General features: G+C 71.0%; 48 protein-coding genes. 15 read left to right on the top strand and 33 right to left on the bottom strand.

The window, feature by feature from the left end; genetic code table 11:
• The first annotated feature begins 43 nt into the window (after positions 1-43).
• A complete protein-coding gene (locus tag KWI83_RS34655) occupies positions 44-1,177 on the top strand; it encodes an Mrp/NBP35 family ATP-binding protein (protein ID WP_218518354.1) in 1,134 nt (377 codons plus the stop codon).
• Positions 1,178-1,303: 126 nt separating this feature from the next.
• Here KWI83_RS34655 and KWI83_RS34650 read toward each other — a convergent pair whose 3' ends face one another.
• The 5 genes from KWI83_RS34650 to sigE all read right to left on the bottom strand — a co-directional run bounded on the left by KWI83_RS34650 (position 1,304) and on the right by sigE (position 6,758).
• Positions 1,304-1,963 carry a hypothetical protein gene (locus KWI83_RS34650; protein ID WP_218518353.1) on the bottom strand — a complete coding sequence of 220 codons (660 nt, stop codon included), beginning with the start codon at positions 1,961-1,963 and terminating at the stop codon, positions 1,304-1,306.
• A gap of 183 nt (positions 1,964-2,146) precedes the next feature.
• Complete coding sequence (locus KWI83_RS34645) at positions 2,147-2,614, bottom strand: sec-independent translocase (RefSeq protein WP_218518352.1); 468 nt, start codon at positions 2,612-2,614, stop codon at positions 2,147-2,149.
• 166 nt (positions 2,615-2,780) lie between these two features.
• Positions 2,781-4,892, bottom strand: coding sequence for a S1C family serine protease (locus KWI83_RS34640; protein WP_218518351.1), 2,112 nt, complete (start codon positions 4,890-4,892; stop codon positions 2,781-2,783).
• 136 nt (positions 4,893-5,028) lie between these two features.
• Complete coding sequence (locus KWI83_RS34635) at positions 5,029-5,994, bottom strand: zf-HC2 domain-containing protein (RefSeq protein ID WP_218518350.1); 966 nt, start codon at positions 5,992-5,994, stop codon at positions 5,029-5,031.
• Positions 5,991-6,758, bottom strand: a complete 768-nt coding sequence (sigE, locus tag KWI83_RS34630; RefSeq protein WP_218518349.1) for an RNA polymerase sigma factor SigE — start codon at positions 6,756-6,758, stop codon at positions 5,991-5,993. Before sigE ends, KWI83_RS34635 begins: the two co-directional genes overlap by 4 nt.
• 163 nt (positions 6,759-6,921) lie before the next feature.
• Between sigE and KWI83_RS34625 the strand changes: the two genes are divergently transcribed.
• The gene (locus tag KWI83_RS34625) at positions 6,922-7,620 is read left to right on the top strand and encodes an O-methyltransferase (RefSeq protein WP_277347804.1); all 699 of its coding nucleotides are present in this window, start codon (positions 6,922-6,924) and stop codon (positions 7,618-7,620) included.
• A 111-nt stretch (positions 7,621-7,731) separates the two neighbouring features.
• Here the strand turns inward: KWI83_RS34625 and KWI83_RS34620 are convergent, their stop codons facing one another.
• Positions 7,732-7,899, bottom strand: a complete 168-nt coding sequence (locus tag KWI83_RS34620; RefSeq protein WP_003966491.1) for a DUF3117 domain-containing protein — start codon at positions 7,897-7,899, stop codon at positions 7,732-7,734.
• Between the two features lie 378 nt (positions 7,900-8,277).
• On the opposite strand from KWI83_RS34620, the gene KWI83_RS34615 reads away from it, so the two are divergent.
• Entirely contained in the window at positions 8,278-9,081 is an 804-nt protein-coding gene (locus KWI83_RS34615; protein ID WP_218518348.1) for an enoyl-CoA hydratase/isomerase family protein, read from the top strand.
• Positions 9,082-9,272: 191 nt separating this feature from the next.
• On the opposite strand, the gene KWI83_RS34610 is transcribed toward KWI83_RS34615, so the two are convergent.
• Both KWI83_RS34610 and KWI83_RS34605 read right to left on the bottom strand, forming a co-directional pair.
• The gene (locus tag KWI83_RS34610) at positions 9,273-9,863 is read right to left on the bottom strand and encodes a DNA-3-methyladenine glycosylase I (RefSeq protein ID WP_218518347.1); all 591 of its coding nucleotides are present in this window, start codon (positions 9,861-9,863) and stop codon (positions 9,273-9,275) included.
• Positions 9,860-10,213, bottom strand: coding sequence for a DivIVA domain-containing protein (locus tag KWI83_RS34605; protein WP_218518346.1), 354 nt, complete (start codon positions 10,211-10,213; stop codon positions 9,860-9,862). Before KWI83_RS34605 ends, KWI83_RS34610 begins: the two co-directional genes overlap by 4 nt.
• 158 nt (positions 10,214-10,371) lie before the next feature.
• On the opposite strand from KWI83_RS34605, the gene folP reads away from it, so the two are divergent.
• Entirely contained in the window at positions 10,372-11,232 is an 861-nt protein-coding gene (folP, locus tag KWI83_RS34600) for a dihydropteroate synthase (protein WP_218518345.1), read from the top strand.
• Between the two features lie 254 nt (positions 11,233-11,486).
• On the opposite strand, the gene KWI83_RS34595 is transcribed toward folP, so the two are convergent.
• Both KWI83_RS34595 and dapE read right to left on the bottom strand, forming a co-directional pair.
• A complete protein-coding gene (locus KWI83_RS34595) occupies positions 11,487-12,245 on the bottom strand; it encodes a TIGR00730 family Rossman fold protein (RefSeq protein ID WP_218518344.1) in 759 nt (252 codons plus the stop codon).
• A gap of 185 nt (positions 12,246-12,430) precedes the next feature.
• Positions 12,431-13,510 (bottom strand): succinyl-diaminopimelate desuccinylase, encoded by a 1,080-nt coding sequence (gene dapE / locus KWI83_RS34590; RefSeq protein ID WP_218518343.1) that lies wholly within the window; start codon positions 13,508-13,510, stop codon positions 12,431-12,433.
• An 82-nt stretch (positions 13,511-13,592) separates the two neighbouring features.
• On the opposite strand from dapE, the gene KWI83_RS34585 reads away from it, so the two are divergent.
• Entirely contained in the window at positions 13,593-14,558 is a 966-nt protein-coding gene (locus tag KWI83_RS34585; protein WP_218518342.1) for a heavy metal transporter, read from the top strand.
• 342 nt (positions 14,559-14,900) lie between these two features.
• Complete coding sequence (locus KWI83_RS34580; RefSeq protein ID WP_218518341.1) at positions 14,901-15,347, top strand: ATP-binding protein; 447 nt, start codon at positions 14,901-14,903, stop codon at positions 15,345-15,347.
• A 72-nt stretch (positions 15,348-15,419) separates the two neighbouring features.
• On the opposite strand, the gene KWI83_RS34575 is transcribed toward KWI83_RS34580, so the two are convergent.
• Both KWI83_RS34575 and fdxA read right to left on the bottom strand, forming a co-directional pair.
• Positions 15,420-16,562: a bifunctional succinyldiaminopimelate transaminase/glutamate-prephenate aminotransferase gene (locus tag KWI83_RS34575; RefSeq protein ID WP_218518340.1), complete on the bottom strand. Its 1,143-nt coding sequence runs from the start codon at positions 16,560-16,562 to the stop codon at positions 15,420-15,422.
• A gap of 109 nt (positions 16,563-16,671) precedes the next feature.
• Positions 16,672-16,992, bottom strand: a complete 321-nt coding sequence (gene fdxA / locus KWI83_RS34570) for a ferredoxin (RefSeq protein WP_023546973.1) — start codon at positions 16,990-16,992, stop codon at positions 16,672-16,674.
• Positions 16,993-17,132: 140 nt separating this feature from the next.
• On the opposite strand from fdxA, the gene KWI83_RS34565 reads away from it, so the two are divergent.
• A complete protein-coding gene (locus KWI83_RS34565; protein WP_218518356.1) occupies positions 17,133-18,131 on the top strand; it encodes a GNAT family N-acetyltransferase in 999 nt (332 codons plus the stop codon).
• Positions 18,132-18,133: 2 nt separating this feature from the next.
• Positions 18,134-18,997, top strand: a complete 864-nt coding sequence (locus tag KWI83_RS34560) for a transglutaminase-like domain-containing protein (RefSeq protein ID WP_218518339.1) — start codon at positions 18,134-18,136, stop codon at positions 18,995-18,997.
• An 84-nt stretch (positions 18,998-19,081) separates the two neighbouring features.
• Here the strand turns inward: KWI83_RS34560 and KWI83_RS34555 are convergent, their stop codons facing one another.
• The 8 genes from KWI83_RS34555 to KWI83_RS34520 all read right to left on the bottom strand — a co-directional run bounded on the left by KWI83_RS34555 (position 19,082) and on the right by KWI83_RS34520 (position 26,445).
• Complete coding sequence (locus KWI83_RS34555) at positions 19,082-19,696, bottom strand: response regulator transcription factor (protein WP_218518338.1); 615 nt, start codon at positions 19,694-19,696, stop codon at positions 19,082-19,084.
• The gene (locus KWI83_RS34550; protein ID WP_218518337.1) at positions 19,693-20,862 is read right to left on the bottom strand and encodes a histidine kinase; all 1,170 of its coding nucleotides are present in this window, start codon (positions 20,860-20,862) and stop codon (positions 19,693-19,695) included. The genes KWI83_RS34555 and KWI83_RS34550 overlap by 4 nt, the downstream gene beginning before the upstream one ends.
• On the bottom strand, positions 20,859-21,599 hold the full coding sequence (locus KWI83_RS34545; protein ID WP_218518336.1) for an ABC transporter permease: 741 nt from the start codon (positions 21,597-21,599) through the stop codon (positions 20,859-20,861). The genes KWI83_RS34550 and KWI83_RS34545 overlap by 4 nt, the downstream gene beginning before the upstream one ends.
• Positions 21,596-22,513: an ABC transporter ATP-binding protein gene (locus KWI83_RS34540; RefSeq protein ID WP_218518335.1), complete on the bottom strand. Its 918-nt coding sequence runs from the start codon at positions 22,511-22,513 to the stop codon at positions 21,596-21,598. The genes KWI83_RS34545 and KWI83_RS34540 overlap by 4 nt, the downstream gene beginning before the upstream one ends.
• A 117-nt stretch (positions 22,514-22,630) precedes the next feature.
• Positions 22,631-24,793, bottom strand: a complete 2,163-nt coding sequence (locus KWI83_RS34535; protein ID WP_218518334.1) for a hypothetical protein — start codon at positions 24,791-24,793, stop codon at positions 22,631-22,633.
• Positions 24,794-24,952: 159 nt separating this feature from the next.
• The gene (locus tag KWI83_RS34530; protein WP_218518333.1) at positions 24,953-25,363 is read right to left on the bottom strand and encodes a DUF6113 family protein; all 411 of its coding nucleotides are present in this window, start codon (positions 25,361-25,363) and stop codon (positions 24,953-24,955) included.
• Positions 25,360-26,220: an N-acetyl-1-D-myo-inositol-2-amino-2-deoxy-alpha-D-glucopyranoside deacetylase gene (gene mshB / locus KWI83_RS34525; protein WP_218518332.1), complete on the bottom strand. Its 861-nt coding sequence runs from the start codon at positions 26,218-26,220 to the stop codon at positions 25,360-25,362. The genes KWI83_RS34530 and mshB overlap by 4 nt, the downstream gene beginning before the upstream one ends.
• A gap of 30 nt (positions 26,221-26,250) precedes the next feature.
• Positions 26,251-26,445, bottom strand: a complete 195-nt coding sequence (locus tag KWI83_RS34520; RefSeq protein ID WP_003992731.1) for a hypothetical protein — start codon at positions 26,443-26,445, stop codon at positions 26,251-26,253.
• A 176-nt stretch (positions 26,446-26,621) separates the two neighbouring features.
• Here KWI83_RS34520 and KWI83_RS34515 point away from each other — a divergent pair, with 176 nt between their 5' ends.
• Positions 26,622-28,742 (top strand): S9 family peptidase, encoded by a 2,121-nt coding sequence (locus KWI83_RS34515; protein WP_218518331.1) that lies wholly within the window; start codon positions 26,622-26,624, stop codon positions 28,740-28,742.
• 122 nt (positions 28,743-28,864) lie between these two features.
• Here the strand turns inward: KWI83_RS34515 and KWI83_RS34510 are convergent, their stop codons facing one another.
• Genes KWI83_RS34510 through KWI83_RS34490 form a run of 5 tightly spaced genes read right to left on the bottom strand, consistent with a single transcriptional unit; the run spans position 28,865 to position 34,407 of the window.
• Positions 28,865-29,902 (bottom strand): ABC transporter ATP-binding protein, encoded by a 1,038-nt coding sequence (locus KWI83_RS34510; protein ID WP_218518330.1) that lies wholly within the window; start codon positions 29,900-29,902, stop codon positions 28,865-28,867.
• Entirely contained in the window at positions 29,895-30,869 is a 975-nt protein-coding gene (locus KWI83_RS34505) for an ABC transporter ATP-binding protein (RefSeq protein WP_218518329.1), read from the bottom strand. Before KWI83_RS34505 ends, KWI83_RS34510 begins: the two co-directional genes overlap by 8 nt.
• Positions 30,870-30,878: 9 nt before the next feature.
• Positions 30,879-31,856, bottom strand: a complete 978-nt coding sequence (locus KWI83_RS34500; RefSeq protein ID WP_218518328.1) for an ABC transporter permease — start codon at positions 31,854-31,856, stop codon at positions 30,879-30,881.
• Positions 31,849-32,772: an ABC transporter permease gene (locus KWI83_RS34495; protein ID WP_218518327.1), complete on the bottom strand. Its 924-nt coding sequence runs from the start codon at positions 32,770-32,772 to the stop codon at positions 31,849-31,851. Before KWI83_RS34495 ends, KWI83_RS34500 begins: the two co-directional genes overlap by 8 nt.
• Before the next feature lie 9 nt (positions 32,773-32,781).
• Positions 32,782-34,407: an ABC transporter substrate-binding protein gene (locus tag KWI83_RS34490; protein WP_218518326.1), complete on the bottom strand. Its 1,626-nt coding sequence runs from the start codon at positions 34,405-34,407 to the stop codon at positions 32,782-32,784.
• Between the two features lie 215 nt (positions 34,408-34,622).
• Here KWI83_RS34490 and KWI83_RS34485 point away from each other — a divergent pair, with 215 nt between their 5' ends.
• Positions 34,623-35,363 carry a trans-aconitate 2-methyltransferase gene (locus tag KWI83_RS34485; RefSeq protein WP_218518325.1) on the top strand — a complete coding sequence of 247 codons (741 nt, stop codon included), beginning with the start codon at positions 34,623-34,625 and terminating at the stop codon, positions 35,361-35,363.
• A 70-nt stretch (positions 35,364-35,433) separates the two neighbouring features.
• Here the strand turns inward: KWI83_RS34485 and KWI83_RS34480 are convergent, their stop codons facing one another.
• From KWI83_RS34480 to KWI83_RS34450, 7 genes are all read right to left on the bottom strand, one after another.
• Positions 35,434-36,552 carry an ABC transporter ATP-binding protein gene (locus KWI83_RS34480; RefSeq protein WP_218518324.1) on the bottom strand — a complete coding sequence of 373 codons (1,119 nt, stop codon included), beginning with the start codon at positions 36,550-36,552 and terminating at the stop codon, positions 35,434-35,436.
• A gap of 14 nt (positions 36,553-36,566) precedes the next feature.
• The gene (locus KWI83_RS34475) at positions 36,567-37,628 is read right to left on the bottom strand and encodes an ABC transporter ATP-binding protein (protein WP_218518323.1); all 1,062 of its coding nucleotides are present in this window, start codon (positions 37,626-37,628) and stop codon (positions 36,567-36,569) included.
• A 15-nt stretch (positions 37,629-37,643) separates the two neighbouring features.
• Complete coding sequence (locus tag KWI83_RS34470; RefSeq protein WP_218518322.1) at positions 37,644-38,621, bottom strand: ABC transporter permease; 978 nt, start codon at positions 38,619-38,621, stop codon at positions 37,644-37,646.
• A 99-nt stretch (positions 38,622-38,720) separates the two neighbouring features.
• Positions 38,721-40,514: an ABC transporter substrate-binding protein gene (locus KWI83_RS34465; RefSeq protein WP_218518321.1), complete on the bottom strand. Its 1,794-nt coding sequence runs from the start codon at positions 40,512-40,514 to the stop codon at positions 38,721-38,723.
• Between the two features lie 100 nt (positions 40,515-40,614).
• The gene (locus KWI83_RS34460; protein ID WP_218518320.1) at positions 40,615-41,661 is read right to left on the bottom strand and encodes an ABC transporter permease; all 1,047 of its coding nucleotides are present in this window, start codon (positions 41,659-41,661) and stop codon (positions 40,615-40,617) included.
• Positions 41,662-42,042: 381 nt separating this feature from the next.
• Positions 42,043-43,950 carry a translational GTPase TypA gene (gene typA, locus KWI83_RS34455; RefSeq protein ID WP_218518319.1) on the bottom strand — a complete coding sequence of 636 codons (1,908 nt, stop codon included), beginning with the start codon at positions 43,948-43,950 and terminating at the stop codon, positions 42,043-42,045.
• Positions 43,951-44,999: 1,049 nt separating this feature from the next.
• Positions 45,000-47,096 (bottom strand): ABC transporter family substrate-binding protein, encoded by a 2,097-nt coding sequence (locus tag KWI83_RS34450; RefSeq protein ID WP_218518318.1) that lies wholly within the window; start codon positions 47,094-47,096, stop codon positions 45,000-45,002.
• 296 nt (positions 47,097-47,392) lie between these two features.
• Between KWI83_RS34450 and KWI83_RS34445 the strand changes: the two genes are divergently transcribed.
• Genes KWI83_RS34445 through KWI83_RS34430 form a run of 4 tightly spaced genes read left to right on the top strand, consistent with a single transcriptional unit; the run spans position 47,393 to position 51,269 of the window.
• Positions 47,393-47,683 (top strand): hypothetical protein, encoded by a 291-nt coding sequence (locus KWI83_RS34445; protein ID WP_218518317.1) that lies wholly within the window; start codon positions 47,393-47,395, stop codon positions 47,681-47,683.
• Between the two features lie 33 nt (positions 47,684-47,716).
• Positions 47,717-48,550: a hypothetical protein gene (locus KWI83_RS34440; protein WP_218518316.1), complete on the top strand. Its 834-nt coding sequence runs from the start codon at positions 47,717-47,719 to the stop codon at positions 48,548-48,550.
• The gene (locus tag KWI83_RS34435) at positions 48,550-50,490 is read left to right on the top strand and encodes a fumarate reductase/succinate dehydrogenase flavoprotein subunit (protein ID WP_218518315.1); all 1,941 of its coding nucleotides are present in this window, start codon (positions 48,550-48,552) and stop codon (positions 50,488-50,490) included. Before KWI83_RS34440 ends, KWI83_RS34435 begins: the two co-directional genes overlap by 1 nt.
• Positions 50,487-51,269: a succinate dehydrogenase/fumarate reductase iron-sulfur subunit gene (locus KWI83_RS34430; protein WP_218518314.1), complete on the top strand. Its 783-nt coding sequence runs from the start codon at positions 50,487-50,489 to the stop codon at positions 51,267-51,269. The genes KWI83_RS34435 and KWI83_RS34430 overlap by 4 nt, the downstream gene beginning before the upstream one ends.
• Here the strand turns inward: KWI83_RS34430 and KWI83_RS34425 are convergent.
• Entirely contained in the window at positions 51,258-52,178 is a 921-nt protein-coding gene (locus tag KWI83_RS34425) for a class I SAM-dependent methyltransferase (RefSeq protein WP_218518313.1), read from the bottom strand. The genes KWI83_RS34430 and KWI83_RS34425 overlap by 12 nt on opposite strands.
• Positions 52,179-52,425: 247 nt before the next feature.
• Between KWI83_RS34425 and KWI83_RS34420 the strand changes: the two genes are divergently transcribed.
• Entirely contained in the window at positions 52,426-54,042 is a 1,617-nt protein-coding gene (locus KWI83_RS34420; RefSeq protein WP_308122346.1) for a hypothetical protein, read from the top strand.
• Positions 54,043-54,313: the final 271 nt, after the last annotated feature.

Raw genomic sequence — 54,313 nt, 5'->3', positions numbered from 1 at the left:
CGGGCTTTCCGACGAATGTGTGCGGCGCCGTACCATCGTCCTTATGGCTACGGAAGACGCGGTGCGCGAAGCACTGGCGACGGTGAACGACCCCGAGATCAACCGGCCCATCACCGAGCTCGGGATGGTCAAGTCGGTGGAGATCGGTGCGGACGGTGCGGTCGCGGTCACCGTGTACCTGACGGTCTCGGGCTGCCCGATGCGCGAGACGATCACGCAGCGTGTGACCGAGGCGGTCTCCCGGGTCGACGGCGTCACCCGCGTCGACGTCACGCTCGACGTGATGAGCGACGAGCAGCGCAAGGAGCTGGCGACGGCACTGCGCGGCGGCCAGGCCGAGCGCGAGGTCCCCTTCGCCAAGCCGGGCTCGCTCACGCGCGTGTACGCGGTCGCGTCCGGCAAGGGCGGCGTCGGCAAGTCGTCGGTCACGGTCAACCTGGCGGCGGCGATGGCGGCCGACGGGCTGAAGGTCGGTGTCGTCGACGCCGACATCTACGGCCACTCCGTGCCGCGCATGCTGGGCGCCGACGGGCGGCCCACCCAGGTCGAGAACATGATCATGCCGCCGTCCGCGAACGGCGTGAAGGTCATCTCCATCGGCATGTTCACGCCGGGCAACGCCCCCGTCGTGTGGCGCGGCCCGATGCTGCACCGCGCGCTCCAGCAGTTCCTGGCGGACGTCTACTGGGGCGACCTGGATGTTCTGTTGCTCGATTTGCCTCCGGGTACGGGCGACATCGCCATCTCCGTCGCCCAGCTGGTCCCGAACGCCGAGATCCTGGTCGTGACGACCCCGCAGCAGGCGGCGGCCGAGGTCGCGGAGCGGGCCGGCTCCATCGCCGTACAGACCCACCAGAAGATCGTCGGCGTGGTCGAGAACATGTCCGGCCTGCCCTGCCCGCACTGCGGCGAGATGGTCGACGTCTTCGGCACGGGCGGCGGCCAGGTCGTCGCCGACGGCCTCACCCGCACGACCGGCACCAACGTCCCCGTCCTCGGCAACATCCCCATCGACGTCCGCCTCCGCGAGGGCGGCGACGAGGGCAAGCCGGTGGTCCTGACCGACCCGGACTCCCCGGCGGGCGCGGCGCTCCGCTCGATCGCGGGGAAGCTGGGCGGACGGCAGCGGGGCCTGGCGGGCCTGTCGCTGGGGATCACGCCGCGCAACAAGTTCTGACGGGCGGCGGGTGGCGCCCTTCAGGGGCGCGGGGAACTGCGCGAACAACCACACACCACCCGCAGCCGCCGGAAACCAAGCAGCCCCACGGCGAAGGGGCGCCGAAACCCACCGGCGCCCCTGACCTCATGCGTACTCGGCGATGTCCTTGATCATCGCGAACCCCAGTCCATACGCGCTCATCCCCCGGCCATACGCCCCCAGGTGAACCCCCTGCTGCGTGGACCCGGCGAGCACCCACCCGAACTCGGACTCCCGGTAGTGGAAGGGCGTCGGCACACCGTCGACGGGAAGGGACAGCGTCGACCAGTCCGCACCGGCGAGATCGTCCGCGAGGACCCACGCCGTCTCCGTCTGCTGCTCCAGCCAGTCGTCCCGCAGGCTGTGGTCCATCTGCCCGGGCCAGGTGAAGGACAGCAGCCCCACCCCCGCCAGCCAGGCGGCCGAGGAGACCGACGTCGCCTCCAGCAGACCCGTACCGTCGGCACTGCGCCGCACGGGATTCGCGGCGACGGTCACCACGACGGCGAACCGCTCCCGCTCCTCGGCGACCCCCTCGGCACGCACCGAGGGCTCGTCCCCGTGGCCGATCGAACCGTGCTCCACGGCTCCGTCGGCCGTCATACCCACCTGCATCAGCCAGCGCGGGCCCGTGAACGCCTCGTCAAGGCCGTACCACGGGAAGGGCGCACCCAGGTAGCCGTCGACCGTACGCCGGGCGGAGGGGAACTGTTGCCCGCCCTCCGCGGCCGACGCCTGCGCGACTGCCCGACTCGTCGTCTCCATGTGCCCGGACGCCTCCTCGCTCTCGTCGGAACGGACGGCCCGCCCCCCTTCGGGCGTACTCGTCCGGTCCGCACAACAACTCGGCAGCATATCCACACCACTGCGGGCAGCCGGGAATGCGCCCGGCGCGTGGGTCGCACGGGCGGCCCGTTCAAGCCGTGTGGCGCCGGTGTCCCGCCGGTGTCAGGTGGCGTCCGCGTCGAAGGGCGGGCGGTCGTCGGGCTTCTTCGTCATGTCGACGCGGGCACCGGCCGAGGAGGGGGCGGGGGCGGGGGCGGGGGCGGGGGCGGGGGCGGGGGCGGGGGCGGGGGCGGCCGGAGTCTCGGCCTCTCGGGAGTGGACCGCGTCCGTGACTTCGGCCATCTCCTTCTTCAGGTCGAAGCCGTTGCGGATCTCCTTCAGCCCCAGGTCGTCGTTGTCCAGCTGCTTGCGGATGAAAGTCTTGGGGTTGAGGTCCTCGAACTCGAAGTCCTTGAACTCCGGGCCGAGCTCCTGCCGGATGTCCTGCTTGGCGCTCTCCGAGAACTCACGGATCTTCCGGACCGTGCGCATCACGTCCTGGATGACCTTCGGGAGCTTGTCCGGACCGAAGACGAGCACGGCGAGGATGACGAGCGTCACCAGCTCCAGCGGTCCTATGTCATTGAACACCTGAAAGCTCCTTGCGATGTCCCGGGCCGGATCCACGGTACCCGTCGATCCTGTCCGACCGGTACCGTTCCGTGCCTCCCCCGTGCGGGTAAGTGAGCGTTTTTCCGGTTGTTTGCCTTGTGGGAGAGGGTTCGCGGTCCTGTCTGTGAGATTTGTGTGGGTTCGCTCAGTCGCCGTCCGAGGAGCCGAGCACCAGCGAGATCGTCCGCTTCTCGCCGTCCCGCTGCAGGGTCAGCTCCAGCCGGTCGCCGGGGCGGTGGGCGCGGATCTTGACGATCAGTTCCTCACCGGAGTGGATCCGCTGGCCGTCGACCTCGGTGATGATGTCGCCCGGCTCGATCCCGGCCTTGTCGCTGGGGCCGCCCGGGGTGACGGGGGCGTCGCCGTCGCTGCCCTTGGTGCCGACGCGGGCGCCGTCGCCGGTGTAGTTCATGTCGAGGGTGACGCCGATGACCGGGTGGGTCGCCTTGCCGGTGTTGATCAGTTCCTCGGCGACGCGCTTGCCCTGGTTGATCGGGATGGCGAAGCCGAGGCCGATGGAGCCGGACTGGCCGCCGCCCAGATCGGTGCCGTCGTCGGCGGAACGGATCGCGGAGTTGATGCCGATCACGCGGGCCCGGGCGTCGAGCAGGGGGCCGCCGGAGTTGCCCGGGTTGATGGGGGCGTCGGTCTGCAGGGCGTCGACGTAGGAGATGTCGCTGGCGTCGCCGCTCTCGCCGCCCGCCGTGATGGGGCGTTCCTTGGCGCTGATGATGCCGGAGGTGACCGTCCCGGCCAGGTCGAAGGGGGCGCCGATGGCGACGACCGGGTCGCCGACCTGGACGTTGTCGGAGTTGCCGAGGGGCAGCGGCTTGAGACCGCGGACGCCGCGGACGCGGACGACCGCGAGATCGTAGCCACCGTCGCGGCCGATGACCTCGGCCTTCGCCGTCTCGCCGCCGTGGAACGTGACCGTTATGTCGCCGTCCGCGCCGGCGGGCTCCACGACGTGGTTGTTGGTGAGGATGTGGCCCCGGCCGTCGAGCACGAAGCCGGTGCCGGTGCCTCCCTCGCCGGAGCCGGTGACGTGCAGGGTGACCACGCTGGGCAGGGCCCGCGCGGCGATCCCGGCCACGCTGCCGGCGTCCCGCCCGGCGGCCTCCTGCCCGGCCTGCGGCAACTCCACCTGCCCGACCCCGCCGTTGCGCTCCAGATACGCGCCGACGACACCGCCGACGCCGCCGGACACGAGGGCGACGAGCACGGTACCGACGATCAGGATCTTCTTGGCCCGCTGACGACGCTGCTGCTCGGTGGGGGTCGCGGCGCCGGTCTGCTGGAGCGGGGCGGGGGCGGTTCCGGCGCCGGGGGTGGGGTTTGGGGCGGCCCAGGGGTCGTAGCGGTGCCAGGGGTTGGGGGAGGTGGGGGCTTCTGGTGACGCTGGTGACTGGTGGATGTCGGTGGTGGGCGGTGGCGCGGGCATGCCACTGACGGTGGGCGCGGCGGGGGTTGGTACGGCTTGCGCGGGGATCGGTGCGGCTGGCGCGGGAGCCGGTACGGCCGGGGCAGGGCCCGGTACGGCCGGGGCAGGAGCCGGTACGGCTGACTCGGGACCCGGCACGGCCGGGGCAGGGCCCGGTACGGCCGCGGCAGGGCCCGGTACGGCCGCGGCAGGGCCCGGTACGGCCGCGGCAGGGCCCGGTACGGCCGCGGCAGGAGCCGGTACGGCCGGGGCAGGAGCCGGTACGGCCGGGGCAGGAGCCGGTACGGCCGGGGCAGGAGCCGGTACGGCCGGGGCAGGGCCCGGTACGGCCGGGGCAGGGCCCGGTACGGCCGGGGCAGGGCCCGGTACGGCCGGGGCAGGAGCCGGTACGGCCGGCGCGGGACCCGGCACAGCCGGTACCGCCGGTGCAGGAGCCTGCGGCGCTGCGGGGGCCGGAGCGGCAGGCGCGGGCGCCGGAGCGGGCGTCCCGGGCGGCGTCGCCACCGCCGGTGCCACCATCGCCGTGCCGTGCGCGGGCGTGGTCGCCGGATGCTGTACGGGCGGAGCGGGCGCCCAGGGACCGGGCTCGCCGTAGGGCGGGGTGCTGTACGGGTCGGGATCGTGGAGGGGCTTGACGTCCTCGACGGCGGGCGCCTGGACCGGCACCGCGTCCGCCTGTACGGCGGACGCGGTCACCTCACCCTTCGACGCCTGCGGCGCCTCGTCGGACGCCGCCTCCTCGGGCACGTCCTCCGGGCGCCTCAGCTCGAAGTCGCCCTCCCCCTTGCCCGGCGTCGGCGCGGTGCCCTCGTTCATGCTCTCCCCACAGCTGGCCGCGGCCCGGCTCGTCGTTGGTGTGGCCGCAGTTCGTCGATTCCGCGCCGGACTCGGTGGCGTGGGCGCGGTTCACCCTGGATTCAACCAGGTTCGCGCGCCGCGGCGCAGGGCCCGGTCAGCGGGGTGTGCCGGAGGAGGACGCGGAGGGAGTGGAAGGCCCGTCGGTGACGGGTGCCGCGAGCAGGCCGGGAGCCATGACCTCCGGTGCCGTCGACCAGCTGGTGAGCGTGATCGGCGGGGCCGCCGCCAGCGGACGTATCAGCGGCGACATCGCGGCCGCGCCTGCCACCACGGGAGCCGTGAGTGCGTGCAGCGGCTGTGCGGCCACCCCGGGCAGCAGCGGCGCGGACACCTCCGTCGGGGCCACCGGCGTGTCCCCGAGCGTCCGGCCGCCCTGGCTCTGGGCGAGCAGCGGGCCGGCGCCACGGCGCCGCTGGTTCTCGGGCGTCGTCGCCGTCCCCGAGCCCGCCCGCGCCGGGGTCACGTTGCTTCCCGAGCCGCCCCGGGTGTCGGTGTCGCCCGGCGTGCCCGTGGTGACGCCGCCCAGGGCGATCGCCGCCAGGGACACCGCCCCGGCGGCCACGAACGCGAACCGGCGCCCGCGCGAGGCCGCCGCCCGCTCGGCGTCGCTGCGGCCCACGTCATGGATGCGGAACCCGCGCTGTGCGGAGGCGGGCAGTACGGACGCGTGCGCGGCGGTGGGAACGTATTCGAAGTCGAAGCGCTCGCCGCGCCTCATGCCGAAGACGCCGGTGGCGCCGGGCCGTCCCGTGGGCAGCCCGCCCCCGAAGCCTCCCCCCACCGGTGGAACACCACCGTCGAGATCACCTCCCCCGGGGAGCCCCTGAAGGCGGGCCAGGAAGCTCTCGGAGGGCGGTGGCGGGGCGGCCTCCGCGAAGACGTTCTTCAGCCGGCGCTGGGCGTCCACCTCCGCCTTGCACTTCGGGCAGGTCGCCACGTGCGCCAGCACGCGCTCACGCGTGTCATGACCGAGCTCGCCGTCCACCAGGGCGGCGAGTCGGTCTCCCAGGTGCTGCTCTGCGAGGCGTTCCTCGGCAGCCGTCGGCCGTGTGCCACTCACGCGGACGCGCCCCCTCCCCCCAGAGCGGGGACACGGGGCACGAAGGAGCGGCGCTCGGCGCGCGCCTCCGGGGACCGGTGCGCGAGGGCCTTGCGCAGCTGGGAGCGGCCGCGGTGGATCCGGGAGCGGACCGTGCCGAGCTTGACGCCGAGGGTCGCGGCGATCTCCTCGTACGACAGTCCTTCGATGTCGCACAGGACGACCGCGGCGCGGAACTCGGGCGCGAGGGTGTCGAGGGCCTGCTGGACGTCCGCGTCGAAGTGCGCGTCGTTGAAGACCTGCTGCGGGGACGGCTCGCGGCTGGGCAGCCGCTCGGCCGCGTCCTCGCCGAGGGCGTCGAAGCGGATGCGCTGCTTGCGGCGGACCATGTCCAGGAAGAGGTTCGTGGTGATGCGGTGCAGCCAGCCCTCGAACGTGCCCGGCGAGTACGTCGACAGGGAGCGGAAGACACGGACGAAGACCTCCTGGGTGAGGTCCTCGGCGTCGTGCTGGTTGCCCGTGAGGCGGTAGGCCAGCCGGTACACGCGACCGCTGTGGGTGCTGACGATCTCCTCCCAGGTGGGCGGAGTCCACGCCTGCCCGTCCGCGTCGGTGGAGAAGGTCGCGGTCCGGTCGTGGTTGTGGTTGTGGTCAGCAGCGGTGTCGTTCACGGATTTCGGCCTGCCCGCCGACCCGAGGAAGCGCCGCAGCACTCCTGTGCGGTCCACAGGCGCAGCCGCACCTCCCCTGTCAGCTCTGGTGGTGTCCAGTGGAGCCCCTACCATAGCCACCTCGCCCGTTAGCTCCCCATAAGCGGTTTTACGAGAATTTGATCTGTGCTGATACGGCTCATACGGCTGCGTCAGCACTTGCTCGCGGTCCCGCTCGTCGTCGTGATCCAACTGTGTCCCCCGCCGTCGTCTCCCACCCCTCTAAACGCGCGGTCCCATCTGCGGGTTCCCGGCGCCAACGGATACAGTCACGCCCAGGCAACCACGGGGACAGGAGAGGGTCATTACCGGCAACCGGCTGACGAGCTGGGCGTTCGCCGACGCCTTTGTCGCCGAGGACGACGCGCTGCACTGGGCCCGCGACCGGGCCCGGGAGGCAGGGCTGCGCTCGGTGTCGCCCGGCACGGGCGCGGCGCTGCGGTTGCTGGCCGCCTCCGTGGACGCCAAAGCCGTGGCCGAGATCGGCACCGGCACCGGTGTCTCCGGGATCCATCTGCTGCACGGGATGCGCCCGGACGGCGTGCTGACCACCGTCGACCCCGAGCCGGAGCACCAGCAGTTCGCGCGGCAGGCCTTCCGTGCCTCCGGGTTCGCCAGCAATCGGGCCCGGTTCATCCCCGGGCGGGCTCTGGACGTGCTGCCCCGGCTCGCGGACGCCGGCTACGACCTCGTCTTCTGCGACGGTGACCGGCTGGAGGTGCTGGACTACCTCGCTGAATCGTTGCGCCTGCTGCGTCCGGGCGGGCTCGTGGCGTTCGAGGGCGTGTTCGCCAACGGGCGCACGGTGGACTCGGGGCCGCAGCCGACGGAGGTGCTGCGGCTGCGGGAGCTGCTGCGTGCGGTGCGCGAGAGCCAGGAGCTGGTGCCGTCGCTGCTGCCGGTGGGCGACGGGCTGCTGTGCGCGGTCAAGCGGTGACGCCGGTGACGCCGGTGGCCTGCACCTTCGTACCGGACATCGCCGGACATGCAGCCGCCCCGGCGCCGGATGCGGTGCCGGGGCGGCTGAAAGGGTATGGTCGCCTGCGGGTCAGCCCACGACCTTCTTGAGGGCGTCGCCGAGCGCGTCGGCCTCGTCCGGGGTCAGCTCGACGACGAGCCGACCGCCGCCTTCGAGCGGAACGCGCATGACGATGCCCCGCCCCTCCTTGGTCACCTCGAGCGGGCCGTCACCCGTCCGCGGCTTCATGGCCGCCATGCTCGTTCCCCTTCCTGAAAACCAGCTCATCGTCAAGGCCGACGGCCCGCTGAAGGGCACGCGCGGTCCGTGAAGCCAGACACGCGACACCGGCATCGAACACATTGCTTCCCAGCCATTATCCCGCATCTCACGACCCGATGACCAACATCAGTCGGCATCGCTTGGGCAACGCGCGCGAGCAAAACCACTCAATTCGGCGATGTGACTGCGATACTGCGCAGCCGCACGGACTTCCGCCCACCGGAAAGCGGCTCGAATTCTTTGACGCAGCTCACACGGACGCTCGGGGCCGTTGTCGGTGATCTCCGCCATGCTGTCCTCAGACAGGACGTACCGACCGGTACGCCCCAAGCCGCCGACCCGAGGGGATACGCCATGGCCGACACCGTGCTCTACGAGGTGAACGACGGGCTCGCGACGATCACGCTGAACCGCCCCGAGGCGATGAACGCGCTGAACATCGAGGCCAAGGTCGCCCTCCGCGACGCGGTTCAGTCCGCGGCGGCCGACGACGCCGTGCGGGCGGTGCTGCTCACCGCGGCCGGTGACCGGGCGTTCTGCGTGGGCCAGGACCTCAAGGAGCACATCGGGCTGCTGGCCGCCGACCGGGAGTCGGGCGAGGGGCAGACGATGAGCACCGTGCGCGAGCACTACAACCCGATCGTGCGGGCGCTGACCGACATGGCGAAGCCCGTGGTCGCGGGCGTGAACGGGGTCGCCGCCGGGGCCGGCTTCGGCTTCGCGCTCGCCGCGGACTACCGGGTCGTGGCGGACACGGCGGCCTTCAACACGTCGTTCGCGGGCGTGGCGCTGACCACCGACTCCGGTGTGTCCTGGACCCTGCCGCGCGTGATCGGGCCCGGCCGCGCCACCGACCTGCTGCTCTTCCCGCGCAGCGTCAAGGCGCAGGAGGCGTACGAGCTGGGCATCGCGAACCGGGTCGTGCCGGCGGCTCAGCTGCGGGCGGAGGCCGAGCAGGTGGCCCGCGCGCTGGCCGAGGGGCCGACGGTGGCGTACGCGGCGATCAAGGAGGCCGTGGCGTACGGCCTCAGCCACTCCCTGGCCGAGACGCTGGAGAAGGAGGACGAGCTGCAGTCGCGGGCGGGGGCGTCGGAGGACCACGGGATCGCGGTGCAGGCGTTCGTGAACAAGGAGAAGCCGAAGTACCTGGGGCGCTGAGCCGGGTCCGTCCGCTGGTTCCTGTCGGCCCTTCCCGTCGTCCGCCCGCAGGGCGGGCCGCGCGGCGTCAGGTGCGCGTTCCGGGCGTGCCGGGTGCAGGCGCTCGTACTGGTTGTACGTCGGCCTGTGCCCGGTGCGGCGCGCATACGGGCAGGGCGCCGCGCGGCAGGCGGGAATGCGCCGACAGGGCCCTAGCCGACGCGGCGTGCGACGCAGTTCGCCAGGTGGTCGTTGACCAGGCCGCAGGCCTGCATCAGGGCGTACGCCGTGGTCGGTCCCACGAAGCGCAGGCCCCGTTTCTTCAGGGCCTTGGACAGGGCCGTCGACTCCGGGGTGACCGCGGGGACGTCGGCGATGGTCTTCGGGACCGGGCGGGTGGCCGGGGGGTCGGGGGCGTGCGACCAGATCAGGGTGTCCAGCTCGCCCGGCGCCCAGTCGGCCAGCGCGCGGGCGTTGGCGAGGGTGGCGTCGATCTTGGCGCGGTTGCGGATGATGCGGGTGTCGGTGAGGAGGCGGTCGCGGTCGTCGTCCGTGAAGGTGGCGACCGTGGCGATCTTGAAGTCGGCGAAGGCTGCGCGGAAGCCGGGGCGGCGGCGCAGGATGGTGATCCAGGACAGGCCGGACTGGAAGGCCTCCAGGGCCAGCCGTTCGAACAGCGCGTCGTCGCCGTGGACCGGGCGGCCCCACTCCTCGTCGTGGTACGTCACGTAGTCCGCCGTCGACAGGGCCCAGGGGCAGCGCAGCGCGCCGTCCGGGCCGGCCAGGGCGGTGCCGTCGCTCATCGCCGGTCCTCTTCCCGGCCGGGCTTGTCCATGGAGACGCGGGCGGCGGCCTGCGCGCCGGCCAGGGCGGACTCCAGGTCGGCGATCCGGGCGTCCCGCTCGGCGAGCTCGGCGGCGAGGCGGTTCAGGGCGTCGTCGACGTCGGCCATGCGGTAGCCGCGGGCGGCGAGGGGGAAGCGCAGGGCGTCGATGTCCGTGCGGCTGAGCGGGCGGTCGGGGGGCAGCGGGTCCTGCAGCCGCTCGGGCGCGGCCTCGGGCAGCGGGCCGTGCTCGCCGCCGCCGACCACGGCGAGGGTCACCGCGGCGACCACGACTGCGAGGGCGACGACCAGGAAAAAGAACATAACCATCGCTTCAGGGCCCCCACGCGGAGTGTGCCGGCATACGTGTGGCGCAGGCCGACGTCGGATGTGTCAGGGTCCGATCGTGCCATGCGAGTCTGACAGTTAGGGTCTCAGGCGGTCACAAAGGGCCTACCACCAGGACGAACGAGGAGAGGTCACAGGGGATGCTCAGGCTGGGCAGGCGGGAGTTCGACCCGCGCGAGCCGGTGATCATGGCGATCGTGAACCGGACCCCGGACTCCTTCTACGACCAAGGGGCCACGTTTCGCGACGAGCCCGCCCTTGATCGGGTGGAGCAGGCGGTGACCGAGGGGGCCGCGATCATCGACATCGGTGGGGTCAAGGCGGGGCCCGGTGAGGAGGTGACCGCGGAGGAGGAGGCGCGGCGGACGGTCGGGTTCGTGGCGGAGGTGCGGCGGCGGTTCCCGGACGTGATCATCAGTGTGGACACCTGGCGGCACGAGGTCGGGGAGGCCGTGTGCGAGGCGGGGGCGGATCTGCTGAACGACGCGTGGGGTGGGGTGGATCCGCGGCTGGCGGAGGTCGCCGCGCGGTACGGGGTGGGGCTGGTGTGTACGCACGCGGGGGGTGCGGAGCCGCGTACGCGGCCGCACCGGGTGACGTACGACGATGTCATGGCGGACATTCTGCGGGTGACGTTGGGGCTGGCTGAGCGGGCGGTGTCGTTGGGGGTGCCTCGGGAGTCGGTGCTGATCGATCCCGGGCACGACTTCGGGAAGAACACGCGGCACAGTCTGGAGGCGACGCGGCGGCTGGGGGAGATGGTGGAGACGGGGTGGCCGGTGCTGGTGTCGCTGTCGAACAAGGACTTTGTCGGGGAGAGCTTGGACAAGCCGGTGAAGGAGCGGGTGATCGGTACGTTGGCCACGACGGCGGTGTCCGCGTGGCTCGGGGCGCAGGTGTATCGGGTGCATGAGGTGGCGGAGACTCGGCAGGTGCTGGAGATGGTGTCGGCGATCGGGGGGTGGCGTGAGCCGACGGTGGCTCGGCGGGGGCTGGCCTGAGGGCCTCTGCCTTTGCCCACCGGCCCGCCCGACTCGGTTGGGCAAGAAGTGAACGCCCTGGGGCTCCGCCCCTGCACCCCGGCGGGCTCCGCCCCGCCCGCCGGTTCCGGACGAGCTCCGTCCGGAACCGGCGTTTGAGGGCGACGGCGTTCAGGCCCAAGCGGCGGGGCCGGGGGCGGTAGCCCCCAGGGGCGGTCCGGCGTCGGGTGTGGAGGAGGCGTCGGGTTGCTCAACGCCTCGGCTCGAGCACAGCGCTAGCGTCCCGCCTCCTTCGACACCAACGCCACCGCCTCGTCCACGTCGTCCGTCAGGTGGAACAGGTGAAGGTCCTTCTCCGCCGCCTTGCCCTGCGCGACCAGGGTGCCGCGGAGCCAGTCGATCAGGCCGCCCCAGTAGTCGGTGCCGAAGAGGACGATGGGGAAGCGGGTGACCTTCTGGGTCTGGACCAGGGTCAGGGCCTCGAAGAATTCGTCCAGCGTGCCGAGACCGCCGGGCAGGACTACGAAGCCCTGCGCGTACTTGACGAACATCATCTTGCGGACGAAGAAGTAGCGGAAGTTCAGGCCGATGTCGACATAGGGGTTGAGCCCCTGCTCGAAGGGCAGTTCGATACCCAGGCCGACCGAGATGCCGCCCGCCTCGCACGCGCCCTTGTTGGCCGCCTCCATCGCCCCGGGGCCGCCGCCGGTGATGACCGCGAAGCCCGCCTCCACCAGGCCCCGGCCGAGGCGGACGCCGATGTCGTACTCGGCGGACTCCACCGGTGTACGGGCCGAGCCGAACACGCTGATGGCGGGCGGGAGTTCGGCGAGCGTGCCGAAGCCCTCGATGAACTCCGACTGGATACGCAGGACGCGCCACGGGTCGGTGTGGACCCAGTCCGACGGGCCGCCCGCGTCCAGCAGACGCTGGTCCGTCGTGCTCGCCGTCACCTGGCTCCGCCGACGGAGGACCGGGCCGAGGCGCTGCTCCTCCGGCGGCTGCTTCTTGCCCTCAGGGTTGCCGGTGGCCATGTGCGCTCCCTCCGCTTGCGGGGTGTTTCCACCTCAGCGTAGATCCACGCCGGTTACAGAGGGGGGACATGCGCGTGTCTGCGACACAGCGCCCGCGCGTAGCGCCCCGCGCATAAGGGGTCTGCACTATGCCCGCCCGGGTCGCGCGGGCATAGTGCAAGGACCCCTAAAGCCCCGCGCGCACCTCACGCCGTCAGCCAGGCCCGCAGCCGCTCCTCCCCCGCCACGATCTTCGCCGTCTCCACCCGCTCGTCCCGCCTGTGCGCCAAGTGCGGGTTGCCGGGGCCGTAGTTGACCGCCGGGATGCCCAGCGCGCTGAACCGGGAGACGTCCGTCCAGCCGTACTTGGGCTGCGGGGTGCCGCCCACCGCCTCGACGAAGGCCGCCGCGGCCGGGTGGGAGAGGCCGGGCAGCGCGCCCGGGCTGTGGTCGTCGACGACGAAGTCGGTCACGCCGCAGTCCGCGAACACCTCACGGACGTGCGCGATCGCCTCCTGCTCCGTACGGTCCGGGGCGTAGCGGAAGTTGACCGTGACGACACACTCGTCAGGGATGACATTTCCGGCCACACCGCCCGAAATGCGCACCGCGTTCAGGCCCTCGCGGTACTCCAGGCCGTCGATCACCGGGTGGCGGGGCTGGTACGAGGCGAGGCGGGCCAGGATCGGGGCCGCCGCGTGGATCGCGTTGGAGCCCATCCAGCCGCGCGCCGAGTGCGCCCGCTCGCCCTTCGTCTTCAGCAGCACCCGCAGGGTGCCCTGGCAGCCGCCCTCCACCTGACCGTCGGACGGCTCCAGCAGCACCGCGAAGTCGCCCCGGAGCCACTCCGGGTGCGCCTCGGCGACGTGCTTCAGGCCGTTGAGGTCGGCGGCGACCTCCTCGTTGTCGTAGAAGACGAGGGTCAGGTCGCGGTTCGGGGCGGGGACCGTGGCCGCGATGCGCAGCTGCACCGCGACGCCCGCCTTCATGTCACAGGTGCCGCAGCCCCACAGCACACCGTCCCCGTCCAGCCGGGACGGCACGTTGCCGGCGATCGGCACGGTGTCGATGTGCCCGGCGAGGATCACCCGCTGCGACCGGCCCAGGTCGGTGCGGGCGACGACGTTGTTGCCGTAGCGGTCGACCGTGAGGTGCGGCAGGGCGCGCAGCGCGGTCTCGATCGCGTCCGCGAGCGGCTTCTCGTTGCCGCTCTCCGACGGGAAGTCGACGAGCTGGGCGGTGAGCTGGGCGGCGTCCAGGGTGAGGTCAAGCGGGGAGTCGGCCATACGCCGACCCTAGCGCCCCCGACCTGGGAGTACTTTCCGCACCCGACTCCAGTCACTCCGTACTCTCCAGTACCTTGTACGCGTGCCAGAGCCGTCCCCTACTCTCCAGCGTCGCGGCCGCCTCCTCCGTATCGGGGCGGCCTTCGTCGTCCTGCTCGCGGTCGCGGGCTATCTCGCGGTGCAGTACATCACCGGAGGCACCGGCGGCCCGGGATGCAAGGTCGTCTCGGCCGACGGTGACGGGGCGACGTACGAGTTCACCCCCGAACAGGCCGTCAACGCCGCCACGATCACCGCCGTGGGCACCGCCCGCGGGCTGCCCGAACGGGCCGTCACCATCGCCCTCGCGACCGCCCTGCAGGAGTCCGCGCTGCGCAACATCGGCCACGGCGACCGCGACTCGCTGGGCCTGTTCCAGCAGCGGCCCTCGCAGGGCTGGGGCACCGAGGAGCAGATCATGGACCCGATCTACTCGGCGGGCATGTTCTACGACCATCTGGTCAAGGTCCCCGGCTACACCCGGCTGCCCCTCACCGTCGCCGCCCAGCGCGTGCAGCGCAGCGGCTTCCCGCAGGCGTACGCCAAGCACGAGCCCGACGCCACCCTGCTCGCCGCCGCCCTCACCGGGCGCTCGGCGGCCACGCTGACCTGCGAGGGCCGGCCCGGTGCGACGGCGACCGCCGGTCCGGACGCGGTGCGCTCCGCGCTCGTACGGGACTTCGGGCGCATCGAGCAGGCCGGGGCCGAGGTGGGCGCCGCCACGCCCACGCCGACCCTGGTCACCGAGACCAGCGGGCGGACGGTGACCGTGCCCGTCGCCGAGGAGACCGACGGGCGCAGTGCCCGGGAGCGCGGCTGGCAGCTCGCGCACTGGGCCGTGGCCAACGCCTCCGCGCTGCACATCGAACGCGTCTCGTACGCCGGGCGGGAGTGGGTCGCCGGGCACACCGACAGCCGGTGGCGTGCCGCGGCGGGCGGCGCCCGGAATGCGGACCGGGCGGAGAGCGCGGGGACCGAGAACGCCGTCCGAATTGTCACTGGGCAGTAGTACGAACGGGTCACTCCCAGGGGTTACGTCCGTCCACTGGGGGCGACAGGGTGCTCAGGTTTTCGCGGCCTCACCCTCGTATGCGTCAAAGCCCTTGGAAACACGGGGCTGTAAGGATTCGGCAGACTTTCGGACCGGGTGTTCTTTGCCCGTTTTTATCCACAGCCGATAATGCGACGCATTGCCAACTCTTTACGTTGGCCCGCCGCAACCTTCGGAGGCTTCGAGCGGTAGTCACTGCGTCCGAGCCCGAGAGCGAGACCCAGGAAGCGACCGACATCGCGGGGTCAACTCCCGGGCACGGCTGGACACTTCACCGTTCTCTCCCGTCGAAGGAGCACCATGTCCCTCCCCCTGACCCGTCGGATCGCCCGTGCCGCGCTGCTCGTCGCAGCGGGAGCGGCTGCCGGGGTCGGTGCGGCCGGCTCCGCCAGCGCGGCCCCCGAACTGCCCGCCACCCCCAACCTGGGCGGGCTGACCGCCCTGGACGGGGCGAACGTCGGCAACACCGTCGACAGCGCGGCGCAGAGCGTCACCGGCACCGCCGGTGAGACCGGCAGCAAGGCGGTCAAGACGGCGGTGCCGGCCGCGGGCAAGACCGGTGGCCAGGCCGCGAAGAAGGCGACGCCGGCGGTGCAGAAGGCCGTGGGTGACGCCGCTGGGGCCGCCGGGTCCGTCGTGGGTGACACCGCGTCGACCGCGACCACGGGCGCGCTGCCGACGGACGGGCTGACCAAGGACAGCCTGCCGACGCAGTCGCTGCCGACCACGGGGCTGCCGATCGGCTGAGTGCCGGGCGCCGCTGCAGAGGCGACGGGGTCCAGGACGTTGTTCCTGGGCCCCGTCGCTTTGCTCAGAGGCTCACGCGAGCCGCTTCACCGCTGCCGCGACCCGCTCGTCCGTCGCCGTCAGGGCCACGCGTACGAAGTTCTCGCCCGCCTGGCCGTAGAAGTCGCCCGGCGCGACCAGGATGCCCAGGCCCGCCAGGTGGGCGACCGTGTCCCAGCAGGACTCGTCCCTGGTCGCCCACAGGTAGAGGCTGGCCTCGCTGTGCTCGATGCGGAAACCGTGGCCCAGCAGGGCCTCGCGCAGCGCCGTACGGCGGGCCGCGTAGCGCTCGCGCTGCTCACGGACGTGGGTGTCGTCGCCCAGCGCCGCCACCACCGCCGCCTGCGTCGGCGCGGACGTCATCATGCCGCCGTGCTTGCGGATCTCCAGCAGCGGGCCGAGGACGGCCGGGTCGCCGGCGAGGAAGGCGGCGCGGTAACCCGCGAGGTTGGAGCGCTTGGAGAGGGAGTGGACCGAGACGATGCCCTCGTACGAGCCGCCGTTGACGTCCGGGTGGAGGACCGAGACCGGGTCGGCCTCCCAGCCGAGTTCGAGGTAGCACTCGTCGGAGAAGACCAGGACGCCGTGCTCACGGGCCCAGGCGACGATCCGGGTCAGCTCGTCCTTCGGCAGCACCCTGCCCGTCGGGTTGGACGGCGAGTTCAGCCAGAGGAGCTTCAGGTTCGCCGGGTCGAGGTCCGTCGGGTCGTCGTACACCTCGTGGTCGGCGCGGGCCAGGCGGGCGCCCACCTCGTACGTCGGGTAGGCGAGGCGCGGGTGGGCGACCTTGTCGCCGGGGCCGAGGCCCAGCTGGGTGGGGAGCCAGGCGACGAGTTCCTTGGAGCCGACGATCGGCAGGACGTGGTGGTGGGTGACGTCCCGGGCGCCGAGGCGGCGCCGCACCCAGCCGGTGATCGCGTCACGCAGTTCGGGCGTGCCCCACACGGTCGGGTAGCCGGGCGAGTCGGCGGCGGCGATCAGCGCCTTCTGGATCAGCTCGGGGACCGGGTCGACCGGGGTGCCGACGGACAGGTCGACGATGCCGTCGGGGTGCGCGGCGGCCGTCTGCTTGTACGGCGCGAGCTTGTCCCAAGGGAAGGTCGGGAGGCGGTCGCGAAGCGACTCCGTGGAAGGGTGGTGGCGGGCGACGGGCGGGCGGTCGGAGACTGCGGACACGGTGTCTGGCTCACTTTCTGGTGCGGCAAACGCCTCGGTCCCGTGCGACGACGATCGGGGTGATCGGGCCGTACGGGACCGAGGCGGCGCGGTTCGGCCGCTTACGACGTCACTCGCCCTGCGGCGGCAGCGCGGCGACGAAGGGGTGGTCCCGCTCGATCAGACCGAGCTTGCTGGCGCCGCCGGGCGAGCCGAGCTCGTCGAAGAACTCGACGTTCGCCTTGTAGTAGTCCTTCCACTCCTCCGGCACGTCGTCCTCGTAGAAGATCGCCTCGACCGGGCAGACCGGCTCACATGCCCCGCAGTCGACGCATTCGTCCGGGTGGATGTACAAGGACCTTGAGCCCTCGTAGATGCAGTCGACCGGGCACTCCTCGATGCACGCCTTGTCCTTGACGTCGACACAAGGCTGCGCGATGACGTAGGTCACGCTGTCGTTCCTCCTCGATAGGGCGCTGGCGGGCCTCCTCAGGCTCCGCCGCCTGGCGCGCGGGAGCGCGGCGTCGTCGATGCCCGCCCCTAGTATCTCCGTTCCTGGGCATGATCCGAACAGGAGGGGTGAACCGACCCGTGGAAATATCGGCGGCTGGACGCCTTGAGGTCCGTATCACCACTGCTGACGTGGGCAAACGAGTCTCCGTACGGCGGTTGGGGGACCCTCGTGTCACGGAGCAGAAATTCACCGACACGGTGGGTGTTCTCACATCCTGGGACGAAGGTGTGCTCGTGATCACACGGCGCGACGGCGAACGCGTCCGGATCGCGGAATCCTCCCTGGTCGCGGGCAAGGTCGTGCCTCCGGCGCCGGCCCGGCGACGCGGCCCCGCCGCCTCCTACGAGGAACTCGCCCGGGTCGCCGCGCGCGCCTGGCGGCCGCTGGAGAGCGAGCGGCTGGGCGAGTGGGAGCTGCGCGCCGCTGCCGGGTTCACCCGGCGCGCCAACTCCGTGCTGCCGCTCGGCGACCCCGGCGTGTCGCTCGACGAGGCGCTGACCGTCGTACGGCACTGGTACGGCGACCGCGGCCTGCCCGCGTACATCCAGACCGCCACCGGCGCCGAAGGCACCCAGGAGCTGCTGTGCGCTGAGCTGGAGCGGCGGGGGTGGGTGCGGGAGGTGTCCGCCGAGCTGTGGACCGGGGGGCTCTCGCCGGTCGCGGATCGGGCCGAGGGGGCCGGGGTGGTGCTGTCCCGGGAGGCGGACGCCGGGTGGCTGGCGCGGTATCAGCGCAAGGGGGTGAGTGAGGTGGCGTTGCGGGTGCTGGGGAGTGGGAGCTCGGTGTGGTTCGCGCGTGTGCCCGGGGAGGGCGAGGTGCCCGCGGCCATCGGACGGTGTGTCGTCGACGGGCGGTGGGCCGGGTTCGCCGCCGTCGAGGTGGATCCCGCGCTACGGCGGCGGGGGCTGGCCGGCGAGGTGATGGCCGCGTTGGCCCGGCGGGCGCTGGACGAGGGCGCGTCGGCGGCGTGGCTGCAGGTCGAGACGGACAATGCCGGTGCACGGGCGTTGTACGCCGGGCTGGGCTTCGGCGTGCATCACACGTACCACCACTTCCGGGAGCCGGAGGGCAGGTAGTCATGCGTCCACCCTTCCCGCCACCGCCGGAGCGGTCCGCCGAGCTGCGGCGCCGGTTCGCCGAGGAGGCGCGGGCCGAGCGGCCCGATCTGGCGACGTTGTGTCTGCTGGTGAGCGCGCAGGCCGACGGGACGCTGGACGAGGCGGGCATCGACGCCGCGCAGGTCGAGCTGGACCGGCTGGCCGGGCTGCTGCCGTTCCGGCCCGGTGGGGCGCGGGCGTGGGCGGTGGCGGTGCGGGAGCTGCTGGGCGAGCGGTGCGGGTTTCGCGGCTCCGCCGCGGACTATCAGCGGCTGGAGTCGTCGCTGCTGCATGCCGTGCTGGTGCGGCGGCGGGGGTTGCCGATTCTGCTGTCGGTGGTGTGGATGGAGGTGGCCCGGCGGGCGGGGGCGCCGGTGTACGGGGTGGCGTTGCCCGGGCATTTCGTGGTCGGCTTCGGCGGGCCGGCCGGAGGAGCGGATGAGCAGGTGCTGGCGGATCCGCTCGACGGGGGGCGGGTGCTGAGTGGGAAGGACGCGGAGTTGCTGGTGGTGGGGGCCACGGGGGCGCCGCTGGATGCTTCGATGCTGGTGCCTGCGGATCCGCTTGATGTGGTGCTGCGGATTCTGAACAACATCCGGGCGTGGGCCGCGGCGCGGGTCGAGCGGTCGGATGTGGGGTTGTGGGCGGTGGAGTTGTCGTTGCTGCTGCCCTCGCATCCGGCACGGTTGCGGTACGAGCGGGCGCAGTTGCTGGTGCGGCGGGGGGATTTTCTGGGGGCGGCGGAGGAGTTGGACGCGTATGCGGAGGTGGTGGGGGCTGTGGACGAGGGGGCGGCGGAGAGGGTGCGGGGGGAGGCGCGGGCCGCTCGTGCCATGTTGAACTGATGGGGCGAGTGCGGGTTTCGTTGTGGCTGGTCGCGCCCACGCGGCGGAGCCGCATATCGATACGGCCCCGCGCCCCTAGGTTGACTACAGCCAGCCCTTGTCTTCGGCGATCCGGGCTGCTTCCGTTCTGTTGCGGGCCGCCAGCTTCTGGATTGCCGTCGAGAGGTAGTTGCGGACCGTGCCCTGGGACAGGTGCAGGGTTGCCGCCAGCTCCGCGTTCGTGGAGCCGTCCGCCGCCGCTCGCAGCACCTCTCGTTCGCGGTCCGTCAACGGGTTCGCGCCCTCCGCCAGGGCCGCTGCCGCCAAGGTCGGGTCGATGACCCGCTCCCCGGCGAGCACCTTGCGAATCGCCTCCGCCAGCTGGGCAGCCGGGGCGTCCTTGACGAGGAAGGCGTCGGCGCCGGACTCCATGGCGGTGCGGAGGTAACCGGGGCGGCCGAAGGTGGTGAGGATGACCAGGCGTACCTCCGGCAGCTCCCGGTGGAGTCGGGCCGCCGCCTCGATGCCGGTCGCGCCCGGCATCTCGATGTCGAGGAGGGCCACGTCGACGTCGTGCTCGCGGGCCAGCGGCAGCACCTCGTCGCCGCGCGCCGCCTGGGCGACCACCTCGATGTCGTCCTCCAGGCCGAGCAGCGCGGCCAGTGCCTCGCGGACCATCGCCTGGTCCTCGGCGAGCAGGACTCTGATCGTGCGGCTCATGTCCCGGATCCTACGGCCGGGTCGGCGGGGACCCTCGCGACCAGGCGGAAGCCGTGCTTCAGCGGGCCCGCCTCCAGCGTGCCTCCCGCCTTGTGCAGGCGCTCGGCGAGGCCGGTCAGGCCGTGGCCCGGGCCTTCGCCGGTGCCGCCGCCCGCTCCCGAGCCGTCGTCCTCGACGCACAGTTCCAGTACCGGGCCGTCGAGGGTCTCCCGGCGGCCCACGGTGACCGTGCAGCGGCGGGCGCCGCTGTGCCGTACGACGTTGGTGACCGCCTCGCGCAGCGCCCAGGCGAGGGCGGACTCGCTCTCCTCGGGGATGTCGGCGAGCTCCGGTTCCACCGGGATGTCCGGCGTGACCCCGGCCGCCGTCAAGGCGACCCGGGCACCGGCGAGTTCGGCGGCCAGGCGGGGGCGCCGGTAGCCGCTGACGGCCTCGCGGACGTCGACGAGGGCCTGGCGGCTGACCTGTTCGATGTCGGCGACCTGCTGGGCCGCCTTGTCGGGCTGGTCCGGGAGCATCCGCCCGGCCAGTTCGCTCTTGAGGGTGATCAGGGACAGGGAGTGGCCCAGGAGGTCGTGCAGGTCACGGGCGAGCCGCAGCCGTTCCTCGTTGGCGGCCAGGTGGGCGACGGTGGCGCGGGCCTCGCGCAGGGCGACGGTGGTGCGGACGAGTTCGCGTACGCCGGTCATGGCGAAGCCGCCGAGCAGGGCGGGGATGAGCAGCCCGGCCAGGTAGGCGGTGCCGTCCGGGACGGCCAGGGCGACGGACGTCATCAGGGCCGAGGCGCCGGGGATGGTCCAGCGCGCGTACCGCAGGGGCAGTGCGGCGCCGGACGCGATCGAGACGTAGACGAAGAGGACCAGCCACTCGCGGCCGAGGGTGACGGCGAGGACCGTCGACTGGGCGGCCAGGACCGCCAGCGCGCTCAGGACCGCGGCGTTCCTGTCCCAGCGGCTGGTGCGGAACAGCAGGATCATGTACCAGGTGACGAAGGCCGCCAGGCCGATCCAGCCGAGGACGCGGACGCCGGTGCTGTGGCCGCCGTGCAGGAGGTCGGTGACGGGGGCGCTCAGGTAGACGAGCCAGATGCCCGTCCACAGGGTCTTGATCATCCGCTGCTTGCGGTTCTGCGGGCGCTGCCCGATGCCGACGCCGATGCCGCTCACGCCTTCAGCGAGTCCTTCCGGTACAGCCAGGCCGCCCCGCCCGCGAAGAGCAGGAAGGAGACGGCGAGGACGGCGATGTCCCCGGCCTGCGGAGCCTGGCTCTGTTCGATGGCCCGCCCCAGGGCAGCGTACGCGTGTGTGGGCAGCCACTGGGAGATGTCCTGGAGCCAGCCGGGGAACGTCGTCGTCGGCATCCACAGGCCGCCGAGCATGGACAGGCCGAAGTAGACGATCATCGTGATCGGGCGGACCGCGTCCCCGCTCGCGAGGTAGCCGATGGCCACGCCGAGCGCGGCGAAGACCAGGCTGCCGGCCCAGATCGCGCCGGTCAGGGCGAGCCACTGCCAGGCCTCCAGCCGTACGCCCTTCGCCACCGCCGCGACCACGAAGACGATCACGATCGAGGGCAGGCTGACCACGGCCGCGCTCGCGGTCTTGGCGAGGACGTAGCCGCGCCCGGGCAGCGGGGTCAGCCGCAGCTGCCGTACCCAGCCGTTCTCCCGCTCCTTCGCGATGCGCTCGCTGTTGCCCATCAGCACGGCGGTCAGGGCGCCGAAGGAGGCCATGGAGACCATCATGTACGTCGGGAGGGTCAGGCCCGTGCCGTCGATCGTCGTCGTGCCGTCGGCGGTTCCCGCGATCAGCAGGAACAGCACCGAGGGGTAGATCACCGAGAAGAACAGGAACTTGCGGTTGCGCAGCGCGCGGATGAGTTCCAGCGTGACCAGGTCGCTCATGATGTGCGCGCCTCCTCGGCGGTGGTGAGGGCGACGAAGGCCTCCTCCAGGCCCAGGCCGGCGACTTCGAGGTTGCGGGGACAGTGGCCCTGGGCGTAGAGGGCGTGGACGGTCGCGTCGGCGTCCGTGGAGCGGATGCGTACCGTATGTCCGGAGATGTCCAGGGAGGAGAGGAAGGGCAGGGCGCGCAGTGCGGGCTCGTCGATCGGGGCGTCGAGGTCGAAGGAGATCCTGCGGGCTCCCGCCCTGGCCTTGATCTCGGCGGCGGTGCCGTCGGCGAGCAGCCGGCCGCGGTGCAGCACGAGGACGCGGTCGGCGATGGCGTCGGCCTCTTCGAGGTAGTGGGTGGCGAAGAGGACCGTACGGCCGTGGTCGGCCTGGTCGCGCATGGTGGCCCAGAAGGCCTGGCGGGTGGTGACGTCCATGCCGGTGGTCGGCTCGTCGAGGACGATCAGGTCGCTGTCACCGGCGGTGGCGAGGGCGAACCGGACGCGTTGGGACTGGCCGCCGGAGAGTTTGTCGACCCTGCGGTCGGCGAGCAGGTCGACGCCCGCGCGGGACAGTACGTCGGTGACGGCGTACGGCCTGGGGTGCAGGGCGCAGGCCAGCCGTACCAGTTCGGCGACCGTGACGCCGTCCATCAGGCCGCCGCTCTGCAGCATCGCGCCCACCCGCCCGGCGACGATCGCCTCGCGCGGGGTGGTGCCGAAGAGGCGGACCGTGCCGGTGTCGGGCTGCCTGAGGCCGAGGAGGAGGTCGAGGGCGGTGGACTTGCCGGCGCCGTTCGGGCCCAGCAGGGCGACGGTCTGGCCCGGGTGCAGGGTGAGCGTCAGGGCGTCGACGGCGCGGACGGTGCCGTAGCTCTTGCTCACCCGGTCGAAGCCGACGGCCGGGGTGGGTGGTGTCGTTGTCATGCGGCCATCGTGGCCGCGCGGGGCGTGCGCCCGGCAGTGTCGGTGGTCCTGACTGCCGGATGACAGATGTCATGGACGAGGGCAGGGGGCACCCGGCGGGCGAGTGCCCCCTGCAACCTAGTTCGGGTTGGTGTCGATCGTCGCCACGCGGTTGGTCGTGCTCTTCAGGGCCGGGCGCAGGGCGCTGATCACGTCCTGGACCGTGACGGGGGTCTTCTGGCCGGTGGCCCGGGTGATGAGGACGCCGTCGAACGTCTTGCCGTAGAGGTCCTGCAGGGCGGCCTCGTCGTAGGTGTCGACGAGCTTGCCGTCGACCGCCTGGACACGGAGGAACTTCCACAGGGAGTTCTCCGGGCTGAAGGCGATGGAGTGGGCCGGGTCGGTCTGGACGGTGACGTTGGCGGACATCGCCGGCTCGGCGAACTCCTTCATCATCCGGTCGACCTCGGCGTTGGACACCGTCGGCTGCCGGGTGGTGGTCGGCACCTGGACCGGCGCGGCCGTGCCGGTCTCCACCTGGGTGCGGTAGGCCTCCTCGACGGCCTCGGTGGCCCGGTCGACGGCGATGCCCTGGCCGGCCTTGCCGTAGACGGCGACCGCCTTGCCCGACTCGAACTTGATCGTGCCGTCGGTGGCGCTGCCCGCGCCGCCCGCCACGGTCTGCAGCGCGGAGTGCAGCTTCTCCTCGTCGACCGGCATGACCGGCTCGACGACCCGCTCCTGACCGAAGAGCGAGCCGATCACGGAGACCGGGTTGTAGTCGCTCTTGGCGGCGGCGGCGACGGTGGCGTCGGCGTCGAACTGCAGGCCCGACTGGTCCGGCCTGAGCGAGACGGTCTCGCCGCCGACGGACAGCTTCAGCGGGTTGTCGACGCGGTCGCCGAGGGCCTCGTCGAGCTTCTTGACGGCGTCGTCGCGGGTGCCGCCGCCGATGTCCACGCCGAGCACGGTGGTGCCCTTGGGCACGTCGGAGTGGTTCATCAGCAGACCGGCGCCGTAGGCCACACCGGCGATGGCGAACACGCCGCTGCCGAGCAGCACCAGCTTGTTGCGGCCCTTCTTTTTCTTCTTGGACGCGGCGGCGGGCGCATTCTGCTGCGCCGGCTCGGGCCGCTTCGGCGGGGTGTGCGGCAGCGGCCCGTCGGTGGCGGCGCCCGCCCCGAACGGCGTGCTCCGGTCGGCGGGCGGCACGACCGGGATGCCGCTGGTGAGGGTGTCCCCGGAGACGTTGTCGACGGGGGCGAAGGGGCTGCCGGGGGGCGGCCCGGGGGCCGGCTTCTGCGGGGTGAGGATCGCGGTGTCGTCGCTCAGCCCGCCGCCGGGGCCGGGGTGCGCGGCGGTGCCGGGCGCGCCGGCCGCGTTCGGCGCCGCGAGGGGGCTGTCGCCGGTGACCGGGCCGCCGGTCGGGCCCGCGGGGCCCTGCGGACCTGCCGGTCCACCGGGGCCGCCGGGGCCACCCGGACCGCCGTAACCGCTCAGTCCGTTCTGGCCGTTGGGGGCGGCGCCCTGACCGCCGTACGGCCTGTGAGCGCCGTACGGGTCCTGCCCGTTCGGCGCGCCCTGGCCGTTCCGTCCGTTGTGTCCGGGCTCCGTGAAGTACGGCACGTCGTCGCGGCGCGGCTCGCCCGGGCGGGAGCCGTTGCCGTTGCTCCGCGGGCCCGCCGCGAGGGCTTCGGTGACGTCGAAGGAGCCGGTGCCGCCGCCGTGGCCGGGAGCCACCGGGCCGCCGGTCGCGCCGGGGAGCCCGGCGCCGTTCGTGCCGCCGGGCCGGGAGCCGCCCGGCATGTTCATGGAACCGACGACACCGCCGGGACGCCCGGCGCCCGGAGCGGCCGAACCACCCGACGGGGCCGCGCCGTTGGTGGCGCCGCCGCCCTGACCGGCCTTGGGCGACCCGGACTTGCGGGGCGCGAACCAGTCGCTCGCCTTCTCCTCGGCGGACCCCGGCTGTTGCTGCTCGGCGGGAGCCTCGACCGTGCCCGTGGAGGTGGCCGCGCCGGGGGCCGCCGCCACGGCGTCGCCGCCGTCGGTGCCCGCGGCGTCCGCGACGGGCTTGCGCACGACGACCGGCGGAATGGGCCGCGATCCGGGGATGTTGATCCGGATCCGGGTCGTCAGCGTCGTCTCGGTTTTGCGCTCCTCGGACTGTCCGCCCGAACGGCCCGCGTCCGCACCGCTGTCGGAAGCCGTGGGGGTGCCGTAGGGCGGCGTGCCCGAGGGGTATGCGGTACCCCCGTGCCCGTTGGGCCCGGAGGACGGACTGTCAGTTTCACGACTCAAGGCAGGTTCTCCCGGTTGGCTCCACCGCCCGTTACGACCTCAGATACGCGGGCGGCTCGGCGGCGGCTCCACCATACTGGCCACTTCGGGCGGGTATCCCGCGACCGCTGGGGAAACCCACACGGGACTCGCACGAGCGCATGACGGCGAACCGGTACGTCATTCGCCAAGTCGGACGGACCGGCCACCGGGTTGCCGCACCGGCGCGAGGGTGGCGCAGATCACAGCGACGGCCATGCCGCCGAGCAGGTACGCGTACGAGCCCGCGCCCGCGGCGAAGAGGAAGTCCCCTTCCGGACGGCTGGCGGTGAGCAGGATGACGGACAGCATCCAGCCGGCCGCGCCCGCCACGGCCCCGCCCCGGCCGCGGGTCGCCCACGCCCCGCCGAGAAAGGCCCCGGCCGCGCCCGCGAGGGCCAGCAGCAGCCCGCCCGGGAACCAGCCCGCCTGCACCAGCGCACCAGCGGCTCCCACCACCAGGCCGAGCACGAACAGGCCCAGATGGGCCGCCATCCGCCCGGCCGACGGGCGCCGCAGCGGCTGCGCGAGCATCGGGTGCCGGTCGCTCATGACGCCACCTCGATTCCGGCGAACAGGTCCGTCTCCCGGCCCTGAGCGCCCTGCTGACCGCGCACCAGTTCGTAGTACTCGGTGGTGAACAGCGGCTGCGCGAGCTGGTTGGACAGTGCGAAGTAGGGCTCGGCGACCTCGATCTGCGTGGCGTGCGCGGCCATCGCGGCGGCCTTGGCGGCGGCGTACGCGGTGCCGTCGATCTCGGTGGTGATCCGCTCGTCGTCGACCACGCCGGGTACGTCGTCGATCGCCGCGCTCTTGGGGAAGGTCAGGCCGGGCAGCGCGTCCTGGAGGCGGGCGAAGGCGTCCTCGGCGATGGTGCGCGGGACGCGGTTCCAGTAGACCTTGGCGATTCCGATGCCCGCCTCGGCGGCCAGGTCGGCGGCGCGCATGGCGATGCGGTGGGCCTGGACGTGGTCGGGGTGGCCGTAGCCGCCGTCGGGGTCGTAGGTGACGAGGACCTGGGGCCGTACCTCGCGGATCACCTCGACGAGGTGGACGGCGGCCTCGTCGACGTCCGCCTGCCACAGGCAGCCGGGGTCGTCGTTGTCGGGCAGGCCCATCATCCCGGAGTCGCGGTAGCGGCCCGTTCCGCCGAGGAGACGGAAGTCCTCGACGCCGAGCGCGCGCATGGCCGCGGTGAGCTCGCGCAGGCGGTGCTCGCCGAGGGCGGCGCCGGTCAGGTGCGCGAGCCCGGGCGGGATGACCTCGCCACGCTCACCGAGGGTGCAGGTGACCAGGGTCACCTGGGCGCCCTCGGCCGCGTACCTGGCCATGGTCGCGCCGTTGTTGATCGACTCGTCGTCCGGGTGCGCGTGCACCAGCAGCAGACGCCGGGAGGGCCGTTCCGTCATGGACCCCACCCTACGAGCAGACCGAGCCGGTCAGAACTTGATGCTGCCGATCATGCCGGCGATGTTCGTGGTCAGCTCGCTGATCGTGGGCGCGACGGTGGACGAGGCGAGGTAGAAGCCCAGCAGCATGCACACGATCGCATGCCCGGCCTTCAGCCCTGACTTCTTGATCAGCAGGAAGACGATGATCGCCAGCAGCACCACCGCCGAAATCGAGAGTGCCACGGCGGCTCACCTCCAAGAACCCGGGATGTGGGGAAAACAGTGCGAGGGAACTTGTGAATCCATACAGCGGCCAGCAGGTTCATACCCACACAGCGCTAGTGATCATAACTATCCGTACGCGCGCATCGAATGGCGCACAGCCGCACAAGGGGGCGCATGGCCAATATGGTCGGGGCATGACGACCGAGGCTGACTCCTTCCCCCGACGGCACGCCCGCACCCAGCGGTTCACGCTCGGCGCGCCGCGTTCGTTCACCGTGGCTCCCGACGGTTCCCGTGTCGCGTTCCTGCGCTCGAACTCCGGCACGGACCGGGCGAACGCCCTGTGGGTGCTGGACCTGGCGGACTCCGCCGAGCGCCTGGCGGCCGACCCGCGCACCCTGCTGGGCGGGGCCGCGGAAGACCTCTCGCCCGAGGAGCGGGCGCGTCGCGAACGCAGCCGCGAGGGCGGTGCCGGCATCGTCGGCTACGCCACCGACACGGCTGTGGAGTTGGCGTCTTTCGCCTTGTCAGGGCGGCTTTTCGCGGCGGAGCTGCGGGCCGGCACGGCACGCCAGCTCCCCGTCCCCGCCCCGGTGATCGACCCGCGCCCGTCCCCCGACGGGCGGCACATCGCGTACGTCGCGCAGGGCGCCCTGCGGGTGGTCGGCGCCGAGGGCGAGGGGGACCGGGCGCTCGCGGAACCTGACGGGGAGTCGGTGTCCTACGGTCTGGCCGAGTTCATCGCGGCCGAGGAAATGGGGCGTTCGCGAGGTTTCTGGTGGGCGCCGGAGTCCGACCGGCTGCTGGTGGCGCGCGTGGACGACACGCCGGTGCGACGGTGGTGGATCTCCGATCCGGCCCGGCCGGAGCGTGACCCACAACACGTCCCGTATCCGGCGGCCGGGACGGCGAACGCGGACGTCCGGCTGTTCGTGATCGGCCTCGACGGGACGCGCACGGAGGTCGTCTGGGACCGGGAGCGGTATCCGTATCTGGCGCGAGTGCACTGGTCAGCGGCGGGTGCACCGCTGCTGCTCGTACAAGCGCGCGACCAGCGCAGTCAGCTGTATCTGGCCGTCGATCCGGACACCGGGGGCACCCGGATGGTGCACGCCGACGAAGATCCGATTTGGCTGGATCTTTTCCCTGGGGTGCCCTGCTGGTCCCCCTCGGGGCAGCTGGTGCGGATCGCCGACGAGGGCGGCGCGCGGGTGCTCGCGGTGGGTGAACGCCCGCTGACCGGGCCGCAGTTGCATGTGCGCGCGGTGCTCGACGTGTCGGACGACGACGTGCTGGTGTCGGCGTCGGCGGGCGAGGAGGCGGCCGTGCCGGAAATCGGCGAGGTGCATGTCTATCGCGTCAATGAACTCGGCGTCGAGCGGCTGTCGCAGGAGGCCGGCGTGCACTCGGCGGTGCGCGCCGGGGACGTGACGGTGCTCGTCTCGGCGACGCCGGACCGGCCGGGCGCCACGGTGCGGGTGCTGCGCGAGGGCAAGCAGGTGGCGAGCATCCCGTCGTACGCCGAAGATCCTGGTATGTCCCCCCGCGTGACCCTCACCGAGGGGGGCGCACGGCGGATTCCGTGCGCCGTGCTTATGCCGCGTGACTACCACGGTGACACTCCCCTTCCGGTCCTCCTGGATCCCTACGGCGGTCCGCACGGCCAGCGGGTGGTCGCCGCGCACAACCCGTATCTCACCTCGCAGTGGTTCGCCGACCAGGGATTCGCGGTCGTCGTCGCCGACGGACGGGGCACCCCGGGCCGCTCCCCCGCCTGGGAGAAGGCGGTCCGGGACGACATGGCGTCGGTGGTCCTCCAGGACCAGGTGGACGCGCTCCAGGCCCTCGCCGCCGACTTCCCGCTCGATCTGACCCGGGTCGCGATCCGCGGCTGGTCCTTCGGCGGCTACCTGGCCGGGCTCGCGGTGCTGCGCCGGCCGGACGTCTTCCACGCCGGGATCGTGGGCGCGCCGGTCACCGATCTGCGGCTCTACGACACCCACTACCAGGAGCGCTACCTCGGCCACCCGGACCAACAGCCGGACGTCTACCGGCGCAACTCGCTGATCGACGACGCGGGCCTGGTGGACGCCGTGGAGCCGGCCCGGCCGATGATGATCGTCCACGGTCTGGCGGACGACAACGTGGTCGTGGCCCACTCGCTGCGCCTGTCCACCGCCCTCCTGGCCGCCGGCCGCCCGCACGAGCTGCTGCCGCTCTCGGGCGTCACGCACATGACCCCGCAGGAGACGGTCGCGGAGAACCTGCTGCTGCTCCAGCTCGACTTCCTGAAGCGGTCGCTGGGGCTGGCGTAGATACAGCAACGGGCCGGGGTGACATGGCGCACCCCGGCCCGTTCACGGCACCCGCACGGCCGTACGTTGTAGAGACTGACGCGTCCGTATATCGGAAAAGGGTCAGTGGAGTTGCCTGTGTGTTACCGCGTCTCCCCGGGCGCCACGACCTGCTTCTCCTCCGCGAAGTGGCAGGCCGACGGGTGGGCCGCCGGGCCGGTGGCCAGCCGGAACTCCGCGGGGACCGCCAGCGCCGGGACCTCCAGGGCGCAGCGCTCCCGGGCCTTGAAGCAGCGGGTGCGGAAGCGGCAGCCGGACGGGATGTTCGTCGGGGAGGGCACGTCACCGGCGAGGATGATCCGCTCCCGGTGCTCACGGGCCTCCGGGTCGGGCACGGGGACGGCGGAGAGCAGGGCCTGGGTGTAGGGGTGCGTGGGGTGGTCGTAGATCTCCTCGTCCGTGCCGGTCTCCACGATCCGCCCGAGGTACATCACCCCGACCCGGTCCGAGATGTGCCGGACGATGGACAGGTCGTGCGCGATGAAGACGTAGGAGAGGGCGAACTCGTTCTGCAGCCGCTCCATCAGGTTGATCACCTGCGCCTGCACGGACACGTCCAGCGCGGAGACCGGTTCGTCGGCGACGATGATCTCCGGGCGCAGCGCCAACCCCCGGGCGATGCCGATGCGTTGTCGCTGACCGCCGGAGAACTGGTGCGGATAGCGGTTGATGTACTCGGGGTTGAGGCCGACGACCTCCAGCAGCTCCTGCACTCGCCTGCGCCGCTCGCCCTTCGGCGCCACCTCCGGGTGGATCTCGTACGGCTCACCGATGATGTCGCCCACCGTCATCCGGGGGTTGAGGGAGGTGTACGGGTCCTGGAACACCATCTGGATGTTGCGCCGGACGGCCTTCAGCGCCCTGCCGGACAGTGTGGTGATGTCCTCGCCCTTGTACCGGATCACCCCGGCCGTCGGCTTCTCCAGGTTCACCAGCATCCTGGCGACCGTCGACTTGCCGCAGCCGGACTCCCCGACGATGCCGAGGGTCTCGCCGCGGTGGAGCGTGAAGTCGACGCCGTCGACGGCCTTCACCGAGCCGACCTGCTTCTTGAAGAGGATGCCCGTGGTGAGCGGGTAGTGCTTGACGAGCCCGGTGACCTCCAGGATCGGCTCAGCCATGCAGGCACTCCCTCCAGAAGTGGCAGGCACTGCCCCGCTCCTCGGACACCTCGTACAGCGGGGGTACGTCCGTCCGGCACACGTCCCGGGCCATCGGGCAGCGCGGGTGGAAGGCGCAGCCCGGCGGGATGTTCAGCAGGCTCGGCGGCAGGCCCTTGATCGCGTAGAGCTCCCGGCCCTTGTGGTCCAGGCGCGGGATGGAGTCGAGCAGGCCGCGTGTGTACGGGTGTGCCGGTGCCTTGTAGATGTCGTGCACCGGCGCCGACTCCACGATCCGGCCCGCGTACATCACGGCGATCCGGTCGGCGACGTCGGCGACCACGCCCAGGTCGTGGGTGATGAGGATCAGCCCCATGTCCAGCTCCCGCCGCAGCTCCGCGAGCAGCTCCATCACCTGGGCCTGGACGGTGACGTCGAGGGCGGTGGTGGGTTCGTCGGCGATGATCAGGGCGGGTTCCAGGGCCAGCGCCATCGCGATCATGATGCGCTGGCGCATACCGCCGGAGAACTGGTGCGGGTACTGCCTCACCCGCTCTTTGGCGCCCGGGATCCGCACCCGGTCCATCAGCTCGACGGCCCTGGCCCTGGCGTCCTTCTGCGACATGCCCCGGTGGACCACGAACATCTCGCCGAGCTGGTCGCCCACGGTCAGCACGGGGTTCAGCGAGGACAGCGCGTCCTGGAAGATCATCGCCATCTCGGCGCCCCGGACCTTGCGCCGCTCCTCCTCCTTGAGCCCGAGCAGGTCCCTGCCCCGGAAGAGGACCTCCCCGGCGGTGATCCGCCCCGGCGGCATGTCGAGGATGCCCATCACGGCCTGCGCGGTGACGGACTTGCCGGAGCCCGACTCGCCGAGCACGGCGAGGGTCTCGCCCGCGTCCACGCTGTAGGTGACGCCGTTGACGGCCTTGGCGACCCCGTCCCGGGTGCGGAACTCCACGTGCAGGTCACGTACGTCCAGCAGCATGACGGCACCTCACCTCAGCTTGGGGTCGAGGGCGTCGCGCACCGCGTCGCCGAGCATGATGAACGCCAGCACGGTGACCGCCAGCGCCCCGGAGGGCCAGAGCAGGGCGTGCGGGGCGTTGCGGACGTAGGGCGAGGCGGCGGAGATGTCGATGCCCCAGGAGACGCTGGGCGGCTTCAGTCCGACGCCGAGGTACGACAGGGTGGCCTCCAGCGCGATGAACGTGCCGAGCGCGATGGTCGCCACGACGATCACCGGCGCGACGGCGTTGGGCGCGATGTGCCGCAGCAGCAGGCGGGCGTGGGAGGCGCCGAGGGCGCGGGCGGCCTGGACGTAGTCGTTCTGCTTGGCCGTGATGACCGCGCCGCGGGCGATCCGGGAGATCTGCGGCCAGCCGAGCAGCACCATGAACCCGATGACCGGCCAGATGGTGTTGCTGGTCACCACCGACAGCAGGACCAGACCGCCGAGGACGACCGGGATCGCGAAGAAGATGTCGGTGATCCGGGACAGGATCGAGTCCCCTACGCCGCCGAAGAACCCGGCGAGTCCTCCGAGGACGCTGCCGAGGGCCGCGACCCCGAGCGTGGCGCAGACGCCGACCGCGACGGACGTACGGGCGCCGTAGACCGTGCGCGTGTAGACGTCGCAGCCCTGACCGTCGTACCCGAAGGGGGCGCCGGGCTGGGAGCCCTCCTGGGCCCTGGCGAGGTCGCAGCGCAACGGGCTGCCGGGGGCGATCGCCGACGGCCAGAGCGAGATGAAGATCAGGAAGAGGATCACCAGGGCCGAGACGATGAAGACCGGGTTGCGGCGCAGGTCGTGCCAGGCGTCGGACCACAGGGAGCGGGGCCTGCCGGACGGGCCGCCGTCGTCCGGGCCGCCCGGCGCCCGCTCCAGCGTCTCCGCCTCGCTGGTGGCGAGGTCCATCCCACCGCCCATGCCCGTGCCGGCGATGACGCGCTCGGGTTCCCTGGTGTCAGACATAGCGGATCCTCGGGTCGAGTACGGCGTACAGGAGGTCGACGAGGAGGTTGGCGAGCAGGAAGACCAGGACGAGGACGGTCACGAAGCCGACGACGGTCTGGGTGTTCTGGCGCAGGATGCCCTGGTAGAGCTGGTAGCCGACGCCGTGGATGTTGAAGATGCGCTCGGTGACGATGGCGCCGCCCATCAGGGCGCCGATGTCGGTGCCGATGAAGGTGACCACGGGGATGAGGGAGTTGCGCAGCAGGTGGCGGGTGATGATCCGGCGCCTGGGGAGGCCCTTGGCGACGGCCGTGCGGACGTAGTCGGAGCGGCGGTTCTCCGCGATGGAGGTACGGGTCAGGCGGGTGACGTAGGCCAGGGACACGGAGGCGAGGACCAGGCCCGGCAGGATCAGCTCGTCGAAGCGGGCCTCGGAGGACACCGACGGCCGGACCCAGCCCCACTCGACGCCGAGCAGCAGCTGCAGCAGCAGGCCGGTGACGAAGGTGGGGACGGAGATGACGACCAGCGTGGCCAGCAGGACGCCGGTGTCGACCGGGCGGCCGCGGCGCAGGCCGGTGATCACGCCCAGGGTGATGCCGATGACGATCTCGAAGAGGATCGCGACGACGGTCAGCCGGATGGTGACGGGGAAGGCGCTGCCCATCAGCTCGGTGACCGGCTGGCCGTTGAAGGCGGTGCCGAAGTCGCCGGTGAAGACGTTGCCCATGTAGGTCAGGTATTGCTGCCAGACCGGCTTGTCGAGGCCGAACTCCTTTCTGAGCTGGGCGGCCGTCGCCGGGTCGCACTCCCGTTCACCGCACAGGCCCGCGATGGGGTCGCCCATCACATTGACCATCAGGAAGATCAGCAGGGTGGCCCCGACGAAGACCGGGATCATCTGCAGCAGCCGCCGGACGACGTACCGTCCCATGGCGCCGCCTCAGCTGACCTTGATCTCGTCGTAGACGGGGACGCTGAACGGGTTGAGCCGGACGTCGGACAGCCGCTCCGAGTAGCCGGCGCTGCCGTTCTGGTACCAGAGCGGGATGGCGGCCATGTGGTCCCGGACGACCTCCTCGGCCTGCTGGAAGGTCGCCACGGCCTGGGCGGTGTCGGTCTCGGCGTTGGCCTTGTCGACCAGGTCGTCGAACTGCTTGTTGCTCCACTTGCCGTCGTTGGAGGAGGCGTTGGTGTAGTAGAGCGGCTGGAGGAAGTTCTGGATCAGCGGGTAGTCCATCTGCCAGCCGGCGCGGAACGGGCCGGTCATCTCGCGGTCGGTGATCTGGCCGCGGAAGTCGGCGAAGGTGCCGACCGGGTTGCTGACGCAGGCGCGGTCGTTGTCGAGGGCGTTGTTGATGGAGTGGCAGACCGCGTCCACCCACTGCTTGTGCGAGCCGGTGTCGGCGTTGAACGTGATCCTCACCTGGCCGCCGGGCAGCCCGCCGCCCTCCTCGATGAGCCGCTTGGCCTCGGCGGCGTCGTACTCGCACCACTCACCGCACAGCCCCGCCTGGTAGCCGCCGTCCTCGCCGAGGACCGGTGAGGTCCAGTCGGTGGCCGGGGTGCGGGTCCGGTGGAAGATGGTCTGGGTGATCTGCTCGCGGTCGATCGCCCGGGACAGGCCCTTGCGGACCTTGTCCATGCCGGGCTTGTTCCAGTTCCTGTCGTAGTAGGGGAAGGCGAGGGTCTGCAGGATGCCGGCGGGGGTGTTGAGGTAGCGGTCGCCGAGGTCCTTCCTGACGTTCTTCAGCTGGGAGGCGGGGACGTCGTCGACGAGGTCGAGGTTGCCGGCCATGAGGTCGGTGTAGGCGGTGTTGTTGTCGGTGTAGACCTTCAGGTCCACGCCGCCGTTCTGCGCCTTGTCGGGGCCGGGGTAGCCGTCCCAGGCGCGCAGTGACATCCGGGAGCCCTTGACGTACGAGTCGACGGTGTAGGGGCCGTTGCCCACGGGCTTGGCCAGCCACGCGTCGTGGTCGTCGAAGAAGGCCCGGGGCAGCGGGGCGAAGGCGGCGTAGCCGAGGGTGTCGGGGAAGCTGGAGAACTTCTGCTTCAGCCGCACGGTGAAGGTGCGCTCGCCGGTGACCTTCAGGCCGGACAGCGTCTCGGCGCTCTGTTCGCCGCCGCCCTCGGGGTGCACCTTGTCGTAGCCCTCGATGTAGCCGAAGAAGTAGGCGTTGCGCTGGTTGTTCCGCAGGCTCGCGCCGTAGTTCCAGGCGTCGACGAAGGAGCGGGCGGTGACCTTCTCGCCGTTGCTGAAGGTCCAGCCGTCCTTGACGGTGACGGTGAAGTTCCGGGAGTCGGTCGTCTCGATGCGCTCGGCGAGCATGTCCTCGGCCTTGCCGGTCTCCGGGTCGTACCTCTTCAGCCCGCGGAAGATCATGTCGAGGACCTTGCCGCCCTGCACCTCGTTGGTGTTGGCGGGCTCCAGCGGGTTCTGCGGGTCGCCCCAGGAGGAGCTGAGCACCGCACCGCTGTCACCGCTGCCGCCGACCCCGCCGCAGGCGGCGCCCACGAGGGCGAGGGCCACCGCGCACGCGGCCCATCGGGCGTGCTGTGCTCCGCGCATGGGATGCCTCCTCGGGATGCGCTGCCGCCAGCGCCGGGACGCTGACCCGTTGTCGACCACTATCCTCACCCGTTATCGGCCAATATTGACGCATACGGTGCGTAATGCACGCGGTGGCGGCTCTTCGGGCTACCGACAGCACGCGACATCCGTTCCCCCGCCGTAAATCCCCGGACTTCTGTACTGATCGGCCGTACAGCAGGCACACTGCCCGGATGGTTGATCGTTCCTTCGGTGACGCCTTACTCGCCGAGCTGTATGACGCCCTCAATCCGTGGGGCACGGGTGACGACTTCTACCTCGACCTGGTGATGTCCGCCGATTCCGTGCTCGACGTGGGCTGCGGTACCGGGCGGTTGCTGCGGCGGGCCCGGCAGGCCGGGCACGGAGGGCGGCTGACCGGGCTCGACCCGGCCGCCGCCATGCTCGTGCAGGGCCGCCGCGGGACCCGCGAGGTGGAGTGGGTGCTGGGCGACCTGCGCTGCACGGCGTGGCGGGAGGAGTTCGACCTGGTCGTGATGACCGGGCACGCCTTTCAGGAGCTGATCACCGACGAGGACCTGCGGCTTGCGCTCGCCGCGGTGCGCGCGAGCCTGCGGCCGGACGGGGAGTTCGTGTTCGACACCCGCAATCCGGGCGTCCGGGCCTGGGAGACGTGGACCCCGGAGCGGATCCGCGAGGTGCGCGGCCCGGACGGGGACGTGGTGCGGGTGTGGCACGAGGCGCTGACGCCGGTCCGGGGCGGGCGGGTGTCGTTCACCGAGACGTTCGACGGTCCGCGCTGGGACGTGCCGCAGGTCAGCCACAGCACGATCAGGTTCCTCGACGTGGAGGCGCTGGACCGGTTCCTCGCCGAGGCGGGTCTCGTCGTGGGTCAGCGGTACGGCGACTGGGGGCGGGGGCCGTTCACGGGCGCGAGCCCGGAGATCATCAGCGTCGTACGGCGGACAGGCTAGGCCCCTGCCGGAACAGCGCGAAGCCCCCGGGAACCGAAAGACGCGGGTCCCGAGGGCCTCAAGGGCGGGCTCAGTTGTGGTCCTGGGCCTCCTCCAGCGCCTTCAGCGCCGGGTCCATGACGACGTCCTCGTCGCGGGCCTCCGTGGTCGGCTCCTCCGGGAAGTGGCAGGCCGTCAGGTGGCCGGCGTGGTTGCCGGAGATCTGGACCAGCGGCGGCTCCTCGGTGGCGCACTTGTCCTGCGCCTTCCAGCAGCGGGTGCGGAAGCGGCAGCCGGACGGTGGGTGGATCGGCGAAGGGACGTCGCCGGAGAGGCGGATCCGCTCGCGCTGCTCGCCCTCGTCGTCCATCTCCACCTCGGGGACCGCGGAGAGCAGGGCGTGGGTGTACGGGTGCCGGGGCCGGTTGTAGATGGAGTCCCGGTCGCCGACCTCGACCACCTTGCCGAGGTACATCACCGCCACGCGCTGCGAGAAGTGCCGGACGATCGCAAGGTCGTGCGCGATGAAGACGAACGCGATGCCCAGCTCCTCCTGCACCTTCTGCAGCAGGTTGACCACCTGGGCCTGGATCGACACGTCGAGCGCGGAGACCGGCTCGTCGGCGACGATCAGCTTCGGGTTCAGGGCCAGGGCGCGGGCCACGCCGATGCGCTGACGCTGACCGCCGGAGAACTCGTGCGGGAAGCGGTTGTAGTGCTCCGGGTTGAGGCCGACCAGCTCCAGCAGCTCACGGACCTTCTTCTCCCGGCCGCCCTCGGGGTTGATCCCGTTGACCTCCATCGGCGACTTGATGATGGTGCCGACGGTCTGCCGGGGGTTCAGCGAGGAGTACGGGTCCTGGAAGATCATCTGTATCTCGGACCGCACCGGCGCCAGCCGGCGGCGCGAGGCATGCGTGATGTCCCGTCCGGCGTACGTGATCTGCCCCGCCGTCGGCTCCAGCAGCCGGGTGATCAGCCGGCCGGTGGTCGACTTGCCGCAGCCGGACTCGCCGACCAGGCCGACGCTCTCGCCGACGCCGACGGTCAGGTCGACCCCGTCGACCGCCTGCACGGCGCCGACCTTGCGTTTGATCGGGAAACCACCGTAGATCGGGAAGTGTTTCGTCAGGCCCTTGACCTCCAGGAGGGTCTCGGACCCGGTGCCGGTGGCGGCCTGCTGTGCGGGGAGGGTGAGGTTGTCGCTCATGATCTCGGTTCTCCCTAGCGCAGCCGGGGCTGGATCTCGTCGATGAAGATGGTCTGCTTCTGCTCGGCCGTCAGATGGCAGGCGGCGGCGCGGCCCTCGCCGAGCGGCGGCCGCACGTTCGTGCAGAGGGTGCCGGACACCTTGTCCTTGAAGGCGCAGCGCGGGTGGAAGGGGCAGCCCGACGGCGGGTTGAGCAGCGAGGGCGGGGTGCCCGGGATCGGGGTGAGCTCCTGGTGGATGTCGCCGTCCAGCCGCGGCATGGAACTGAGCAGACCCCAGGTGTAGGGGTGCTTCGGCGTGCGCAGCACCTCCTTGACACTGCCGCGCTCCACGGCCCGGCCCGCGTACATCACCAGCAGGTCGTCGGCCATGTTGGAGATGACGCCGAGGTCGTGGGTGATGAAGATGATCGCGGAGCCGAACTCCTGCTGGAGGTCCTTGAGCAGGTCCAGGATCTGCGCCTGCACGGTCACGTCGAGCGCGGTGGTCGGCTCGTCGGCGATCAGCAGGTCGGGGTCGCACATCAGGGCCATGGCGATCATCGCGCGCTGGCGCATACCGCCGGAGAACTGGTGCGGGTAGTCGTCGAAGCGCACCTTCGGCTGCGGGATGCCGACCTTCTCCAGCATCTGGATCGCCCGGTCCTTCGCCTCTTTCTTGGAGGCGCCGGTGTGCTTCATGAACGGCTCGGACAGCTGGCGGCCCACCGTGTAGTACGGCGAGAGGGCGGTCAGCGGGTCCTGGAAGATCATCGCCATCTTGTTGCCGCGGAGCTTCTCCAGCTCCTTCTCGGTGGCGGTGACGAGTTCCTTGCCGTCGAGGACGATCTCGCCGTCGATGGTGGTGGTCCGCGGGTTGTGCAGGCCCAGGATCGTCAGGTTGGTGACGGACTTGCCGGAGCCGGACTCGCCGACGATGCCCAGGGTCCTGCCGCGCTCGACATCGAAGGAGAGGCCGTCGACGGCCTTGACGATGCCGTCCTCGGTGGAGAACTGCACCCGCAGGTCACGGACCGAGAGGAAGCTCTCGGGCCCGGTCGGGGCCGGGGCGTCCTCGGTCTTGGTCAGTGTGGTCACGGTGGTTCGTTCTTCCTAGGAGAGCCGGACGCGCGGGTCGATCCAGGCGTACGCGATGTCGACGATCATGTTCAGGAGCAGGATGAAGAACGCTCCGACCAGCATGACACCCATCGTCAGCGGGAGGTCCTTGTTGACCGCGGCGTCGACGGCGAGGCGGCCGATGCCCTGGAGGGAGAAGGTGATCTCGGTGACGACACCGCCGCCGAGCAGGGCGCTGAGGTCCATGCCGAGGACGGTGACGATCGGGATGAGCGATCCCCGCCAGGCGTAGCGGAAGAAGACGTACTTGCGGGGCATGCCCTTGGCGCGGGCCGTGCGCACGTGCTCCTCCTGGAGCTGCTCGATCATCGAGGAGCGCGCCATACGGGTGTACTGCGCGGTGAAGATGGTGGCCATCACGACCATCGGGATGGACAGCCCGACCAGCCAGCCGACCGGATCCTCGGTGAACGGCACGTACTTGGGGTCATCCATCCAGCCGGTGCTGTACACGAAGATCAGCAGCACGATCGGGCCGAGGAAGTAGATCTGGAACGAGCTGAGCACCATGGACGCGCCGGTGGCGGCCTTGTCCACGACGGTGCCGCGCCGGTAGGCGGCGAGCATGCCCGCGCCGATGCCGACGGTGAGGAAGACGACCAGGGCGCCGACGGTGAGGGAGACGGTCAGCGGGAGGCGGTCCAGGATGAGGTCCCAGACGTTCTCGTTGTAGTAGAAGGACCGTCCGAGGCACGGAGCGGGGCAGTTGCCCTGCGGGAAGTCGCGGCCGGCGACGATGCCGGACATGAACTCCCAGAACTGCTGCGCGAGCGGCTGGTCGAGCCCCAGGGCGTGGCGGATGTCTTCCAGTCTGTCGGGCGAGCAGTCCTTGCCGCAGGCCAGGGAGGCGTAGTCGGACGGCGCGGCGACGAAGAGGAAGAAGGTCGCGGCGCCGATGAGAATCAGGGTCAAGACAGCACCGACTGAGCGCCGGAGGATGAACTGAAGCATGGCGGTGGGGGCTGCTCTCTGCGGAGACGGTGGATGGTTTCACGGAACCGCGGGGGCACGCTCCGCCTGGTGCGTACCCCCGCGATCAGCCGTAGAGAGTTACGACTTCAGGAACAGTCGGGTGACGTCGATGTAGCTGGACTCGGTGCTGTAGCGGGCACCGCCGATGTTCGAACCGTAGAGCTGGAACTGCTTGACGTACCACAGCGGAGCGGCGGGGTTGACGCCTTCGAGGATGCGCTTGTGCGCCTCCTGCCAGGTCTTGGCCGCCTCCTCGGGCTGCTGGGTGATGGCCTTGTTGATCAGCTCCTGGACCTTGGGGTCGTTGATGTGCGAGTAGTTCGACTGACCGTCGCCGACCAGGTCACCGTCGTAGACCGGGGTGACGACCGTGGCCGGGGACGGCCAGTCCTGGCCCCAGCCGGTGATGTAGATGTCGTACGGGTTGTCGACCTTGCCGATCTGCTCGTAGTAGCTGGCCGCGTCGATCTCCTTGGCGACGACGTCGATGCCGACCTTGGTCAGCGCGTCCTCGATGGCGACCTTGCGCTTCTGGCCCGCCTCGGAGTTGGCGTAGGCGAAGACGAGCTTCTTCTCGGCGGCCGGGACGTCCGCGAGCAGTTCCTTGGCCTTCTCGATGTTGCCGGCCGGCGTCTTCAGGCGGCCGTACGGGTCGTACGTCGGGTCGTAGCCCGGCAGGGTCGGGGCGAACAGGTTCGGGGCGACGTCACCGCCGTAGGCACCGCCCTCACCGGCGATGAGTGACTTGGAGTTGACCGCGTAGGTCACGGCGTCACGGACCGTCTTGTTCTTGACCCGGTCCAGGTTGAAGGTGAGCTGCATGACGTAGGGCGCGTAGCCCTGGATCGTGCGCTTCTTGACCTCGGGGTCGCCGATGACGTCCTGGATCTGGGTGGCGTCGACGGTGCCGGTGAACTGGATGGCGTTCTTGGTGTCGCCCTGGTCGGCGATCAGACGCTTGGTCTGGGTGGACTCGGTGACACCGAACTGGAAGTTCCAGCCGTCCACGTACTGGTGGCGCACGGCGTCGGACTTCGGGTCCCAGTTCTCGTTCTTGACGAGTTTGAGGGACTTGCCCGCCTTGAACTCCGAAATCTTGTAGGGACCGGTGGCGACGGGGGCCTGGTCGTACTTCTCCTTCGTGTCGGTCTCCTCCGGCACGATGGAGTAGCCCGGCATGGCGAGCGCCATCGGCAGGTCGGGGCGCGGCTTGTCGAAGTGGAAGACGATGGTCTTGTCGTCCGGGGTCTCCAGCACCGAGTCCGGCAGGTGCTTGTTGCCGAAGCCGCCGTCCGGCAGGGCCTTGCGGTAGTCCGCGCCGCTCAGCCAGGACTGCAGGAAGGTCGGGCCGTCGAAGATGAACTCGGCGTACAGACGCTCGATGGTGTGACGGACGTCGGCCGAGTTGATCGGGTTGCCGTTGGCGTCCTTGAGGTTGTCCTTGAGCGTGAACGTCCAGGTCTTGTTGTCGTTGGACGCCTTGCCCGAGTCGGTCGCGAGGTCACCGACGACCGCGACGCCGCCCTTGCCGTCCTCCTGGAAGTTGGTCAGGCCGCGGAAGACCAGGTTGGCGAACTGACCGGCGTCGGAGACGTAGATCTGGCCCGGGTCCATGTGGGTCAGGGCCGACTCCTGGTAGACCGTGATGGTGCCGCCGGGCTTGGCGCCCGGGACCTCCTCGGCCGGGCCGGCCGAGGCCGCGGCGTCCAGGTAGGCAACGCCCTTCGACTGCTCCTTGGCCTTCTCCTGGTCTTCCTTGGAGTTCTTTCCGGAGCTGCCGCCGGTGTTCTCCGAGCAGCCGGTGAGCGCGAGGGAGCCGGCCGCGATGGCGACCACTATGGCGCGCGCTCTGCGCGAGTTGAGCGACTTCATGAGGCGTATGCACCTACCTGTCGTTGTTATCCATGAGTACTGCCTGACGCGGCTGGTAGGCCGACGCGGGGGCGGCAGCCACCCCCCACCAATGGACGGTCTAGCGCCCGGACTTGGGGTCGAAGGCATCCCGTACGGAGTCTCCGAGGAGGTTGAAGCACAGGATGAAGATCACCAGCGCCACGCCCGGGAAGAAGATGAAGGCCGGGTCCTGCTGGGTGTACTGCGCACCGGCGGCGAACAGTCGTCCCCAGTCCGGGGTGGGCTCCACGAAGCCGACACCCGCGAAGGAGAGGAAGGCGATGGTCAGGATGGTGCTGGGCAGCTGGTACGTGTACTGCACCAGCACCGGCGTGACGATGTTCGGCAGGATCTCCTTGCGGATGATCCGCGCCGGCGAAGCGCCGGAAACCTTGGCAGCCTCGATGAACTCGCGCTCACGCAGTGCCAGCACGACGGAGCGGACGAGTCGGGCCATGCCCATCCAGCCGAGGACCCACAGCACGATCAGGATGGCCAGCGCTCGGAAGTACGTGGGCGTCTCTTCCCTGGGGTCCACGAAGAAGGCGGTGACCACGGGCATGAAGGCGATGAAGAACAGCTGCGACGGGAAGGACAGGAAGAAGTCCGTGACCCGGCCGAGCCAGAAGTCGACGCGGCCGCCGAAGTAGCCGCCGACGACACCGATGATCACACCGGTGATGGTCAGCAGGGTGGCCACACCCACCGCCATGTACAGCGAGGTCCGCATGCCGTACATCAGCATGGCGAAGAGGTCACGGCCGTACTGCGGCTCCACGCCGAACCAGTGGTCGGCGGAGACCCCACCGAAGTAGCCCAGCGGAAGACCGAACTCGTCCAGCACGGGCTTGTCCGCGTAGGTGGGGTCCTGTCCGTACAGGGTGTACGGGTTCGTGCCACTGATCGCGGTGAGCACGGGCGCCAGCAGGGCGATGGCGAAGAAGAAAATCACTACGCCGGCACAGATCATCCCTGTACGGTCACGCTTGAAGCGCTGCCACATCAACTGCCCGGGGGAACGGCCTTCGAGCTTCTTCGCTCCCTTGGCGACCTCGGAGGTCGCTTCGAGCTCTGGGTCCAAGGCGACCGTGGACCCGGAGCCCTCGGCCTTGGTTGGACTGGTCATGTGTGTTCTTCCCCCGGGGGGTTGGAGAGCTGAGCGCAGCACAGATACCGGCAGGTTCTGTGGTTTGGGGGAACTTTCGCCAAGGGCATCAACGCGCGTCAAGGGCGGAAGGCACAGGGATCTCCCTACCGTCCATTTTTTGAGCAAAAATTGCAAAGATTGACACCTGCGCGCGCTTGACAGGTGAGACGGAAAACCGGCGAACTAGACATAGCGGGAGGGATTTTTGTTTACATGTCCGAAACTTGATCGCCGGAGCACCGATATCCGAACAGGGCTTCACGAGCTGCTGACAGGCTGCTGAACGGTCCCAGCCCAAGGACCCGGCCCCCTCCCGTGACGGAGGGGGCCGGGTCCTTTCACAGGGCCCTTGAGAGGCCGTCAGCCGTGCTTGGCGCGGCTCGCGGCGCGGGCCCGCTCGCGCTGGTCGAGCACGACCTTGCGGATGCGCACCGCCTCCGGGGTGACCTCGACGCACTCGTCGTCGCGGCAGAACTCCAGGGACTGCTCCAGCGACAGCTTGCGCGGCGGCACGATGGACTCGGTCACATCGGCCGTGGAGGAGCGCATGTTGGTGAGCTTCTTCTCCTTGGTGATGTTGACGTCCATGTCGTCGGAGCGGGAGTTCTCGCCGACGATCATGCCCTCGTACACCTCGGTGCCCGGCTCCACGAAGAGCACGCCGCGCTCCTGGAGGTTCGTCATCGCGAAGGCGGTGACGGCACCGGCACGGTCCGCGACGAGCGAGCCGTTGTTACGGGTCTGCAGGGGGCCGAACCACGGCTCGAAGCCCTCGTGGATGGAGTGCGCGATGCCGGTGCCGCGGGTCTGGGTGAGGAACTCCGTCCGGAAACCGATCAGGCCGCGGGACGGCACGACGAACTCCATGCGGACCCAGCCCGAACCGTGGTTGGACATGTTGTCCATCCGGCCCTTGCGCACACCCATGAGCTGGGTGACCGCGCCCATGTGCTCCTCGGGCACGTCGATGGTCATGCGCTCGACCGGCTCGTAGACCTTGCCGTCGACGTCCTTGGTGACCACCTGGGGCTTGCCGACGGTCAGCTCGTAGCCCTCGCGGCGCATGGTCTCGACGAGGATGGCCAGCGCCAGCTCACCGCGGCCCTGCACCTCCCAGGCGTCCGGGCGCTCGGTGTCGAGGACGCGGAGCGAGACGTTGCCGATCAGCTCGCGGTCCAGGCGGTCCTTGACCTGACGGGCCGTCACCTTACGGTCCTTCACGGCCGCCTTGTTGTCGGCGCCCTTGCCGGTGGCGCCACGGCCGACCAGCGGGGAGGTGTTGGTGCCGATGACCATCGAGATGGCGGGCTCGTCGACCGTGATGAGCGGCAGCGCGACCGGGTTCTCGGTGTCGGCCAGGGTCTCGCCGATCATGATGTCCGGGATACCGGCCACGGCGCAGATGTCACCGGGGCCGGCCTTCTCGGCGGGGCCGCGGGTGAGGGCCTCGGTCATCAGCAGCTCGGAGATGCGGACGCTCTGCACGCTGCCGTCGCGCTTCATCCAGGCGACCGTCTGGCCCTTGCGCAGCTCGCCCTGCTGGACGCGGAGCAGCGCGATACGGCCGAGGAAGTTGTCGGCGTCGAGGTTGGTGACGTGTGCCTGGAGCGGGGCGCCCTCGTCGTAGGTCGGGGCCGGGATGTGCTCCAGGATCGTGGAGAAGAACGGCTCCAGGCTGGTGGAGTCGGTGGGGACGGTCCCGTCCTCGGGCTTGGTGAGGGAGGCGATCCCGTCCCGGCCGCACGCGTAGACGATCGGGAACTCGATCTGGTCCTCGTCGGCGTCCAGGTCGAGGAAGAGGTCGTAGGTCTCGTTGACGACCTCGTCGATACGGGCGTCCGGGCGGTCGGTCTTGTTGATGCACAGGATGACGGGGAGCCGGGCCTGCAGCGCCTTGCGCAGCACGAAGCGGGTCTGCGGCAGCGGCCCCTCGGAGGCGTCGACGAGCAGGACCACGCCGTCGACCATGGACAGCCCCCGCTCGACCTCACCGCCGAAGTCGGCGTGGCCGGGGGTGTCGATGATGTTGATGGTGATCGGGTCCCCGCCGTCCTTCGGGTGGTACTTCACCGCGGTGTTCTTGGCGAGGATCGTGATGCCCTTCTCACGCTCCAGGTCGTTCGAGTCCATGACGCGGTCGTCGACCGACTCCAGCTGGTGCGCGGCGAAGGCACCGGCCTGCTTCAGCATGGCGTCGACGATGGTCGTCTTGCCGTGGTCGACGTGGGCGACGATGGCGACGTTACGGATGTCGTGGCGCGTGGCCATATTGCGGCGTTCTCCCGGGATGGTGAGGACGGCTGCGCGTAGGACTGTGTTACGCGCGCCCTGCCGGGCTTGACACGCCACGGCCTCACCCCATGGTACGGGGCCGCGGTGAGTGGGGCTTGCGGGGATGTGTTGGGGCAGGTGGGGAGCGTTATGGGGAGGGCGGCTGCGCAGGTCGGCGTACGTGGGTGCCCGGGCGGTCGCCCAGCCCGGCGTTCGTGGGTGCCCGGGGCGGTCGCCCAGCCCGGCGTTGACAGGTAACCGACGTCGGTGCCACAGGTCGGACGCACAGCCCGACGCCACGTGCCGCCCCTGCGCCCACCCGCGCCGCCCCAGCGGCACGACTGCCCGCGCAGCAAGGGCGGCTGCGGAGAGGGGGTGGCTGGGGTGGTGGCGGCAGCGCGGCTACGACGGCAGGACGCGGCTGCGGCAGCGGCGAGGTGAGCCGCGACGACAGCCGGGGCACAGCTGCGACGGGCGACCCGGGCACGGCCGCGGGCGGCCATGCGGACGGCAGCCGCGGGACACAGCTGCGGCCGCTGCACGAACGGCGACAGCACAGCCACGACGAAAGAGCGCGGCCCCGACAGCAACAAGAGCGAGCCCCGACACCGGCCAGCACACGGGGCGGGCAGCCACACGGACGACAGCAGCCAGGGCAACACCCCGGACACGGCCGCGAGCGGCGCGGGGCACGGATGCAACGGGCGGCCCGGGCGGTGCGGGCCGCAGTCACGACCCAGCTGAGGCCCGCGGCCCTGGCACTACGGGCGAAGTCAGAACCCAACCGCGGCGCACAGCCCCAGTACACCGGCAACAGTCAGAGCCCAGCCGCCACGCACAGCCCAGCACCACCGGCAACAGTCAGAACCCAACCGCCACGCAGCCCCAACACCACGGGCGACAGCCAGAACCCACCGCCACACACAGCCCCAACACCACCGACAACACCAGAACCCAACCCCCACACACAGCCCCAGCACGCGTGCCCCCAGTTACGACGTCCGCTTCGGCCGTCACCCGGTTCCGCTCGCCGGGCGGAGCCCCGGTCAGTCGCGGGCCGCCTGCACCGTCTTCTTGGCCTTCTTCAGGAAGCCCATGTCCTCGTACACCGGTGTCTCGAAGCCGAAGGAGCCGGTGTTGGCGAGGTTCTTGCGGGCGGCGGTGAGTTGGGGGCGCTGGTAGAGGGGGATCGAGCCGGCGGCGGCCCAGATGCGGGAGTCGGCCTTGCGGACGAGGTCGCGGGACTCCTCCTCGTCCAGCGTGGCGATGGCCTGGTCGAACAGCTGGTCGACCTGGTCCGTGCCGACCCGTGTGTAGTTCTGCTCGACGGTCAGCGAGCCGTCGGCGGCCGGTACCGGCTTGGCGTAGATCGGCCGCGCGTCGGTCGCGGGGAACGCCGACGCGGGCCAGGAGTACAGCGCGAGATCGTACTCACCGTTCGCGATGTGATCCTTGAAGTAGCTGGCGTCGGAGACCTTCGTCGTCTCCGTGCGGATCCCCACCCGCTGCAGCATGCGCGAGATACGGTCCGCGACCTTGTGCAGCGTGTCGGACCCCGACCCCGACGGCAGCACGAAGCGCAGCGTGAGCTGCTTGCCGTCCTTGGCGAGCGGCCCGGCCGCGGCCCCCGGAGCGGCGGTGCCCTTGGGGGCGTACGCCCCCTGCGCCCCGCCACCCTGCCCGACGTGCTGCTTGCCGTCCTGCGCGAGATGCGGGGGTTCCTCCTGGTCCTGGCGGTCACGCCCCTCGGGGTCCTCCCCCGCCTTCCCGTCCTCCTCCCCCACGATGTACGTCCCGTCGTCCTCCCCCGCCGACGACGAAGGCGAAGGCGACGCCGACTTGCCCTCCGCGCCCGCCGCCTTCTCCTGCTCCTTCTCCTCCTTCTTCTTCGGGTCCTTCAGCGGCCCCCCGCGCACCCACCCCGCGTCCGCGAGCAGCGCCTGCGCCTCCTTGGTGTCCTGGCCTCCCAGCGCCCCGCTGCTGTCGGCGTACGCGGCCTGCCCGGACAGTGCGAGGTGGCTGCCGACCGGCACCGCGGGCAGCCCCAGCGGCTTCAGGACGACCTCCGCCAGCTCCTCGCGATCGAGGGCGCGGGCCACGGCCCGGCGGACCCGTTCGTCGGCGAGCGGACCGTCGGCGCCGTTGAGGGCGAGCTGGGTGTAGGCCGGTTCCAGCGACTTGCGGACCTCGTAGCGGCCCAGCGCCCCCATGTCCTTGGCGCCCTCCGCCTTCGAGCCCTGGAGCGGCGTACCGGTCCCTTTGGGGCGCCCGGCGAGGTCGATGCGCTGGGCGGTGGCGGCGTCGACCTCGGCGAGGTCCACGGTCCCGGCGGCCAGCGCCTCGGCCCGCTTCTCCCGCTCCACGGCCACCAGCACGATCTTGGAGAGCTTGGCCGGCTCCCCCCACCAGCGCGTACTGCGGACGAGGGTGACCTCGTCCTTCTTCTTGTCGACCTTCTCCACGGTGAACGGCCCGGCGGTGACCTTCAGCTTCGTGCGCGCCCCGTCGTTGAAGGCGTCGGGCGTGCCCATGACCTCCTTCGGGTACAGCGGCGTGAACAGCGACTTCCAGTCGGCGTAGGGCCGCCCGAAGGTGACCTTGACCTCCAGGTTGCTCTTGCCCCGCTCGATCCGCTCGATGCGGTCGTACCCGGCGTTGCGCGCGGTCCAGTAGGCGCTGTCCTTCCCGGACAGGGCCCGCCACTGGGCGGCGAAGTCGGCCGCGCCGATCTCCCGGCCGTCGCTCCAGACGGCCTGCTGGTTGAGCCTGTAGAGGACCACCTGCCGTGGCTCGGTCTCGACGACCTCGGCCGATTCCAGGTAGTCGGGGTTGATCTCCGGCCGCCCGCTGTCGTTCATCCGGTACATCGACGGCAGCACGGCCTGAGCGATCTTCGTGGTGGTCGCGTCGGCATCGGCCTGGAAGGTGTTCAGCGTCTCCGGTACGGCGTCCACGGCCCAGCGCAGGGTGCCGCCGTCGGCCACCTGCGCCCGGGCGGCCGGCGCGATGTTCCGTCCGACCAGCGGCTTGCCGGCCTTGTCGTCCGAGCCGCACCCGGCCAGAGCGGGCACCGCGAGCACACCCGCGGTGAGGAAGGCGACCGAGCGCATCACAGCACGCAGGCCGACGCCGTCGTGGGACATCTCTGCTTACCTCCGGGAGCCGCGGGGGTTACGATCACTTTTGGCGGTATATGGAGCTGATCAGATCTTTCGGCCCTATGCGGCCACTGAAGAGGAAAGGGTTCGGCAACACCGGGCGACACGGCGGCCACGGCCGGTAAGCCCACCCGTGTGGCGCAACGCACCACGGGATGCACCGGTGCGCCTCGGCCAATCGGTGCACGTCCCTTCCCAGCGACAGGTGTGACGCGCAACACTCGCAGGCGCATGACCGTTGCCACCCACGGCCGCTGGGCCGACGGAAGTGAGGTCACGTCATGTCCGTGCACGACGAACTGACATCGGTGCAGCGCTGCCTGGACGACCTGTCCCGGTCGCTGGGCCGCCTGGAGCAGCAGCTCGGCACCGGCGGGCTCGACATACGCCGCGTCCGCACCGACTGCGAACACCTGCGCGAGAGCGTCGCGCTGCTCCGCGAGGCGGCCAGCACACCGGCCGCGCAGCGGCGCCCGGAGCTCGTCACCATCCCCGACACCCCGTACGACAACAGCCTGTGGGTCGACACGGACGACGAGGGACTCGGCGCCCGCGACCGACGCGCTCCCTGACCGGCCCGAGTCTCAACCGACCGGAGTCACACCTTGGCCACTGGTACGGAACCCACAACCACAGATCCCCATCCCCCCGGCGGCGTCCGGTCCGCCGGCCGCGCCGCGATCGCCGCCCCGCACCTGCGGACCGACCGCTGGTGGCTGGCGCCGGCCGCCACCGCCGCCGGGCTGCTCGCCTTCGTCGTGTACTCGACCTGGCGGGCCCTGGCGAACGCCGACTACTACGCGGCCCCGTACGTCTCGCCCTTCTACTCGCCGTGCCTGGCGGAGAACTGCGAGCCGATGAAGGCGGGCCCGAACTGGGAGCTCTTCGGCAGTTGGTGGGGCCTCTCCCCCGCGATCATCATCCTGATCTTCCCGCTCGGCTTCCGCCTGACCTGCTACTACTACCGCAAGGCCTACTACCGGGGCTTCTGGGCGTCCCCGCCGGCCTGCGCGGTGGCCGAGCCGCACAAGAAGTACACCGGTGAGACCCGCTTCCCGCTGGTGCTGCAGAACATCCACCGGTACTTCTTCTACGCCGCGGTCCTCGTCGCCGGAATCCTGACGTACGACACCGTGCTCGCCTTCCGCGACGAGAACTACGAGTGGGGCCACATGGGCCTCGGCACCCTCGTGTTCCTCGTCAACATCGTGCTGATCTGGGCGTACACGATCTCCTGCCACTCCTGCCGGCACATCGTCGGCGGCAAGCTCAAGCACTTCTCCAAGCACCCGGTGCGCTACCGGATGTGGCAGTGGGTCGGGAAGCTGAACGCCCGTCACATGCTGCTGGCCTGGACGTCGTTGGTGAGCGTGGCGCTCGCCGACTTCTACGTCTATCTCGTCGCATCCGGTGTCTTCGACGATCCGAGGTTTTTCTGATGTCCGTGGTGGAGCGACAGGAGTGGGACGTCGTCGTGGTCGGCGCGGGCGGCGCCGGACTGCGTGCCGCCATCGAGGCACGCGAGCGCGGCGCCCGTACGGCCGTGATCTGCAAGTCGCTGTTCGGCAAGGCGCACACGGTGATGGCCGAGGGCGGGATCGCCGCCGCGATGGCCAACGCCAACCCGCACGACAACTGGCAGGTGCACTTCCGTGACACCCTGCGCGGCGGCAAGTTCCTCAACCAGTGGCGGATGGCCGAGCTGCACGCCCAGGAGGCCCCGGACCGGGTGTGGGAGCTGGAGACCTGGGGTGCCCTGTTCGACCGTACGAAGGACGGCCGGATCTCGCAGCGCAACTTCGGTGGCCACGAGTACCCGCGCCTGGCCCACGTCGGCGACCGCACGGGCCTTGAGCTGATCCGCACCCTCCAGCAGAAGATCGTCGCCCTCCAGCAGGAGGACTTCAAGGAGACCGGCGACTACGAGTCCCGGCTGAAGGTCTTCCAGGAGTGCACGGTCACCCGCGTCCTCAAGGACGGCTCCCGGGTGAGCGGTGTCTTCGCCTACGAGCGGGAATCGGGCCGTTTCTTCGTCCTGGAAGCCCCCGCCGTGGTGATCGCGACCGGCGGCATCGGCAAGTCGTTCAAGGTCACGTCGAACTCGTGGGAGTACACCGGCGACGGCCACGCGCTGGCGCTGCTCGCGGGCGCGCCCCTGCTGAACATGGAGTTCGTGCAGTTCCACCCGACCGGCATGGTCTGGCCGCCCTCGGTGAAGGGCATCCTCGTCACGGAGTCCGTCCGCGGCGACGGCGGCGTGCTCAGGAACTCTGACGGCAAGCGGTTCATGTTCGACTACATCCCGGACGTCTTCAAGGAGAAGTACGCCGAGACGGAGGACGAGGCCGACCGCTGGTACGACGACCCGGACAACAACCGGCGTCCCCCCGAGCTGCTCCCCCGCGACGAGGTCGCCCGGGCCATCAACGCCGAGGTCAAGGAGGGCCGGGGCTCCCCGCACGGCGGTGTCTTCCTGGACGTGTCGACGCGGATGCCCGCCGAGGTGATCAAGCGCCGGCTGCCGTCGATGTACCACCAGTTCAAGGAGCTGGCCGACGTCGACATCACGGCCGAGGCGATGGAGGTCGGGCCCACCTGCCACTACGTGATGGGCGGCATCGCCGTCGAGTCCGACTCGGCGGCGGCGCGCGGAGTGCCGGGGCTGTACGCGGCCGGTGAGGTGGCGGGCGGCATGCACGGCTCCAACCGCCTCGGCGGGAACTCTCTCTCCGACCTGCTGGTGTTCGGGCGCCGGGCGGGACTGCACGCCGCCGAGTACGCGGCCGGGGTGGCGGCGGCCCGCCCCCGGGTGGACGACGGCCAGGTGTCCTCGGCGGCGGCGGAGGCCCTGCGCCCGTTCTCCGCCGAGGCGGAGAGGGAGGAACCGGCCGGTGGCCCGCCGGAGAACCCGTACACCCTCCACCAGGAGCTCCAGCAGACGATGAACGACCTGGTCGGCATCATCCGCCGCGAGCCGGAGATGAAGCAGGCCCTGGAGAAGCTGGCCGAGCTGCGGGTACGGGCCCGGCGCGCGGGCGTCGAGGGCCACCGCCAGTTCAACCCGGGCTGGCACCTGGCCCTGGACCTCAGGAACATGCTGCTGGTCAGCGAGTGCGTGGCGCGGGCCGCGCTGGAGCGCACCGAGTCGCGCGGCGGCCACACCCGCGAGGACCATCCGTCGATGGACCGCAGGTGGCGCCGTATCAACCTGCTCTGCGCGCTCACCGACCCCACGGGCGGCCTGGCGGCCACGGACCCGGTCCGGGGCCAGATCACGCTCACCCGCGAGACCACCGAACCCATCCGCCCCGACCTGCTCGCCCTGTTCGACAAGGAGGAGCTGGTCAAGTACCTCGCTGAAGAGGAGCTGTACGAGTGAGCAGCTACGAGGCCCGCTTCAAGGTGTGGCGCGGGGACGCGGACGGGGGCGGCCTGGAGGACTTCAAGGTCGAGGTCAACGACGGCGAGGTCGTCCTGGACATCATCCACCGCCTCCAGGCCACCCAGGCCCCCGACCTGGCCGTGCGCTGGAACTGCAAGGCGGGCAAGTGCGGTTCGTGCTCCGCCGAGATCAACGGGCGGCCCCGGCTGATGTGCATGACCCGGATGTCGGTGTTCACCCGGGACGAGACGATCACGGTGACGCCGCTGCGGGCGTTCCCGGTGATCCGCGATCTCGTCACGGACGTCGGCTTCAACTACGAGAAGGCACGGGAGGTCCCGTCCTTCGTCCCGCCGCCCGGTCTCGGCCCCGGCGAGTACCGCATGATGCAGGAGGACGTGGACCGGTCACAGGAGTTCCGCAAGTGCATCGAGTGCTTCCTGTGCCAGGACATCTGCCATGTGGTCCGCGACCACGAGGAGAACAAGCAGGCGTTCGCGGGCCCCCGCTTCCTGATGCGGGTCGCGGAACTGGACATGCACCCGCTGGACGCGGCGGCCGAGTCCGGCCTGGACCGCAAACGCACCGCCCAGGACGAACACGGCCTCGGCTACTGCAACATCACCAAGTGCTGTACGGAGGTCTGCCCCGAGGGCATCAAGATCACGGACAACGCCCTGATCCCGCTGAAGGAGCGGGCCGTCGACCGCAAGTACGCCCCCCTGGTCTGGCTCGGCAACAAGATCCGCCGCCGACCCGCCTCGTCAGGGAGCTGAGGCCCGCAGATACCCCGAGTGCACGACCTGTCCGAGGAAGGTGAACCGGGTGTCGGAGGTCATGTGCTTGTCGAAGGCCTCCTTGATGCCCGGCCACTTCGGGTGCCCGAAGTCGTCGAGCACGACGATCCCGCCGGGCGCGACGATCTGCTCCGCCCACTCCAGGTCCTTGGCCACCCCTTCGGCGGAATGGTCGCCGTCGACGACGACCACGCCGTAGGCACGGTCGGAGACGGCGGCGCGCACCTCGGGGTCCTCGGAGAAGCCCCGCTGGATCCGGGCCGCGGCACCGGCGGCGCCCGCCAGCGCCAGATTGCCGCGCACGGCGGCCTCGCGCACCGGCGTGCCCGTCACATCCGCGCCCAGGCTGGTACCGGGCTGGAGCTGCTCACCGGCCAGCGGATCGACGATCGTCAGCCGCGGGTCCCGCCCCGCCCGCTCCATCATCCGGGTCAGGGCCGCGCCGAACATGCCGTACAGCGTGCCGATCTCCAGGATGTCGTCGTTCGGCGGATCGAGCAGCGGTACGGCGGAGAGCTTGCCGCAGATGTTCATCGTGCCGCCGGCGATCCGGCCGACGCCCAGCGCCTCCATCGCGATGAGCAGCCGGAACGCCTGCGCGACGGCCCGCTCCGCGTCCGCCCGGTCCCCGGTGACCCGCGTCAGCTCCTCGATCAGCCCGTTCAGGTGAGACGCCGACGGCAACCGCGACACACCGCGCCCGGTCCCGTCGAAGAACAGCTCCAGGGGCCGCTGGCGGTTGCGCACCTGCTTCAGCTCCTGGTGCACGGCGCCGTAGGAGGTGTTTTCGAGCACCCGTCTGACCTCGCGCTCCACGCGCTGGTCGATCCGTGTCGTGATGGGCCGCAGGGCACGCCGAGCGACCTTGCTGGTGAGTAGTGCTGGCATGAAACGGTGACCCCTCACAGGGATAGGAGAAGTGGCGTGGAACGCAGGACGTCCCCAGCCACTCCACAACTAACAGGGGAACCCTTGCAGGGAAAGCACATATGGCGTTTGTCCGACGAACGGATTACATGACGGCGGTCTCGGAGGCACGCGCCGCATCCTCCGGCCCGCTCGCGAGCCGCGCGCAGTTCCCGTAAGGGACGCACACCACTCGCGGAGCCGCATTCCTGCCCATACGCTCCGAAATGTGACGCCCTCCTCGCTGCGCGGCCGGCCCCGGCGCACGACCTCCCACATATCCGTGCGGGTCGTGCACGGGCTGCTCGGCGGGGTGGTCGCGGTGCTGTGGCTGGTGTGGCCCGAGCTGACGGCCTCGTCGAGCGGTGACCGTCCGGGTGTGATCACTCCCGTGGGCCCGGCCCGGAGCGCGGCAGCACAGGAGGAGGTGGAGGAGACGCCCACCGCCGACCTCGTTCTCCCGCTCATCGTCCTGGGCACGGCGGCGGTGCTGGCCGTGTACGGCTACCTGCGCCGGACCCGTCGGACCCGCACCCGTACGACACCGGGTGGCCTCCCGTCCGCCACGCCCGCCGCCCCCGCGCCCCTCACCGAACTCGACGAACGGACGCAGGCGTTACTGGTCCAGGCCGACGACTGCGTCCGCACCAGCCGCGAGGAACTCGCCTTCGCCGAGGCGGCGCTGGGGCATGAGGCGATGGCCCCCTTCGCCCGGGCGGTACGGGAGGCGGAGTGGGAACTGTCGGCCACGTTCGCGATGCGGCAGCGGTACGACGACGGGGTCCCGTCCGAGGCATCGGCCCGGCGGCAGGCGCTCGCCGGGATCGTCGGGCGGTGCACGGAGGCCGGGCGGCGGCTGGACGCCGAGGCGGCGGGGTTCGACGCGGTACGGGGACTGGAGCGGGGGATCGGGGCGGCGCTGGAGGTCGCGGAGGCGCGGTTCAGGGAAGCGGCGGGGCGTACGTCGACGGCGGAGGCGACCCTGGCGGAGCTGGGCAGGCGGTACGCGTCCACGGCGGCGGCTCCCGTCGTCGGGTTCGTCGAACAGGCCAAGGACCGCCTGCTGTTCACCACCCTCCATCTCAACCAGGCCCGGCAGTCCGCCGACCTGGGCGATCCCGACCGCGCCGCCGCGCACCTGCGGGCAGCCGAGGGCGCGGTCGATCAGGCCGCCATCTTCGTGACCGCCGTCGACCGACTCGCCGGGGAGGTGTCGACGGCCGGGACGCTGATACCGGCGGCCCTCACGGGCGCGGAGGCGGAGATCGCGGGGGCGCGGGAACGGGCGGCGGAGTGGGCGGAGATGGCGGAGATGGCGGAGGGTGCCGTAGCCGATATCCCCCTCGGCGAGCTGGAGTCGCGCATCATGCACGCCGACGCGGTCCTGACCGCCGTACGCGAAACGCTGACCGCCGGGCCGTACGACCCCCTCGACACCCTGCGCCGGATCGTGCGGGCCGTCACGCCGGTCGCGGCGGGGCGGGCCGGGGTGCTGCCGGTGGCCGGTGAGCTGGTCGCCCGGAGCGCCACGGCGGCCGCGGCCGACTTCGTGGCGACGCATCGGGGAGTGGTGGGCGCCGAGGCCCGGACACGCCTCGCGGCGGCGCAACGGCTCATGACCGAGGAGGCCCTCACCGCGGACACCCTCGCCCGCACGGCCCTGCACCTGGCGGAACAGGACGTCCGTATGCACGGCACGCCGGTTGCTGGAACGGCCCCGCACTCCACCGGCGTCGGCGGGGCGCTCCTCGGGGGGATCCTGCTGGCCGAGGACTCAACTCCCGGCGTGCCCGCGAGCTATGGCGGACCGCGGACCCGTGCACGCCGTAACTTCCCACTCTCGTAACAAACTTCTCGCCCCCTCAGACGCAGCACCCCCTCTTATATGATGATCCGCTGATGGATAGTCGGTCCGATGACGCGCGGACGAGCGGGGGCAGTTGAGCGTGATCAAGCCGGAGCAGATCCCACAGTTCACTGGCGACCTGGCCCAGTTGGAGACGGACTACGCGGCGCTGAAGACGGACGCGGGGAACGTCCGTGACGCGGGCGCTGACGTGCATGCGCAGTTCCAGGGCTTGTCGGCGTACTACCAGGCGCCGGAGGCGGAGCAGCTC

It is taken from the genome of Streptomyces sp. TRM70350 (assembly GCF_019219825.1).
Classification (GTDB): Bacteria; Actinomycetota; Actinomycetes; order Streptomycetales; family Streptomycetaceae; genus Streptomyces.
This window is presented reverse-complemented; position numbering and strand designations above follow the sequence as displayed.

Coding starts and splice junctions, on each gene's coding strand:
- KWI83_RS34655 (WP_218518354.1), top strand. CDS start 44: ATGGCTACGGAAGACGCGGTGCGCGAAGCACTGGCGACGGTGAACGAC.
- KWI83_RS34650 (WP_218518353.1), bottom strand. CDS start 1,963: ATGGAGACGACGAGTCGGGCAGTCGCGCAGGCGTCGGCCGCGGAGGGC.
- KWI83_RS34640 (WP_218518351.1), bottom strand. CDS start 4,892: ATGAACGAGGGCACCGCGCCGACGCCGGGCAAGGGGGAGGGCGACTTC.
- sigE (WP_218518349.1), bottom strand. CDS start 6,758: ATGGTAGGGGCTCCACTGGACACCACCAGAGCTGACAGGGGAGGTGCG.
- KWI83_RS34620 (WP_003966491.1), bottom strand. CDS start 7,899: ATGGCGGCCATGAAGCCGCGGACGGGTGACGGCCCGCTCGAGGTGACC.
- KWI83_RS34615 (WP_218518348.1), top strand. CDS start 8,278: ATGGCCGACACCGTGCTCTACGAGGTGAACGACGGGCTCGCGACGATC.
- KWI83_RS34610 (WP_218518347.1), bottom strand. CDS start 9,863: ATGAGCGACGGCACCGCCCTGGCCGGCCCGGACGGCGCGCTGCGCTGC.
- KWI83_RS34605 (WP_218518346.1), bottom strand. CDS start 10,213: ATGGTTATGTTCTTTTTCCTGGTCGTCGCCCTCGCAGTCGTGGTCGCC.
- folP (WP_218518345.1), top strand. CDS start 10,372: ATGCTCAGGCTGGGCAGGCGGGAGTTCGACCCGCGCGAGCCGGTGATC.
- KWI83_RS34595 (WP_218518344.1), bottom strand. CDS start 12,245: ATGGCCACCGGCAACCCTGAGGGCAAGAAGCAGCCGCCGGAGGAGCAG.
- dapE (WP_218518343.1), bottom strand. CDS start 13,510: ATGGCCGACTCCCCGCTTGACCTCACCCTGGACGCCGCCCAGCTCACC.
- KWI83_RS34580 (WP_218518341.1), top strand. CDS start 14,901: ATGTCCCTCCCCCTGACCCGTCGGATCGCCCGTGCCGCGCTGCTCGTC.
- KWI83_RS34560 (WP_218518339.1), top strand. CDS start 18,134: ATGCGTCCACCCTTCCCGCCACCGCCGGAGCGGTCCGCCGAGCTGCGG.
- KWI83_RS34555 (WP_218518338.1), bottom strand. CDS start 19,696: ATGAGCCGCACGATCAGAGTCCTGCTCGCCGAGGACCAGGCGATGGTC.
- KWI83_RS34545 (WP_218518336.1), bottom strand. CDS start 21,599: ATGAGCGACCTGGTCACGCTGGAACTCATCCGCGCGCTGCGCAACCGC.
- KWI83_RS34540 (WP_218518335.1), bottom strand. CDS start 22,513: ATGACAACGACACCACCCACCCCGGCCGTCGGCTTCGACCGGGTGAGC.
- KWI83_RS34530 (WP_218518333.1), bottom strand. CDS start 25,363: ATGAGCGACCGGCACCCGATGCTCGCGCAGCCGCTGCGGCGCCCGTCG.
- mshB (WP_218518332.1), bottom strand. CDS start 26,220: ATGACGGAACGGCCCTCCCGGCGTCTGCTGCTGGTGCACGCGCACCCG.
- KWI83_RS34515 (WP_218518331.1), top strand. CDS start 26,622: ATGACGACCGAGGCTGACTCCTTCCCCCGACGGCACGCCCGCACCCAG.
- KWI83_RS34510 (WP_218518330.1), bottom strand. CDS start 29,902: ATGGCTGAGCCGATCCTGGAGGTCACCGGGCTCGTCAAGCACTACCCG.
- KWI83_RS34505 (WP_218518329.1), bottom strand. CDS start 30,869: ATGCTGCTGGACGTACGTGACCTGCACGTGGAGTTCCGCACCCGGGAC.
- KWI83_RS34500 (WP_218518328.1), bottom strand. CDS start 31,856: ATGTCTGACACCAGGGAACCCGAGCGCGTCATCGCCGGCACGGGCATG.
- KWI83_RS34495 (WP_218518327.1), bottom strand. CDS start 32,772: ATGGGACGGTACGTCGTCCGGCGGCTGCTGCAGATGATCCCGGTCTTC.
- KWI83_RS34490 (WP_218518326.1), bottom strand. CDS start 34,407: ATGCGCGGAGCACAGCACGCCCGATGGGCCGCGTGCGCGGTGGCCCTC.
- KWI83_RS34485 (WP_218518325.1), top strand. CDS start 34,623: ATGGTTGATCGTTCCTTCGGTGACGCCTTACTCGCCGAGCTGTATGAC.
- KWI83_RS34480 (WP_218518324.1), bottom strand. CDS start 36,552: ATGAGCGACAACCTCACCCTCCCCGCACAGCAGGCCGCCACCGGCACC.
- KWI83_RS34470 (WP_218518322.1), bottom strand. CDS start 38,621: ATGCTTCAGTTCATCCTCCGGCGCTCAGTCGGTGCTGTCTTGACCCTG.
- KWI83_RS34465 (WP_218518321.1), bottom strand. CDS start 40,514: ATGAAGTCGCTCAACTCGCGCAGAGCGCGCGCCATAGTGGTCGCCATC.
- KWI83_RS34460 (WP_218518320.1), bottom strand. CDS start 41,661: ATGACCAGTCCAACCAAGGCCGAGGGCTCCGGGTCCACGGTCGCCTTG.
- typA (WP_218518319.1), bottom strand. CDS start 43,950: ATGGCCACGCGCCACGACATCCGTAACGTCGCCATCGTCGCCCACGTC.
- KWI83_RS34450 (WP_218518318.1), bottom strand. CDS start 47,096: ATGTCCCACGACGGCGTCGGCCTGCGTGCTGTGATGCGCTCGGTCGCC.
- KWI83_RS34445 (WP_218518317.1), top strand. CDS start 47,393: ATGTCCGTGCACGACGAACTGACATCGGTGCAGCGCTGCCTGGACGAC.
- KWI83_RS34435 (WP_218518315.1), top strand. CDS start 48,550: ATGTCCGTGGTGGAGCGACAGGAGTGGGACGTCGTCGTGGTCGGCGCG.
- KWI83_RS34425 (WP_218518313.1), bottom strand. CDS start 52,178: ATGCCAGCACTACTCACCAGCAAGGTCGCTCGGCGTGCCCTGCGGCCC.